A 48,250-nucleotide genomic window follows, 5' to 3' on the forward strand; every position below is an offset into this window, starting at 1 on the left:
CTTTGGCAAAGTTGAAATCCACTAATAACCTTCTTTTTATCTCTGCCTTAGCTTCAACTTTCCTTCTACTTAGGTTCGTTGTTCCTTCGTTCATCGTTCGTCTTTTGTTCGTTGTAGAGCCACTGTAGACCCACTGTAGAGCCACTGTAGACCCACTGTAGACCCACTGTAGAGCCACTGTAGAGCCACTGTAGACCCACTGTAGAGCCACTGTAGACCCACTGTAGACCCACTGTAGACCCACTGTAGACCCACTGTAGACCCACTGTAGAGCCACTGTAGAGCCACTGTAGAGCCACTGTAGAGCCACTGTAGACCTACTATAGACCCACTGTAGACCCACTGTAGACCCACTCTCCCTTCGCCTATTGTTCGTTTATCCTATAAGTCTTCTTAATTTCACCATTAATCATTAACCATTAACCATTAATCAATATTTGCTTATTTAATAATTACTTCGTACCTTTGCACTATCATTTAATAAAAATAAGAAATAAAGAAGTATAATGCAACAGTCTGTTTTCAGTACTGATATTACACATCAAGATGAGAATGTACTATTGAAAAACGTTACTAATGCTAAAGTTAGCTTTTTCGTGTAAGCAAATAACTAAAAATTAAATACATATGAAAAGAATTTATATTTTATTATTCGTAATGCTCTTGTTAGCTTGCAAGAATGATGACCAAGCACAACCTCTCCCTGCTGTACCTCCTGCTCCTAACCCTCCTACCACCACTACTCCCACTACTGAGGAGCCCATCCCTCCTGTAAAGATTACAGTACCCGAGGAGTTAAAAACTTACTATAAAGGGTTTGATTTCACTAAAACGGGGACAGCTTTGTATGATGATTTGGCAGCTCTTACTATCGCTAAGCATAAAAATCAATTAGGTTATGGTGAGCGCCATAAATATCTTTATAAAGCCGATGCAAGCCTTAAAAATCCACAAAATGTTGTACTGGTTTATACAGGAGAAGAACGTTTCTGGAAAGAGTACAATAGTGGAAGTAACACTTATAAACCCCAAACATTCAATACAGAACACATCTATCCACAATCAAAGTATAAGGGAGATGCTAAAGGTGATTTACATCATCTAAAAGCTTGTGATAGTAAACTAAATGGTAGTAGAGGAAATATTCCTTTTACTGATGGTAAAGGGAAAGCTGGTCGTACAAAAGGCGCTTGGTATCCAGGAGACGAATGGAAAGGAGATGTTGCACGAATGATTATGTATATCAACTTACGATATCACGACAGAATAGACGATGTTATTGTATTAGGAGGACTTCAAGTTCTCCTAAAATGGAATGACGAAGATCCTGTTTCTGACCTTGAACGTCAGCGTAACAATGTGATTGAAAAGGCACAAGGTAACCGTAATCCGTTTATTGATTTTCCTCAATTGGCGCGTCCAGCATACAAAGGTTATAAGCAGTAGTATTTATGGAGAATGAACCTCTGTACATACTCAAAAAGTATTGGGGTTACGACGGTTTTCGCAACTCTCAAGAAGCTGTTATCAACTCGGTATTATCCGGAAAAGATACCTTAGCCTTATTGCCTACGGGTGGAGGAAAGTCTATTACTTTTCAAGTGCCTGCTATGATGAAAGAAGGCATCTGTATAGTTGTTTCTCCCTTAGTAGCCCTAATGACAGACCAAGTAGAGGCGCTTAAAAATAGAGAAATACGTGCACTATCGTTATCGGGAGGTCTCCCCTACTCTGAGTTGGAACGCTTGCTAAACAATGCTCTCTATGGGCAATACAAATTCTTATACCTGTCCCCTGAACGTCTGCAACAGGAATTGGTGCGCTCTTATCTCAAAGCAATGTCTATTAACTTAATAGTGATAGACGAAGCACATTGTGTATCACATTGGGGTAAAGATTTTCGTCCTGCTTATTTACAGTGTAAATGGCTGAAAGAAGAATTTCCTAACGTCCCATTATTGGCACTCACAGCTTCGGCAACGCATCAAGTACAGCAAGATATCTTACATCATTTAGGTATAGAAAATGCTACTATTATCAGTACTTCTTTAGCACGCCCTAATATCGCTTACAAAGTGTATAAGGTTTCCGATAAATGGCACGAGTTACTACAACTGTTAAGAAAGACCGAAGGGAGTGCTATCGTATACTTGCGCAGCAGAAATGGTTGCATACAATTGGCTGAACTATTGCAGAATCACGGTATCTCAGCAGCCTATTTTCACGGAGGTCTTCCTGCCGAAGAAAAGAATAAAAAGCTCAGTATGTGGTTGCTGAACGATGTGCGTGTAATGGCAGCTACCAATGCTTTCGGAATGGGGATAGACAAACCTGATGTGCGTTTCGTAATTCATTGGGATATACCTCAAACTTTAGAGGACTATTTTCAAGAGGCTGGACGCGCAGGTCGTGATGGTAACCCAGCCGAAGCTATTTTATTCTATGGTAAAATCGACGTTGAAAATGCTAATAAACTGCTAAAAGATTACTTGGTAGACATTCCTTTTCTCAAGCTACTTTATGCAAAACTTAATGCTTATTTTCAAATAGCAATAGGTGAAGGACAAGAAGGGGTTTTTAGTTTCTTTTTTCCCGACTTCTGGAAGCGTTATCAGCTATCACCCATAAAGTCCTATAATGGTTTGCAGGTGTTAGACCGAATGTCTATTATTTCACTCAGCCAGCAATTTTACAAGAAGGTTACTTTGCATATTACAGCACCTGCCCCCCAACTTATTACTTATTTACAAACGCATCGTTATCTAAAAAATCTTGTTATCTATCTCATAAGGTCTTACCCTCTTATCTACAGTCAGCCTATAACTTTGGAGATGGAAAAAATCACTGAACTCACAGAGCTTGACTATCGTGATATCATCAAGAATTTAGAACATTTGCACAACGATGGAATGGCTATCTTAAAAAACGAAGCTTCTGATATTCAAATTGTCTTTAATGTGCCTCGTGATGATGATCGCACTATCAATAGTATTTCTAAAAACTTAAAAGAGTACAATCACACCAAGCTAAGCTTGCAAGAAGCAGTATTCCGCTATCTTCAAAATGAGGATACTTGTCGCAATATCCAGCTCTTAGAATACTTCGGTGAAAAATCCGAAAAGCCTTGTGGAGTATGTTCAAATTGTATTGCCAAACTACCTCCTTCAAAAGTTGATAAAAAAGAGGTTAAAGAAGCAGTTTGGAGTTTATTGAAGTCTAAACCTATAACTCCCAATGAGCTCCTTATCGCATTGCCATTCCCTGCAAAAGATATCAATAAGGTTTTGGAAGAACTTTTGTATATGCAAAAAATAGCTTATAACAACTGTAATGAATTAGTTGTTAATTCCTAATTTATGCGTACCTTTGCACTTTGTAATCATAATCCCTATTTGTGAAAGAGTTATTACAATTATTCGCAGAAAATAGTACTTATAAAAGTTTATTAACTGAAATTAAAGCACATCATAATACCGTTGCCAATGGTTTGGCAGGGGCTTCTCTGTCCTTACTCATCGCTAATGTTTATACTAATACCAAGCGTCCGCTATTGGTACTCTTGCCCGACAAAGAAGAAAGTGCCTATTTGTTAAACGACTTAGAGACCTTAGTAGGCGAACAAGTACTCTTCTTTCCTGATAGCTATCGCCGTCCGTATCAAATTGAAGATACCGATAATGCCAACGTGTTACTGCGTGCTGAAGTGCTCAATCGGTTGAGCAATAGTGGGCAACCACTGATAGTAGTCTCCTACCCCGAAGCGCTCTTCGAGAAAGTTATCACTCGTAAGCAATTAGAGCAAAATACCTTAAAGATTAGCAAAGGAGACCAACTAACCATTGAACTCTTGAACGAAGTGCTTTTCTCCTATAATTTCAATCGCACTGATTTTGTAACCGAACCTGGCGAGTTTTCAGTACGCGGAGGGATTGTTGATGTTTTTTCTTTCTCAAATAACGAACCTTACCGCATTGAATTCTTTGGCAATGAAGTAGAAAGTATTCGCACCTTCGATGTCGAAACACAGCTCTCAACAACACAGCTTTCTAAGATTACTATTATCCCTAACGTCGAAAACAAAGAAGGTAATGAGGTACGTCAATCATTTTTAGAGTATATCAGCGAACAGACCCTTTTAATATCTAAGGAAACATCTACTTTTGGAGCAAAAATTGACAAGCTCTTCACTAAAGCTACTGACATTTACGAAAAGCTCTCTAATGAAGTAAAACACAGTACACCCGATGTGCTGTATTGTCAATCAGAAGATTTATTAAACCAAATGGGGAGATTTCAGCAAATAAATATAAATCTTCCCTCATCTTTCTCCAAAGGCGAAAAAGAGATTGTTTTCCGCACTACACCACAGCCCTCATTCAACAAGCAATTCGAACTTCTTATCAGTTATTTAAACGATAAACATACTGAGGGATACCAAAACTATATCCTCTGTGGTAGTGAGCAACAAGCCAAACGCTTCCACGACATCTTTGAGGAGATGGAACAAAAAGTGCATTACCAAACGCTACTGTTTTCTCTACACGCAGGCTTTATAGATAATGAGCACAAGCTGAATGTCTTTACTGACCATCAAATATTTGAGCGTTACTACAAATTCCAGCTGAAGAACGGATATGCTAAAAAGCAAGCTATCACGCTCAAAGAGTTAATGCAATTAGAAGTAGGCGACTATGTAACCCATATCGACCACGGTATTGGTAAGTTTGCTGGATTACAGAAGATAGAGGTTGAAGGCAAGCAACAAGAGGCTATCAAACTGATTTACGGCGACCGCGATGTCCTATTCGTAAGCATTCACGCCCTACATAAAATCACTAAATACAACGGTAAGGACGGCAAGCCACCCAAGATATACAAATTAGGTTCTGGAGCGTGGAAGGCGCTCAAGCAGAAAACAAAAACAAGAGTGAAGGAAATAGCCTTCAACTTAATTCAGTTGTATGCTAAACGTAAGGAATCTAAAGGGTATGCATACTCCCACGACAGCTATATGCAGAACGAACTGGAAGCCTCTTTCCTATATGAAGATACACCCGACCAAAGCAAAGCTACTGCCGAAGTAAAAGCTGATATGGAGAGTCCAAAACCTATGGACAGGTTGGTGTGTGGTGATGTTGGGTTTGGAAAAACCGAAGTAGCTATTCGCGCTGCTTTCAAAGCGGTAGACAACGGCAAGCAGGTAGCGGTATTGGTACCTACTACGGTACTCGCTTTTCAGCACTTTCAAACCTTTAGCCAGCGTATGAAAGACTTCCCTGTGCGCATTGATTATCTTAACCGATTCCGTACAGCTAAGGAAAAGAAAATTATCTTAGAAGAACTGGCAAATGGTCAATTAGATATCATCATCGGAACTCATCAGATAGTAGGCGAAAAGGTAGCTTATAAAGATTTAGGTCTACTGATAGTAGACGAAGAGCAAAAGTTTGGTGTAGGCGTAAAGGATAAGCTCAAAACGCTCAAAGAAAACCTCGATGTGCTCACCCTCACTGCTACACCTATCCCCCGAACCTTACAGTTCAGCTTAATGGCAGCCCGCGACCTATCAGTAATGAATACACCACCCCCTAACCGCTACCCTATCGATTCTCAAGTAGTACCTTTCAGCGAAGAGATAATACGCGATGGTATTCGTTATGAAATTCAGCGAGGCGGACAAGTGTTCTTTATGCACAACCGTGTAGAGAATATTCAGGAAGTAGCAGGTATGATTCAACGCCTATTACCTGATGCCCGTGTAGCCATTGGTCACGGACAAATGGACGGAAAAAAATTAGAAGAAACAATGTTAGCCTTTATGGACGGTGCTTACGATGTATTAGTAGCTACTACTATCATTGAAAATGGTTTAGATGTACCCAATGCTAATACCATCTTTATCAATAATGCACATAATTTTGGCTTATCCGATTTACACCAAATGCGTGGACGTGTAGGTAGAAGTAATAAAAAAGCTTTTTGTTATTTCATCACCCCTCCGTTGGTAGCGATGAGTGATGATGCTCGAAAGCGTATTGAAGCGATAGCTCAGTTCTCTGATTTGGGAAGCGGGTTAAATATTGCTATGAAGGATTTAGAAATTCGTGGAGCTGGAGACCTCTTAGGCGGGGAACAAAGTGGATTTATCAATGAGTTAGGCTTCGAAACTTATCAGAAAATATTGCAAGAAGCTATAGTAGAGCTCAAAGAAAATGAGTTCTCAGAACTATATCACACTGCCGAAGAAGATAAAACTTACCTCACCGATACTCAAATAGACACCGATTTTGAACTTCTCTTTCCGGATACTTATGTCAATAGAGTGGCAGAACGACTCAATCTTTATAACGAACTGAGTAATTTACCCAATGAGGAAGCTTTACAGCAGTACCAACGCAATCTTACCGACCGTTTTGGCAAACTTCCTCCCCAAGCTATCGACTTGCTCAACAGCGTGCGAGTGAAATGGATAGCTACTCGTATGGGAATTGAAAAGCTCGTGATGAAAAACGGTAAGATGACAGGCTATTTTATTTCCGACCAAAACAGTCCATTTTACCAAAGTGAGCGTTTTCAAAAGGTGCTACTCTTTGTACAACGTTACCCTAACAAGTGTCGTATGCAAGAGAAAGAAACCCGTAACGGGTTGCGTTTGCTCCTTATTTTTGAAGGAATCAATACTGTGTATCAAGCCTTAAAAGTAATGCAGTTATTAGATGCATAGAAAGATTAGTATCACCTAATTATTTAATCATAGGCTACTTATGGTAGCCTCTATAATAGTCACTAAATGAAAAAGAAAACGAATAATGTAGCTCCCACTGATGTACTTGAAGTTCAAGGCGCAAGGGTGCATAACCTCAAAAATATAGACCTTTCCATACCTCGCGAAAAGCTTGTAGTCTTCACAGGGCTTTCTGGTAGTGGCAAGTCCTCATTGGCATTCGATACTATCTATGCCGAAGGACAACGCCGTTATATCGAGACTTTCTCGGCTTATGCTCGCCAATTTCTCGGGGGATTAGAGCGCCCCGATGTAGATAAAATCGACGGACTCTCGCCTGTAATCGCTATCGAACAGAAAACTACCTCCAAATCACCGCGCTCTACAGTGGGTACAATCACCGAAATCTACGACTTCTTGCGCCTGCTATTTGCCCGTGCTTCCGATGCTTATAGCTACGTAACGGGCGAAAAGATGGTAAGTTATACCGATAGCCAAATTCAGGAACTCATTACCAAGGAATACAAAGGCAAACGCATTAACCTATTAGCTCCTGTGGTACAATCGAGAAAAGGACATTACCGCGAGCTTTTTGAGCAGATTGCTAAACAAGGCTTTGTAAAGGTACGTACCGATGGCGAAATTCGTGATATCGAAAAAGGTATGAAGCTTGACCGTTACAAAACACACGATATTGAAATCGTGATCGACCGTATGCTAATTGATGATACTGACGATACCCAAAAACGCCTACAAGAAAGTATCAAAATTGCAATGAACTACGGCGACGATGTGCTAATGGTTTTAGAACACGACCAAAAAAAAGCTCACTATTTCAGCAGACACTTGATGTGTCCTTCTTCGGGCATTTCATATCCTCTTCCTGAACCTAATACTTTCTCGTTTAACTCTCCCAAAGGAATGTGTCCGCACTGCAATGGGTTGGGTGAAGTACAAGAAATCAACCTCTCCAAGATTATCCCCGACCCTTCTATCTCTATCAAGAACGGAGGGATTACAGCAGTAGGAGAGCAAAAGAACACTTGGATATTCAAACAATTAGAGCTCATTGTACAAAAGTTCGGTCATAAACTCTCCGACCCTATTGAGGCACTTCCTAAAGAAGCGATGGATATTATTCTCTATGGAGGTAAAGATAAATACGCTATCAAATCGGATGTATTAGGCATTACGCGCAATTTTGAAATTGATTTCGAAGGCATCATCAACTTCATCAAAAGTCAGTACGAAAATGCCGATATGGCAGCTATCAAGCGCTGGGCTGAAGAGTTTATGGATACTATTCCTTGTGAGGAGTGCCACGGCACTCGCTTGCGCAAAGAGGCGCTTTACTTTAAAATAGCTGATAAAAATATAGCTGAACTATCTGCCTTAGATATTACAGATTTATTGGCGTGGTTCAAATCTCTACCTGAGCATCTCTCTACCAAACAGCGCAAAATAGCAGAAGAAATTATCAAAGAAATTACCACCCGACTCCAATTCCTCATAGATGTAGGGCTTACTTATTTAGCTCTTAACAGAAGTTCTAAATCGTTATCCGGAGGAGAAGCTCAGCGTATCAGACTAGCAACACAGATTGGATCTCAACTCACAGGAGTACTTTATATACTTGATGAGCCTAGCATCGGTTTGCATCAGCGAGATAACAAAAGGCTTATCAACTCGCTGAAATCGCTCAGAGATATTGGCAACTCAGTAATTGTGGTAGAACACGATGAAGAAATGATACAAGAAGCCGATTATGTAGTAGATATAGGACCTAAAGCGGGCGTAAATGGAGGGGATATTATCTTTCAAGGAACGCCTAAAAAATTGCTAAAAGCAAATACCATCACCGCCGACTATATGAGTGGGAGAAAGAAGATTGAAATACCCACCCAAAGGCGCAAAGGCAACGGCAAAGAAATTATCTTAAAAGGCTGTACGGGCAATAACTTGAAGAACATAACCGTAAAATTCCCCTTAGGAGTAATGATAGGGGTAACAGGTGTATCAGGAAGTGGCAAATCAACACTTATTAACGAGACACTGTATCCTATCTTGAATGCTCATTTCTTTAATGGCGTAAAAAAACCGATGCCTTACAAGAGCATTGAGGGCTTAGAATATATTGATAAGGTAATCGACATCGACCAATCACCTATTGGGCGCACACCACGTTCAAATCCTGCTACCTATACAGGTGTTTTCAGTGAGATACGCAATCTTTTCACCCAAGTACCCGAAGCACAGATTCGTGGCTATAAACCAGGAAGATTCAGTTTTAATGTGAAAGGGGGAAGATGTGAAACTTGCGAGGGATCAGGCTTAAAAGTGATTGAGATGAACTTTCTGCCCGATGTGTATGTACCTTGTGAAACTTGTAAGGGAAAACGTTTTAACCGCGAGACTCTTGAGGTGCGCTACAAAGGAAAATCTATTGCCGACGTGCTGGATATGACCATAAGTGAGGCTGTAAAATTCTTTGAACCTATCCCTAAAATATATCGCAAACTAAAAACTATTGAAGAGGTAGGTTTAGGATATATTACCCTCGGACAGCAATCTACTACTTTATCGGGAGGGGAAGCCCAACGGGTGAAGTTAGCTACAGAACTTTCTAAAATAGACACGGGCAATACTTTTTATATATTAGATGAACCTACTACAGGACTCCATTTTGACGATGTGAAGGTACTCCTCGAAGTACTCGATCGTTTGGTAGATAAAGGTAATACTGTTTTAGTGATAGAGCACAACCTCGATGTCATCAAAAAAGTAGATTATATCATAGATATAGGGTATGATGGAGGAAAAGCAGGAGGTGAAGTGATAGCCTTTGGTACTCCAGAAGAGGTAGCTAAAAACAAGAAGAGTTTCACTGCCGAGTATCTGATTAGTTTTCTTACTCTCTTACTTTCTTTAATCTATCCCTAAAAATTGTATTTAGTAATAGAACTTATATTTTAAAATAATGTGTAAAAATTTTGTATAAGTGAATAAAAGTTGTACCTTTGCAGGGTATATTTATATGTAAACGCTATGAAACAGAAAATACAACTTGTGTTAGTCTTGCTATTCTTATTTGCAGGAGTGGTTCACGCCCAGATGAAAAGCATTACTGGAGAAGTTCTTGATGAGAACAATCAACCTATACCATCGGTTGCAGTAATTATTAAAAACACACGTTCAACAAAAGCTACTAAAGGTGTTTCAACTGATATCGATGGTAAGTTTGAACTCAAAGCCAAAGTAGGTGATGTACTTGAGTTTAGTTTTTTAGGCTATGAAACTCAAAAAAGAAAAGTAGAAGGTAAAAATAAAAACATCAATTTTAAGGTAGTCTTAAAGCCTAAAGAAGAACTAATAGTATGTACTATGTATGTTCCTTTCTCCAAACCTACTGTTTTAGAAATCTACAGAAAGAGAGAACCTTTATCCTATCAACAACAAAAAGTTTCAGATAAAGAGCTTTCTCAAGTAAAACAAGCGAATTTTGTAAATAGCCTTGACGGAAGAATAGCAGGTTTGCACATCCAGCGGAGTGCAACCGGCGTAGGAGGAGCTACCAAAGCTACAATGCGTGGGGTTCGTTCTCTCTTTGGTGATAATAATGTATTGTACGTGATAGATGGAATGCCTATCGCTAACCAAGCCGAAAGGGGGATCGGGGGGAATGGTAGAGATACCAGCGAAGGTATTTCCGACTTTAATCCTGAGGATATTGAAGAAGTAGTTGTATTACAAGGAGCGCAAGCAACAGCACTCTATGGAGCTTCAGCTGCCAATGGCGTACTACTGATTCGTACTAAAAAGGCTAATGACAATCAACTCAATATTAACCTATCTTCCTCAGTAGAGTTTGTAAATAAACTCACAAAACCTGAGTTTCAAGAAACATATGGCAATGAGTTAGGACAATACACTTCACTGTCCACTCGTGCTTTGCCTAAGGGTACTTCTTTTAATATAAATAATTTTTATAAAACCGGACACGTGTACCAGAATGCAGTAAGCATTTCAGGAGGTATAGATTTTAAGGGTGGTAAGAATAAAACTTACGCTTCATTAGCTTCTTTACAATCAGGTGGTATAGTGCCCAACAGCGTATATAATCGTTATAATACTTATTTGCACAATACTACTTCTCTGCTAAATAATGCTTTACAAATAGACCTTTCGGGAAACTATATCCGTCAGTATGAACGCAATCAAATAGCCTCTGGTATCGTTTTCAATCCTATAGTGGGCTTGTACTTATACCCAAGAGGAGAACAATTTGGTCAAGAACGTTATTTTGAACGTTATGATGCTATCGCAGGTTATGCTAAGCAATATTGGATTGCAGGTTCAGGTACGCCCGATACACCGGCTAACTTAGGTGAAAATATCCAAAATCCTTATTGGATAGCGTACAGAAATTTACGTTCTACTACTAAAGACCGATATATGTTTTCAGGCAAAGTAAGCTATAAAATTATAGGAGATTTAGACGTAGTAGCACGCTTCCGTATAGATAATACTACCTCTACAATGGACGACAAGCGTTATGCTTCTACGCTTCTCGCTTATGCAGGCGTTAATGGTTATTATGCTCATTGGAAAGAAACTTTCAAACAACAATATGCCGATGTGCTCTTGCACTACAATAAAAATCTATCAAATGACTTCAGTTTAGATGCTCATTTAGGAGCTTCGTATGAAGGGTATAATACTCAAGTAGAAGGTTACAAAGGTAATCTGCATAACGTAAATAATTTTACTCAAAGCAATATTACAGCTCCTACAACTATAACCCACCCATTGTGGGGAAAACGGAGCAACACAGCCTTCTTTGCAATAGCTGAAGTAGGTTGGCAATCTAAGGTTTATCTCACCCTCACAGGTCGTGCTGATAAACCATCCAATTATCCTTCTACAAGTAAAAATATGGTCTTCAGTCCATCAGTAGGTGTTTCGGCATTGTTACATCAATTTATAGGTGTAGATAAAGATATATTAAGTTATGCAAAATTGCGTGGAGGCTATAGTCAAGTAGCTGCTCCTATGAGTTATGCGGGCTTAGGGGTAGCTGAAACGTCTCGCGCTTGGATTGGTAATACTTATAGTTTGCCTAACTATCCCACCGATTTACAGTTAGAGCGTACTACTTCTTATGAAGTAGGATTAGATACTCAATGGTTTAACAATCTTTCTTTTAATGCTACTTTCTATCATACTCGTACTAAAAATCAATTAGTACCTATTGTATGGCAGCAAGCAGGTGAAGTGCAAAATCAAGGAGCAGAAGTTGCTTTAAGGTATACTTATCCTAATACTTCTAAAGGGGTAAATTGGGAAACTCAGCTTGTTGCTTCTACTAATAAGAACAAAATTGTGAGTTTACCTCACGAGATAGCCAACGGTATGTATACCTTACGTGAAGGTGGTGAAATAGGCGATATATTTGATGCGAATGGCAACAAATTAGGCTCTACCAATCCTGATTGGCTATTAGGCTGGCAAGGAAAGATGAGCTATAAGAATTTCGATTTGAATTTTTTGTTTAAAGTGCGTTTGGGAGGAATAGTTCTTTCAGAAACAGAACGCTATTTCGATCGCTATGGGGTGTCTAAAGCCTCTGCTGATAACCGAGCTAACTATGCTACTTTCATCGCTAATAGAACGGCTTCTGATTATCAGTATTCGGCTACCAATATTCGTTTACAGGAAGTCGCTCTTACCTATCATTTTAGAGAAGGATTCATTGTAAAAGGCTTAAAAGACCTCAGTGTATCATTAGTAGGTAATAATCTGCTAATGCTTTATAACAAAGCACCTTTTGACCCCGAAATAGTGCCTTCTGTAGGTACTTATGGCAGTGGGTACGACAAGTTTATGTTGCCTTCCATAAGAAGCTATGGACTTAGTGTGAAAATGCAATTCTAAAATTCTACAAAGATGAAAAAGATATTTTTAATACTTGGCTTACTAAGTGTAATAGCTTGCCAAGACGAAACTACCGACAAAACGCCTCAAGCTCCCAATGTATATCAGGGAGTATTTATCGATGGTAATAATGTCGTTGAAGTGTACGTACAAGAATACCAAGATAACAAGATTCAAAACTTAAAGGTGAAACTGATAAGAGCTGCAGGTAAGATAGTATCAGCTCAGCTTATCACAGGTGATGCTGAAATCTTAAGCGATTATAATGCACAATATGGTACGGACTACAAACTCTTACCTACTGATAAATATAGTATTGATGAAAATGCTATCTTCAATACTTATGAAACAGAAACTCCTATTGATATTACCATTAGTGAACTAACGTTTCCTAACAACGAAGTGTATGCGCTACCCATACAAATAAGAGGTAGAAATAATATTGAAGCTATTGCAGGACAAGACCGTTTGCTATTAGTAGTACATAAAGAAACAAGGACAAAGGTATTGAGTATAGCAACCACAAAAGCTACTACGGGAGAAGTTTTATCTAATAACGAGCTCTCTCAATGGACTTTTGAAGCTACAATTAATTGCTCAAATCTCATAGGAAGCAACCCAATAGTAGGAGTAACATCTAACACTCATCAAGTTGAAATAGGCTTTACAAACAATCAATTAGACGTAAAAGCTTCGGGTATTTCAATACTAATACCTACTGAGGTATTTAAGGCACAAACTAATAAATGGTATCCTATTGCAGTAACCTGTGACGGCAATACCCTGCGTGTATATGTAGAAGGAAAAGAGGTCGGTTCTAAAACAGCAAATACTAATAGTAGAATTTATGTAAAAGATTTATGGTTTGCGGGATCTAATGAGCTTCTCAGAGAGGTGCGTTTGTGGAAACGAGCCCTAACCCAAAAAGAAATACAATTACAGTTGTGGAGTACTCTTAAACCTACAAATGATTTACTGCTTTATTATCCTCTCAATGGTAAGAAATATAATAAAACTTCTAATACCATTACAGATGATGAAACAAAACTATGGGATTGGTCTACCACAGGCACCTCAATGGAACTTCCCTCAGGAGCAACTTTCAATAACGGTACAGGTTATGGTATTGTTCTTCCTCCTAGATAGACGGATATAAAGAAGATTTTACTATTTTTAAGTATTTGATAATTATTAGATTGATGAAAAATATGCAAAAAAGTTTCTAAAATATTTGTGCAGAATAAAAAGTTGTTATACATTTGCAACCGCAAAAGCAAAGGAGCTTTCAAAATTGGAGAGGTGCCGGAGTGGTAACGGAGCAGATTGCTAATCTGTCGGCGGGTAACCGTCGCCTGGGTTCGAGTCCCAGTCTCTCCGCATCTAATACAAATTGTTAGATATAATTTCGGGGCGTAGCGTAGTCCGGTCATCGCGCCTGGTTTGGGACCAGGAGGTCGCAGGTTCGAATCCTGCCGCCCCGACAAAATAAGATATTTCATAAATGTTTCCTTTTGTGTGGCATTTTTGAAATATTTTTTTTGGAATAGAGGTCACGTAGCTCAGCTGGATAGAGCATCTGCCTTCTAAGCAGACGGTCACAGGTTCGAATCCTGTCGTGATCACGAGAATTTGTTTCATTTTGTATTAAAATTTATGTTCGGAATAACGCAGGATTTACCTCCTGCGTTATTTTGTTTATATACTTACTTAACGTCTACTCGAAACAACAAAATACTATTTTTCAATCTCCTTTGCATTGCTACAATCCCCCTAATAGGAATGTCCCCCTCACCCCTTTTTTGCTTTTATTTCGTTTTATTACTCTAAAATCACCCCTAATTCTTCACTCTTAACTATTCATTTTTAGTCATTTACATAGTCTTTGTATGCCAATCTTCCAAGATTCGTCCAAGGTTCCTATAAGCTTTGTATAAGCTAACCATAAGATTCCCTCAACCAAAAAGCGTCTTTCTCTGTTGTTTATATTTTCGTTTTCTTATCTTTGGTAAAAGTTCTAATCTATCTTGTAATTCTTTGCCGTGCTACGGCTTCCTGTAGTGCAAGAGCTATACTCTCTCTTATCTCGAACTTTTGTTAACTATATTGCAAATTATTTTTTGAAATAAAATTGCTCATTTATAAAGAATGTTTTACCTTTGTACAAAAATTAACCACAGAAATGTTAGTAAAAATTTACGGAAGTGCTGTATTTGGTGTAGAAGCCAGCACAATTACTATTGAAGTAAATATCGATAAAGGTATTGGCTATCATTTGGTTGGATTACCCGATATAGCTATTAAAGAAAGTAATTATCGTATAGCAGCTGCTCTGCAAAACAATGGATATAAAATTCCAGGTAAAAAGATAACCATCAATATGGCTCCTGCCGATATGCGCAAAGAAGGTTCTGCCTATGATTTAAGTTTTGCAATTGGTATTTTAGCAGCCAACGGGCAAATACAAAGTGAAGAATTAGAAAAATATATCATTATGGGCGAACTGTCCTTAGATGGCGGTTTGCAACCCATTAAAGGGGCGCTCCCCATTGCTATTCAAGCACGCAAAGAAGGATTCAAAGGATTTATTCTTCCTAAGCAAAATGCTAAAGAAGCTGCTATAGTAGATAATTTGGACGTTTATGGTGTAGAGAATATAAAAGAAGTCATAGATTTTTTTAATGGAGAAAAAGAATTACAACCTATTGAAATAGATACGCGCAAAGAGTTTTACAGAGATTTAGAATCTCCTGAATTTGACTTTGCTGATGTAAAGGGACAAGAAACTGTAAAACGTTGTATGGAAATAGCTGCTGCTGGTGGGCATAATGTTATTTTAATAGGCCCTCCTGGTTCAGGAAAAACAATGCTCGCTAAGCGTTTACCCAGTATTCTTCCTCCGATGACACTTCACGAAGCTCTTGAAACTACTAAAATACACAGTGTAGTAGGACGCATTAAGGATACAGGCTTAATGAGCCATCGTCCTTTTCGTAGTCCTCATCACACTATTTCTGACGTAGCTCTCGTAGGAGGAGGTACTTACCCTCAACCAGGTGAAATATCTCTCGCACATAATGGAGTACTTTTTCTTGATGAGTTACCAGAGTTCAAAAGAGCTGTTCTCGAGGTAATGCGACAACCTTTAGAAGATAGAGAAGTTACTATTTCTAGAGCAAAGTTTTCAGTTACTTATCCCGCTTCATTTATGTTAGTAGCAAGTATGAATCCAAGTCCAAGCGGGTATTTTAACGATCCCGATGCTCCTGTTACTTCTACACCTGCTGAAATGCAACGCTATTTAAGTAAAATTTCAGGACCTCTATTAGATAGAATAGATATTCATATAGAAGTAAATCCTGTACCCTTTGAAAAACTTTCAGATGATAGAAAAGGTGAAAGTAGTCGTGATATCCGTAAACGGGTGATAGATGCTCGAAATATCCAAACAGAACGTTTCAAAGAATATGAACATATTCACTATAACGCTCAAATGAATACTAAACAAATACAGAAATTCTGTAAAGTAAATACGGATTCTTTAACCCTACTAAAAGATGCTATGACGCGTCTCAATCTTTCTGCACGTGCCTACGACCGTATTTTAAAAGTAGCACGTACAATAGCCGATTTAGAAAAGTCCGAAGAAGTACGACCTCATCATATAGGCGAAGCTATTCAATATCGCAGTTTAGACCGTGAAGGTTGGTTTGGAGGATAAAAGTAGATATTATAAAAAACAAAAAAGCAGGTTACAATAACCTGCTTTTTTGTTACTTCAACCCACGTGCTTTGAGTAGTGGCTCAATAGCAGGAGCTTTCCCTCTGAAGGCTAAATACATTTTTTCGTAATCCATTGTATTGCCTTTGGAGAGTATCAAATCTCTGAAACGTTGTCCATTAGCACGAGTGAGTCCGCCATTTTCTTCAAACCATTGGTAGGCATCGTGGCAAAGCATTTCTGTCCATTGGTAAGAGTAATAGCCTGCTCCATAGCCTCCGCCAAAAATATGAGCAAAATAAGATGAACGGTATCTTGGGGGCACTTCTTTCACCCATAAGCCTGTTCTTTCAAGGGCTTTCTTCTCAAAATCACTTACATTATTGATGATAGTATCCGAAGGGATAGTATGCCATTGCAAGTCTAAATTGGCAGCAGCCAAAACTTCGGTAAAAGCATACCCCTCATTGAAGGTACTCGCTTTTTTTATCTTATCAATAAGTGCTTGTGGAATAGGTTGTTTGGTCTCGTAATGTACTGCATAGTTTTTAAGTACCTCAGGATACAAAGCCCAATGCTCATTGAATTGCGAAGGAAACTCCACAAAATCACGTGCTACTGCTGTTCCTGATAAACTTGCATACTGTTGGTTAGCAAAGAAACCATGCAATGCGTGACCAAACTCGTGGAAGAGCGTAGTAAGTTCATCATAAGTAAGTAAAGCAGGTTTACCTTCGGCAGGTTTCACATAGTTGCACACATTGTAAATAACAGGTTTAGTGCCTAATAACTTCGATTGGTTTACAAAGTTGCTCATCCACGCACCACCACGTTTGCTTTCACGAGCAAAGAAATCACCATAGAAGAGTCCTAATGGCGTACCATCTTCTTCAAAAAGCTCATACACCAATACATCGGGGTGATATACAGGTATATCTTTGCGTTCTTTAAAAGTAATGCCATAAAGTTTGGTAGCTGCATAGAATACACCATTTTCAAGAGCATTTTTCAATTCAAAATAAGGTTTGATTTCATTCTCATCGAGGTCGTATTTAGCTTTGCGAACTTGTTCGGCATAAAAGTTCCAATCGTAAGGCTCTAAAGTAAAATTACCTCCCGTTTTAGTGATTTGTGCTTGTATTTCTTTAGCTTCTGCTTTGGCTTTACCTACTGAAGCGGGCACTAAATCTTTAAAGAATTGAGCAATAGCAACAGGTGTTTTAGCCATAGTGCGTTGCAAGCTCCATTCGGCATAGTTTTTAAAGCCCAAGAGTTCAGCTTTTTTAGCGCGTAGTAAAGCAATGCGTTTTAGGATATCATTAGTATTATGAGCTCCCCCATCGGTGCGATTCCAACTTGCTTCAAACAATTGTTTACGAGCGTTGCGGTCGGCTAATTCACTAAGGAGCGGTTGCTGGGTAGTATTCACAATCGCTACTTTCTGACCATTGATAGTTTGAGCAGCTGCCAACGAGCCTTCTAAAAGCGTTTGGTTGAAATCAGTTTCTAAAGAAGCTAACTCGCTGTTATATTTCTTTAGGGTTTCTTTATCAGTAGCTGATAGATTAGCACCTGCTACTACAAAATCTTCGTAGTAATTTTCTAACAATTTAAGCGATTCAGCATCTAATTTCAAGCTCTCACGTTTATCGTATAAGGCTTTGATACGCGCAAAGAGTTTTTCGTTCAGGTGAATGCCATCGGCGTGCTCGGCAAACTTAGGCGATAGTTCTTTTTGCAATACTTTTAAGGTATCATTAGTATTTGCCTCAGTTAAAGCATTGAATACCGCTGAAGCACGTTCCAATTCTACTCCACTTTTTTCTAAAGCGATAATCGTATTCTCAAAAGTAGGCGCTTCGTTGCTATTAGCGATAGCGACAATACGTTCGTTTTGCAAAGCCATTCCTTTGAGCAGGGCGGGACGGTAATGCTCGTCTTTAATTTTTGAGAAGTCGGGAGCACCATAAGGCAAAGTGCTTTCTACCAATAGCGGATTGTTATCTGTATTCTCTGTCATTTTTGAAGTCTTTGAGTCGTTGCAGGCTACCAAAGCAGTGAGCAATATAGCTGCTGAAAATAAAGGTAATTTCATAGTTTTTAGGTGATTATAAAAGGGGTGTTCGAGGAAAAAGTTCCTCAAACACCCCTTTTGAGGTTATATAGTAACTAAAATATTTTGTTATTTAGCAGTCAAACGTATGTCGATACGTCTGTTTTTAGCTTTGCACTCAGGAGTATCGTTAGCAGGACAAAGGGGGTGTTCTGCACCATAACCTTGAGCGCTCAATTGACCTTTGTTAGCACCCAATGCTACCAATTTGTTTAACACTGAATTAGCACGTCTTTCTGAAAGTTTTTTGTTACCTTCAACACTACCCGTATTATCAGTATAACCTCCTAAACGAATAGCAGCTTTAGGATAAGCTTTCAAAATAGCTACAATGTTCTTTAATTGTTGTTCAGAACCTTCAGTAAGTTCATCGCTACCTGTTTTGAAGTAAGTTCTATCCAAAGTAATCCAGTTATCTTTGAATTGTTCTGGAGTAGTAAGGTTTTTATCTTCTATCAATTTCACGAGGTGTGCTTCAGATGAGTTCTTTCCTACTTCTAACATTGTATTGTCAAAAAGGCTCAATTGGAATAAATCACCTACATTGTACTCGAAGTCACCATCGGCGTTAAGCTTACCTTCTTCAATAACTACTACTTCTTCCACAGGCATCACTCCTTCACCTTCACCTTGACGAATTTGAGCTTCTATAGGAGTACCTGAAGCATCAGCGGTATGTCCACCCAAGATAGGAGCAATTACCAAACCTACCAAGCAAGTGAGTTTGATAAGGATATTCATTGAAGGACCTGAAGTATCTTTGAATGGGTCACCTACAGTATCACCAGTAACGGCAGCTTTGTGAGCGTCAGAACCTTTGTAAGTCATTTGTCCGTTGATTTCAACACCTGCTTCAAATGATTTCTTAGCATTGTCCCAAGCACCACCAGCGTTGTTTTGGAAGATAGCCCATACGACTCCTGATACAGCTACACCAGCCATATAAGCGCCAAGAGCTTCAGCTCCCATCACAAAACCGATAATAATAGGAGTGATGATAGTAATTGCACCAGGTAACATCATTTCGCGCAAAGCAGCTTTGGTAGAAATATCTACACATCTGCCATACTCTGGAGTACCTTTACCTTCCATAATACCAGGGATTTCGCGGAATTGGCGACGTACTTCGTTCACCATATCCATAGCAGCTTTCCCTACTGATTGCATTGCCAAGGCTGAGAAAATTACTGGAATCATACCTCCGATAAACAAGGCTGCTAATACATTCGCTTTGAAAATATTGATACCAGAAATACCTGTAAAGGTTACATAAGCAGCGAACAAAGCTAAAGCAGTAAGTGCAGCTGATGCAATAGCAAATCCTTTACCTACAGCTGCAGTAGTATTACCTACTGAGTCTAAAATATCAGTACGCTGACGTACTTCTTTTGGCAATTCACTCATTTCGGCTACACCACCAGCGTTATCGGCAATAGGACCAAAAGCATCAATAGCCAATTGCATAGCAGTAGTAGCCATCATTGCTGATGCTGCAATTGCTACACCATAGAAGCCAGCTAAAGAGTAAGAACCCCAAATAGCTACAGCAAAAAGCAATACAGAACCAAAGGTAGATTTCATACCAGTTGCCAAACCTGCAATAATGTTAGTAGCAGCTCCAGTAGATGAATTGCGAACGATATTCAATACTGGTTTTTTACCCAAAGCGGTAAAGTGTTCAGTAATAGCTGAAATGAGTAAGCCTACTGCCAAACCTACGATAGTTGCGTAGAATACATTGATACTTGCGATTTCTTTTACTCCTTCACCAAAGAAACTCATTTGGATAGTTTCGGGTAACATATATTTGATAAGAAAATAGCAAGCTACTAAAGTAAGTGCTAAAGCTACATAGTTACCTGTATTTAGTGAACTTTGTACTTGTTTTTCTTTAGCATCGTTGTTTTTGATACCTACACAGAAAGTACCAATAATTGAAGCAATGATACCTACACCAGCAATTACTAACGGCAATAAGATAGGGCCTAAACCACCAAAGGCATCGGTGAAAGCACCACCATTGGCAGTCGCTATATCTTTAATCACATAGTTACCCAATACCATTGAAGCGAGTACAGTTGCCACATACGAACCGAACAAGTCAGCACCCATACCAGCTACGTCACCTACGTTATCACCTACGTTGTCGGCAATAGTAGCAGGGTTACGAGGGTCGTCTTCAGGGATACCAGCTTCTACTTTACCTACGAGGTCAGCCCCTACGTCGGCAGCTTTGGTGTAAATACCACCACCTACACGAGCAAAGAGCGCAATAGACTCAGCACCGAGTGAGAAACCTGCTAAGGCTTCGAGTACGAGAGTCATTTCGTCGTAGAAAGGTTTGCCTCCTCCTACGAAAGTGTTTACAAAGAGGATAAAGAACAAGCTCAAGCCCAATACAGCCAAACCTGCCACTCCTAATCCCATCACAGTACCACCACCAAAAGATACTTTCAAAGCTTTTGGCAAGCTAGTGCGAGCTGCTTCGGTAGTGCGTACGTTAGCATTGGTAGCAATACGCATTCCTATATTTCCCGCTAAGGCAGAGAAGAAAGCTCCACACACAAAAGCTACTACAATAAGCCAGTGAGAAGTTTCTACCATACGAGAAACGATAAATAAAGCAATAGAAGCAATAATCACAAAGAGTGCCAAAATACGGTACTCAGCATTGAGGAATGCCATTGCCCCTTCTTTGATACTTTTGGAAATACTTTGCATTCGATCGTTGCCTGTGGTTTGTTTGTTCACCCACGAAGCTTTCGCAATCATAAAGATAAGTCCAAGAATAGCAAGGACTAACGGTAAATATAACATCATTTTATCCATACAAATATTAGTAATTAGTTAAATTTAGGGCGTAAAAGTACGAAAGATAATTGTAATGAAAAAATAAAAAAGGATTTTTTTAGTATGCGCCCATTCCACTATCAAATACCACTCCTAATAATCTAGTTGTTTTTTGCCTCATAGCATCATATAAAACATACTTTGCAAAATATCATTAAGAAAGTTAATCATCATACTCTTTCGTAACTACTTGAATGGCACGATTTTTGAGGCCGTCCCCACCAAGTGGTGACATCATTATTACATTATAAATTCAGAGCTTAGAATAGAGACTTTTGTTTTTCAGAGCATTTTCGTTTCTTAATTTTCACTAAATTATTTATACATAAAAAAGAGTGATTTATAAATATAAACCACTCATTTTCTTTTGTTTAATCTTAGTAGCGAAGACGGGATTTGAACCCGTGACCTTTGGGTTATGAATCCAACGCTCTAACCTCCTGAGCTACCTCGCCATCTATTTTGTTATGCCTTATTTTGACCTTGCGGGTGCAAATGTACTACATTTTTTTATACTACCAAATTTTTATAACTATTTTTTACTTTTTATGAACATCATTACCTTAAAAAGCATTGATTCTACTAATCAGTACTTAAAAAATTTAATACATATTCAGGATTCTCTTCCTAATTTTTTAGTGGTCTGGACTCCTCAGCAAACTGCAGGTATAGGACAATATGGAACAAAATGGACAAGTGAACCCTATCAGAATCTTACTTTTAGTATTTTATTCCTTCCTGAGCATTTAGATTTAAAAGATGCTTTTTTGCTCAATATGCTTGTACCTATTGCAATAATGAAAGTATTAGAGAAATTAAACATTCCTAATATAAATATTAAATGGCCTAATGATATCCTTTCTCAACGTTACAAAATAGGCGGAATATTAATAGAAAATACTATTAGAAAAACTAAAATTGAGAAATGTATAATCGGTATTGGACTCAATCTTAACCAAACAAGTTTCGATGGCTTACCTAAAGCCTCTTCTTTAAAAAAATTAACTGGCAAAGATTTTCAAGTAGAACAAGTGATGAAACTAATCTTTTCTGAATTAAAATCAAACCTTTCTACACTTCCTCAACAGTCTTTCGAAAGCATTTATACTATTTACCAGAAGTACCTATTCCAACTAAATAGAGTATCCGTTTTCCGTTCTTGCCAAGAAAAGAACTTTTCAGGCATTATAAGAGGTGTGGAACCTTCTGGGAAATTAATTGTAGAAACGGAACAAGGGGTTATAAAGACTTTTTCTCTTAAAGAAATAACTTTATTATACTAAATTCTTTCTACACCTAAATACACCTAACAAATGAAATATATGAGAGTGACAATAGCTTCACTTGATTTAACATTAATTCCATCATAGCTTAGCAGGGTTTCCTTTTTGTTATCCTCTTCTCTCCTATTTTTTGCTTTTCTTAAAATAATTTGTACCTTTGCCCCCGTAAATGGAAAACCAATCAGTTACAAATTTACTAAAACAAGATAAGCGAAAATAGCTCAGTTGGTAGAGCGCAACCTTCCCAAGGTTGAGGTCGCGGGTTCGAGACCCGTTTTTCGCTCTTTTTAATTTTCAATTATTAATTGTTAAATGAATATCACGCCACAAGCCCTCCCTTGTACCCCTTTAAGCAGTACTCTCAAGAGATACGGTGGGATATTCTTTTCTAATAATACAATAGCTATGTTTTTCTTTTGAAAAATGTAGCTATTTTTTTAATAAAACACACAATATCTATATAAAAATGCCTAAAAGAAACGACCTACATTGTGTTCTGCTCATAGGATCAGGACCTATTATCATCGGACAAGCCTGCGAGTTTGACTACTCAGGCTCGCAATCGTTGCGCTCTTTGCGCGAAGATGGTATCAAAACCATACTTATTAACTCTAACCCTGCTACCATTATGACAGACCCATCTATGGCTGATGTGGTCTATCTGAAACCTCTCACCACTAAATCATTAGTGGAAATTCTAAAAGCTCACCCCGAAATAGATGCTGTTCTCCCTACAATGGGCGGACAAACAGCCCTCAACCTTTGTATTGAAGCTGATGAGAAAGGTATCTGGAAAGACTTTGGGGTAGAAATTATCGGGGTAGATATCGATGCCATACAAATCACTGAAGACCGCGAAAAGTTCCGCGTGTTGCTCGATGAAATCGGTATTCCTATGGCACCGTCTGAAACAGCTACTTCTTTCCTCAAAGGGAAAGAAATCGCGCAACGCTTTGGTTTTCCACTCGTAATACGTCCGTCCTTTACTTTGGGCGGTACAGGAGCTTCTATCGTCTATAAAAAAGAAGATTTCGATATGCTCCTCAATCGCGGTTTGGAAGCCTCGCCTATCCACGAGGTGCTTATCGATAAGGCGCTTTTAGGCTGGAAGGAATACGAACTTGAGCTTTTGCGCGACAAGAACGACAATGTGGCGATTATCTGTACCATTGAAAATATGGACCCTATGGGTATCCACACAGGGGATTCTATTACAGTAGCCCCTGCGATGACTCTATCTGACCGCACTTTCCAACGTATGCGCGATATGGCTATCAAGATGATGCGTAGTATAGGCGATTTTGCCGGGGGTTGCAATGTGCAGTTTGCCCTGTCTCCTGATGAAAAGGAAGATATTATCGCTATTGAAATCAACCCACGAGTATCGCGTTCTTCGGCTTTGGCTTCTAAGGCTACGGGCTATCCTATTGCTAAGATAGCCACCAAACTCGCTATTGGCTACCATTTAGACGAACTGCAAAACCAAATCACCAAATCTACCTCTGCTTTCTTTGAGCCTACGTTAGATTATGTGATTGTGAAAATACCGCGTTGGAACTTTGACAAGTTTGAAGGCTCTGACCGCACTATTGGCTTGCAAATGAAGTCGGTAGGTGAGGTAATGGGTATAGGGCGTTCTTTCCAAGAGGCATTGCAGAAAGCAACCCAATCGCTCGAAATCAAACGCAATGGTTTAGGAGCTGATGGCAAAGGCTATAAAAATTACGAACAGATTATCGAGAAACTCACCTACCCCAGCTGGGATAGGGTGTTTGTGATATACGATGCGGTACAGATGGGTATTCCACTGAGCCGTATCCACGAAATCACCAAGATAGATATGTGGTTCCTCAAACAATACGAAGAACTCTGTGCGCTCGAAAAAGAAATATCGCGCTATAAAATAGATACTCTACCTAAAGAACTCCTATTTGAAGCCAAACAAAAAGGCTTTGCCGACCGACAAATTGCTTATATGGTGGGCTGTTGGGAGAGTGAGGTACACAAAAAACGGGAAGAACTCAACATACGTCGTGTGTTTAAATTAGTAGACACTTGTGCTGCTGAGTTTAAGGCACAAACTCCTTACTATTATTCTACTTTTGAAGCGCCTATTCGTACCGCTGACGGCAAAGAATACGTAGCCAACGACAGCGTAGTAACCGACCGCAAAAAGGTGGTAGTACTCGGTTCAGGTCCTAATCGCATAGGGCAGGGGATTGAGTTCGATTACTGCTGTGTGCACGGGGTATTGGCTGCCGAAGAGTGTGGTTATGAAACCATAATGATTAACTGCAACCCTGAGACCGTTTCCACCGACTTTGATACGGCTAACAAACTCTATTTTGAGCCCGTGTTCTGGGAATATATCTATGATATCATTCAACACGAAAAGCCAGAAGGTGTAATTGTACAGCTTGGCGGACAAACAGCTTTGAAGTTGGCAGAGAAATTAGATAAATACGGTATCAAAATTATAGGTACTAGCTTCCAGTCACTTGACTTGGCAGAAGATAGAGGTAGTTTTTCAACTCTACTGAAAGAGAATAATATTCCTTATCCACGCTTTGGAGTAGCTGAAACCGCAGATGAGGCGCTCAAACTCTCTGATGAATTGGATTTCCCACTATTGGTACGTCCTTCGTATGTATTAGGCGGACAAGGAATGAAGATTGTTATCAACAAAGAAGAATTGGAAGCCCACGTGGTAGACCTCTTGCGCAAGATACCTAACAACAAACTCCTACTTGACCATTATCTCGACGGCGCCATAGAAGCAGAAGCTGATGCTATATGCGATGGAGAGAATGTGTATATCATTGGTATTATGGAACATATAGAGCCTTGCGGTATCCACTCAGGCGACAGTAATGCTACCTTGCCACCGTTCAACTTGGGTGAGTTTGTACTCCAACAAATCAAAGATCATACTCATAAAATAGCCTTGGCACTGAATACGGTAGGGCTTATTAATGTGCAGTTTGCCATAAAGGACGATGTAGTGTATATCATTGAGGCAAACCCAAGAGCATCTCGTACGGTACCGTTTATCTCTAAAGCCTACCAAGAGCCGTATGTAAACTATGCTACCAAGATAATGCTTGGCGAGAAGAAGCTCACTGATTTCCATTTCCATCCGCACTTAGAGGGCTTTGCTATCAAGCAACCTGTGTTCTCGTTTAACAAATTCCCGAACGTAGATAAGAAGCTAGGTCCTGAAATGAAATCTACCGGCGAAAGCATTTTGTTTATAGACAGCCTTAAAGATGATGCTTTCTACGAGATTTATACGAGGAGGAAGATGTATCTTTCAAAATAAAGAACTAAAAGGGCAAGCGTAGGCTTGCCTTTTTGGTTCTTAGTTGTATATTTGCAGGAAAAAATAATTAAATACTTTTATGAATATAAATTTACCATTGAAAAAAGAATCACAATCTGTTGTTTCATTAGATTTTAAAACTCTTGTTATTGTAGGGGCTAATGGTTCTGGAAAGACAAGGTTTGGTTCAAAAATAGAAGAAAACTACAATATAACTCATAGAATATCTGCTCAAAAATCTCTAATAATGCCTGATTTTGTAAGTACAAAATCAAAAGAAGTGGCTAAAAATGAATTTTTATATGGCTATAATTCTGATGATATAGGATATCTAAAAGGAATAGGGAAGAAAAATTTTAGATGGGATCAAAAACCTAATACTCATCTATTAAATGATTATGAAAAGTTACTTGTTTTGCTTCACACAGAAGAATATCAACAATCTTTAAATTACAAAGAAAATGGAGGAGATAAACCTTTTACTAAGTTAGATAAAATACAAGAAATATGGGAAAAAGTATTACCTCATAGAAAACTAAAAAAGGAGGCCGGTGTTATAAAAACTTATCCTTTAGATGATTTAGATAGTATTTATAATTCTTCAGATATGAGTGATGGAGAGCGAGTTATTTTTTATCTAATAGGAGAAGTATTATGTGTGCCTGAAAACTCTATAATTATACTAGATGAACCAGAAATGCACTTACATAAATCTCTTGTTAATAACATGTTTAATCTAATAGAGAATGCTAGAGAGGATTGTTATTTTATATATCTTACTCACGACATTAACTTTGCAATAACAAGGCAAAATGCAAAGAAAATTTGGATGAAATCTTATGAAGGTAATGATACTTGGGATTATGAAATTTTAGAAGATAATGAGGCTATTCCTGAGTCATTATACTTAGAAGTTTTAGGCAGTAGAAAACCTATTTTATTTATAGAAGGAGAAAATAAAAGTTTTGATTATAAACTCTATCAATACATTTTCCCTGACTATACTATTAAGTCATTGGGAAGCTGTGCTAAGGTTATAGAAATAGTAAAATCCTTTAATGAACAAAGTTCTTTTCATAATATAAAAGCGTATGGATTAATTGATAGAGATAGGAGAAATGAAGAGGAAATAGAAAAATTAAATTCTAAAGATATTTGGGTTTTAGATGTAGCAGAAGTTGAAAATCTTTTTCTTGAGGAGATTGTTATAAAAGAGATTGCAAATTATATGGGTAAAAATAGTGATAATGTTCTTAGGGAAGTAGGAGAAAATATATATTCATTTTTTGAAAAGGAAATAGAGAACCAAATAAGACTAAAGTTTAAGGAAGTAATACAAAAAAGATTCTATGAATTAACACAAAAAATCAGTAATGATGAAGATATTATTAAACAATTAGATAGTAATTATAATACAATAGATAAAGAAAAAATATATAATGAGATAAAAAATGAATTTTCGAATTATGTTTTTTCTAAAAATTACAAATCTATTTTAAGGGTGTTTAATAATAAAGGTTTGATAGATAATTCTAAATTATGCAAGCTAACAGGTTTAGATAGGAAAGGAGCATATATAGATCTTGTTTTATCTCTTTTAAAAAAGGATGATGGGATTAGTAATACAATAAGAAAAGCTATTATAAACCAAATACAAATGAAAATAGATACAAAAAATTATTTTCTAAAACTTTATTAGAAAATATAAAATCATAAAGCCTATGCTCCGTTTATTCTTATTCCTCCTCCCTTGTCTCGCATTAGCGCAATATCCTAAAGCGATGGATTTTAGCAAACTCTATCAGGGTAAAATAGATAGTGTCGTGGTTATACATCGTACCCAAATAGCTGACAATCTACAAAGGAGAAGAACTTATCTTTGCAGGAACAAGTAAAGGGAAACTTACTAAAAAGCTCATTCGCTATCTGTATCCTAACCTTTCTGCTAAAGAACTGTATATGAATTTCTTTATCCTATGGGAGGAGATTTAGAAAAATAGCAGTATCTCTTTACAAGCAGTCAATGCAAGCAAAAAAAGCCAAACCAAGTGTGAACTTGCTCTTTTGTTTTTAGTTGCATTTTTGGAGAGATTTTTTTAACCCTAAGAAGAATTAGATAAATAGAAAAGAAAAAATAAACACAACTTGGTGAATAAAAAATTAATAGTTACTTTTGCGCCCTCAAAACTAAAAAAATAATCACTAATGAAAAAGATTTTTATCAATATGTTGTTAGGCATTAGCACACTAACTACTTTTGCACAAAACGCTTCTACTGAGCGTTACACTACCCACAATAAGGGTAAATTTTTCTTCTATTGGGGCGGTAATCGTGCGTATTATACCAATTCCAATATTACTTTCTCGGGTAACAATTACAACTTTACCATCAAAGATGTAGAGGCTGTAGATAAACCAAAAGGTTGGCATATAGATTATATTAATCCTTTGCGGATGACCATTCCTCAAACTAACTTCCATATCGGTTACCATATTTCCGACCATTATACTATTTCTGCAGGCGTAGACCATATGAAATACGTAATGAAAAATGGACAAACTGTAAAAATGAACGGTTACATCAATGGTTCTAACACTTCTCATGATGGTACTTATAACAATACTGACAAGTTACTTAGCGAAGATTTTCTCACCTTTGAGCATACTGACGGTCTGAACTATGTAGTAGTTGAAGGAGCTCGTATAGACGATATTTCTCGTTTATTTGGTATTAGCAACACCGATATATTACAGGTAAATCTTACTGAAGGTCTTGGTTTTGGAGCACTGTATCCAAAAACGAATACTAAGTTACTTAATAAAGAGCGTTATGACGAGTTTCACATTGCAGGGATAGGCGTAAATGCTAAAGCAGGTTTACACCTCACTTTTTTTAAATACTTCCTTATAGTTGGTGAACTCAAAGGAGGTTATATTAATATGTATGACGTTCGAACTACCTATGATATTGCCGATAAAGCTAAACATGATTTCTTCTTCTTTGAAACTGTTTTAGGTATAGGAGGAACTTTTAGATTTTAGCTAATAAAAGAAGAAATAAGAGCATAAAATAATATTGCCCCAAAAGTTTTGGGACAATATTAATTATTTAATATCAGTTCGATATAAAAAAATATTAATTATTCTTCCATTTCCTACGGCAGTACAAGTATGCTTTTATATCTTATAATTTGTTTTTTCTTTTAGAAAAGTTCTATTTTTAAAACGTATAAGTAACTCCAAAGTGAAAACCCATAGAAGAATAAGGGGCATCAGGAGCTCCTTTACCTTCCCAACTATAACTATCTTCAAGTAATGGTGCTACTTGAGTAGCCAATTGTTTAAGGCGTTCTGTTCTAGGGGATGTTGGTACATTTTGTAAGGCTAACATATATCCTTTAAACTCTTGAAGTGTAAGTGCTACAGATGTTCCTGCTACTGTGCGAGTAGCCGAAAAATCCTTAAGTTTAGATTCCTTTCGAGGCACATTAATATTCAGATATTCACTTTCTATAAAAAAAGCTACTTTATCACTAACCTTAAAGCGGTAGCCTATCCCTCCTATAAAACCAAAGGGAATTTTACCGTGAAAATTGTTTTGAAAATTAGCTTTCATATCTACAGTTGACCCAGCTGGTGCTGTTGGATTAAACAAGCTCAAGGGTAAACCGAAAGCATTGAGCTCTGTTTGTATTTCTGTTCTGCCCCCTATTTTGGTAACACCTCCAGCACGCAGATATAAATTATCAGTAATATTAAATACTAACGAAAGAGAAGCTCCAAAAGCCCTCCCATGTCCTTTCATATTCAATATTTGGTTTTTATTAGTGTTCATATCTTCACCATGAAGATATCCTAAAGCTAATTCACCTCCCCAACGCTTATGAAAAAAATATCCTCCTCGTAATTGTGCTTGGTATCCTTCTCCATAACTCCCTTTTAGGTCGGTTATAGCTGTTGGGTCAGTAGCATCTCTACCCAATACCTTCTGTTGGGTTTTAAAACCATACCCTCCACTCACTGACAGATATGCCTGCGAGTACATAGCTGTTGCTCCAAAAATGAAAGCAATAGCGCTTAATAGCGTTCTTCTCATTCTTTATTTTATATAATTTCTTTTATTCTTTCAGTAGGTCGCCCTATCACAGCTTTGTCACCAACTATTACGATAGGTCGCTCAATGAGTTGAGGATATTGTATCATTGCCTCTATGACCTCATCATCAGTAAGCGTTTTTCCTTTGAACAGCTCTTTCCAAATATTTTCTTTAGTACGCACTAATTCAATAGGAGACATCTGTAACTTAGCAAGGAGATTTTTTAGTTCATCTTTAGAAATACCTTTTTTAAGATAATCTACTATCTGATATTCTTTCCCCAAATCTTTTAAAAGCTCCAAACCACAACGTGATTTGGAGCATTTAGGATTGTGATATATAGTTATCATTCTTATATGTGTCAATCATTTTGATAATTAACAAATAATTACTTCTACACCGCGTTTTTCAAGTTCTTCTACAAACTCAGGGTCAGCACCTGCATCAGTGATAAGCATATCTATTTTCTCTACATAACAGATAAAACCAAAGCCTCGTTTGTGAATCTTAGAGGAGTCGGCTAAAACAATAGTTTTATCTACACGTTCCATCATCTTCCGATTTAGATGAGCTTCTCCTACATTGGTAGAACTCAATCCATAATCAAGGTCAATACCTTCAACTCCTAAAAATAAAGTAGTACAAGAGAAGTTACTAAGAGTTTCTTCAGCAAGTACGCCAATAGTGGAGGTAGAGTTTTTACGAACTTCTCCTCCTAAGTGAATGGTATTTACACTAGGATTTTTGCAGACCTCTAAAGCTACTCTGAGGGAAGGAGTGAGTACTGTAAGGTTGCGTATACCATAAATTTTTTGAGCTAAAAGATTAGCTGTAGTTCCTGATGAAAGTATGATAAACTCATTTTCTTTAATAAAGTCCAACGCTTTAGTAATAATACGCGTTTTTTCTTCTACATTTTGAGTTTCTTTCTCAGTTATTGTTTGCTCAAACACATAGCGCATTTGTTTACTAGCTCCACCGTGAGTACGATGCAAATAGCCTTCCTGTTCCAAGAGATTAAGGTCTTTACGTATAGTAACTACCGAAACTTTAAGCCTATCACTCAATTCATTTACACTGACGTACTTTTTAGTTTCTAAGCTCTCTAAAATCTTTGATTGTCGTTCATTAAGTACTTTCATATTTTATTAATTTTATTAATATTCAACTGTTTAATGTACCTCTTGTCTATATAGACAAAACATCTTATTAAGATTATTTTCGGCAAAATTAGGCATTATATTGAAAAAAACAAAAGAATTAGAAAATAAAAAACACTACTAACTATAAATTATGTAGCACTGAGTTTTAAAAATACTGTTTTTCTATCCTTTTAAATTTAGTTCAAAAGCTCTTCTAAACTCTTGTAAGATAGGATTTTCTTCTAATAATTTCTCGTATTTATCTTCGGGAGTTACTACTATTCTTTTAGCTATTTCTTCATTTACACTTATCTCAATAGTAAGATCATAATTCTGCAAAGATTTGTGCAAATAATTTAAGAGTTTATGCTCCATCTGAACAATATCATTTTTAGCTGTATTACTTGATACTTCCAAATGAATAGTAGTTCCTTCTAATCTTAATATTGCAATTTTAAGAATAGAAGCTTGTATACGTTCACCTTTAACAAGTAATTCATCTATATAACGTTCCCAAAACTGATTAAAAGTCTCTTCTGAAAAACTCTCACGAGGTAGCGTATTAGGATCTATTACCACCTCTTTGAAATTCCTTTGATGTTCTGTTTTTAGATGTACACTTTTAATTGAAAAATTAGAAACAGCCTCTGTACGTTCCGTTTTACTAATAATAGGTATATTAGGATTAAGTGTAGCTGTCGTAGTATTTGCATAATTTATAGGAGGGACAACGATAGGTGTTTGTGAGTTGAGCTGTACTTCTGTTGTATGACTTTGCCCATTAAACACATAAGCAGGAATTATGAAGCGTCCATCATTTTTTTTTTATCCCCCTCATAGGTCAGAGAGGCGAGTTGCATTAGGGCAACCTCCACTAACAAACGCTGATTTTTGCTGGTGCGATATTTTAGGTCGCAGTCATTGGCAATAGCAATAGCTTCCATTAAAAAAGGTACAGTAGCACGAACGCTCTGCTCAGCATATTTCTTCTGGGTCTCCTCCCCTACTTCCATTAAGGAAATGGTTGTAGGATTCTTGCATACCATTAAATCACGAAAATGACTTGCCAAGCCTGCAATAAAATGATTACCGTCAAAACCTTGTGCAATACTATCATTAAATGCGATCAATAGTTCAGGGAGTTTATTGTCTAAGATAAGATCAGTTACTTTAAAATAGACCTCATAGTCTAACACATTCAGTATTTCGGAAGTAGCTTGTCGTGTTATTTTTTCTCCTGAAAAGCTCACCACACGATCGAAGATAGAAAGGGCATCACGCATCGCACCATCGGCTTTTTGTGCTATGATTTGCAAAGCTTCATCTTCTGCTTCAATTCCTTGTTGTTCTGCAATATATTTTAGGTATTCTCGAATGTCATTGATAGTAATACGCTTGAAATCGAATATCTGGCAACGTGACAATATGGTAGGAATAATCTTATGTTTTTCAGTAGTTGCTAAGATAAAGATAGCGTGTTTAGGAGGTTCTTCTAATGTTTTGAGAAAAGCATTAAAAGCCGCTGTAGACAGCATATGCACCTCATCGATGATATACACTTTATATTTGCCTACTTGAGGCGGAATACGCACTTGTTCAATTAGTTTGCGAATATCATCTACACTGTTATTAGAGGCAGCATCTAACTCAAAAACGTTAAAAGCAAAATCGTTTTCATCTTCTACCCCAGAAGTTTGTTCATTTATCTTTTTTGCTAAAATACGGGCACAAGTAGTTTTTCCTACTCCACGAGGACCTGTGAAGAGAAGTGCCTGTGCCAAGTGATTATTTTCAATGGCATTGAGTAGGGTATTAGTAATAGCTTGCTGTCCTACTACATCACGAAATGATTGTGGACGATATTTGCGTGCTGATACTACAAAGTGGTTCATTTCTACTATTTGTTAGTTTTATAAGTCCCAAAAACAAAATTAGAATCTACTATTTTATTGCCATCTTGATTTACGAGTACCAAATCAGTGATGCTTATTTGATGGTCATAACGCAACAAAGCACCTGTTGTTTCATTATAAATGGGACGTGAGACAATTGTAACAGTACCTCCTGTCGCTTCAATTTGCGAAGTAACATTAGGGGTAGCGGGAGGATAAGTATTACAAAAATAATTGGTATTTACCGCATCGCTGAAAGTACGGTAATAAAGTTTAAAATTAGTGGGTATAGTGCCTGAAACTGTCTTTTCTTTATTTTCTAAAATATTAGCAGGTAAATTAAGAATAAGTGCTTGCTTTTGACTATATTTGAATAAAAAAGTAGCCGTAGTATCATTGGTCGTACAAGATAGCACATCAGAATTTTCAAATGAAATGGTATCTACTTCCAAATTACCATCATTGCAAGCTATTGCAAATAGCCCTATCACAAAGGCAAAATAAAGTGTCTTTTTACTCATCAAGTATAAATGTTTTTGCAAATGTACGAAAAAAATATGAACCTACAACAAGAGGTAATACATTTTGCTATTTAGGAGCCCAATAGAGATACAACCTTTTCTTTGCATAATCTATCACAGCTTTTCTCTTTTGGAGTACTTCAGCTCCTATAATACCGTGAACAGGGGGTGTTTGAAACTCTGCTAATGCTTCGTTTACGTGAGTTAAATCAAAAAGCACTAAAGGAAGTTTGTGCATACTCATTCCTCCTATCTCTAAGTGATTTTTTGCGGCAACTTGTGTTTCCATACCACTTGCTCCTGCTCCTGCTGCTTTTATTTCGGAGGCTTCGGCTTGCAGATTAAAATAGGTTATCCACTCTACTCCTACACAAGTGTTAGAAGCCCCCGTATCCAAAATAAAACGTCCTTCTACTCCATTGATTTTAGCTTGTAGAACAAAGTGTTTGGTAAGCGTAAATTCAAGAGGAACAGAGGTGTATCCCTTCTCGGTGAGTAACTTCTTTAATGTAATCCCCATTTATTCTTTACTTCGTTTACTATCTCTTTAATGTTTTGTTCTTTTGCCTTGGGATAAATCAACAATACATCGTCTCTATCTACCACTATGTAGTTCTTGAGCCCATCTATTACCACACATTTATCACCTTCGGTGCGAATAATATTGTTTTCGGCATCTTTGAGTAATACTCTTGCATTAATTACGGCATTTTGGGCACTATCCTTAGGGGTCTTGTCGTGTAGAGAGCCCCAAGAACCTAAGTCGTTCCAATCGAAATTAGCGGGCAGTACATAAATGTTAGTAGACGGCTCTAAAATAGCGTAATCTACCGATATATTTTCGGCTTTCGGATAGGCTTTGGCTATAAAATCGACTTCGTTTTCAGTATTATAAGTAGCTTTACCTTTCTCAAAGAGTTCATACATCACCGGTTGATAGGTTTTATAAGCGGTAAGTACCGTTTGTGTACTCCATATAAAGATACCCGCATTCCACAAAAAATTACCTTGTTTTAAAAACTCTTTGGCGGTATCGTAATCAGGTTTTTCACGAAACTGATTTACTTTTTTGATACTAGTATTATCGTCTTTGTCATACTGAATGTAACCATAACCAGTGTTAGGGAAAGTAGGTACTATACCCAAAGTGAGGATATTGTCGGCTTTCTGTGCAGCATTAAAACAAGTAATCACATTGTGCATAAAAGCTTTTTCATCTTCAATCCACGCATCGCTGGGGGCTACTATCATTACGCCATTGGGGTTGCGTTTGTTCACTTTCATTGCGGCATAGAGTATACACGGAGCTGTATTGCGCATACAAGGCTCTAATACCAAGTTTTTAGGCAATATATTAGGAATTTGTTCCTCTACAATCTCTTTGTAACGTTCGTTAGTAAGAATGAGAATATTCTCTTGCGGAATAAACTTCTGCAAGCGAGAATAAGTGCGCTGTAAAAGCGTTTGCCCTGTACCGAGCATATCGTGAAATTGTTTAGGATATTCAGTTGTACTTACAGGCCAAAAGCGCGAACCTATGCCTCCTGCCATAATCACTGCATAATAATTGTTCACCATATATTTGTAATATTTTAATTCAAGTTTTTAAGCCTTTATGAGCTCTACTTCGGCGTGAGGTTGAAAGATATACTTCTTGCCTGAGCCGAGTTCCACACAATCATAACATTTCACACGGCGTTGTCCTTTGCGAAATACGCGTCCGTCTTTGATACGAAACGTACTACCTAAAGGAATCTCATAAATAAAGCTCATATTTTCATTGATATCAAACTGTTTTAGGGCGATTGTCAATGCGGGGTCTACATCACTAGTAGACATAGGGTTGAGAAAGTGCCGTTGTAATACCCCTAATAATTGCTGAGGGAATATCTCAGGAATGATAAAAGGTTTCATCAGTTGTTGGAAAGTGTATTTCCATTCGTTACCGTGAGGTTTGATAAGCCGTCCAAAGCGTTCAAAAGCTACCAAATGAGCCACTTCGTGAATAAAAGTTATCAAGAAACGATACTTATTAGCAGTAGCATTCATTGTGATGAGATGTTGCCCGTTAGGAAGTTGCCGATAGTCGCCGTGCCTTGTTTTTCGTTCGTTTACAATTCTCAAATAGATGTTGTTTACTTTTATCAGTTCAAAACAAGGTGTTACTGCGTTATCAGGTAAATATTTAACAAGAATTTCTCTCATAGCCTGCAAATGTACAAATAATATTTTATACCCACAAATAAAATTTGCCAATTTACTAATTTTCTCTACCTTTGCCGTGTTTGTTTGAAGAAAAGAAAAGATGCAATTTAAGAGTTATTTAAAATTCCTTTTAAAATCTACCAATGAGCACGGGGTACACTCACCTTTTGTCTACAACTTTGTAACTCGTTGCTTGTACAATAAACAATTAGTAAATCGTCAAGAAATCAAAGGTTTTCCTCCTACCTTATGCAAAAGACAATTAATGTTATTATTGAAGATTATTCGTTATTTAGAGATAAAAACTATTTTCACTGATGAAGATATGCTAAACAGTATAACTGCTATAAAAGAAACCTGTAACATTAGCTTTCAGTTGCAACCATCTGTTACATACGACTTGCTTTTTATCAATTACCCAAAAGAAGATTTAAGTATTTATCTAAATTATATGCACAACGATAGTATTCTTATCATCAACAATATTTACCAAAAAGAAAAAGCCTCTCTATGGCAAGCTCTTACTGCTAATGAAAGGGTTACGGTGTATATAGACGTTTACTCCCAAGGCTATATTTTTATAAGAAGAGAACAAGGAAAAGAAGGGTTCTATATAAGGTAAAAGATAAAAGGTAAAAGATAAAAGGTAAAAGGTAAAAGATAAAGCCAGCGAGGGCTCATAGCTGGATATGTGAGTAAAAGGTAAAAGGGAACGAGTATAGTGGTACTTGTTCCCTTTTATCTTTTAGTTTAAATTACTTACCTAAAAGATAAGCAAAAATAAGAGGTGCTACAATGGTAGCATCGGATTCTACTATAAATTTAGGGGTATCAATATCTAATTTACCCCAAGTAATCTTCTCATTAGGCACTGCTCCTGAATAAGAACCGTAGCTGGTGGTAGAATCGCAAATCTGACAGAAATACGACCAGAAAGGTACGCCTTCCCATTCCAAATCTTGATACATCATAGGTACCACGCAGATAGGGAAATCACCAGCAATACCGCCTCCTATTTGGAAGAAACCTACGCCTTTACCCGCTGAATTGGCACGATACCATTCGGTGAGATAAATCATATACTCGATACCTGTTTTCACAGTAGAGGCTTTCAAGTTTCCTTTGATTACATTGGCGGCGAAGATGTTACCGGTAGTTGAATCTTCCCAACCTGGACATACGATAGGCAAGTTCTTTTCGGCTGCTGCCAATATCCAAGAGTTTTTAGGGTCGATTTCATAATATTGCTCCAATACTCCCGATTTCACTACTTGATATAGATATTCGTGAGGGAAATAGCGTTCACCTTTACTTTCGGCTGCGTGCCATACGTCTTCTAAGTGTTTTTGTAAACGACGGAAAGCTTCTTCCTCAGGAATACAAGTGTCGGTTACACGGTTGTAATGACCGTCGAGGAGTTCTCTTTCTTGCTCAGGAGTGAGGTCGCGGTAATGAGGAACACGCTTGTAATGAGAGTGCGCTACAAGATTCATCACATCTTCTTCGAGGTTCGCCCCTGTACAAGAGATAATATCTACTTTCCCTGCGCGAATCATCTCGGCAAGCGAAATGCCTAATTCTGCCGTACTCATTGCTCCAGCAAGTGCTACGAGCATTTTTCCGCCTTCAGTGATATGGGTTTCATATCCTTTGGCAGCATCAACTAAAGCTGCTGCATTAAAGTGTAAAAAGTTTTTCTCGATAAATTGAGAAATAGGTCCTTTACTCATTTCTTTACTTTAAAATCTAAATTGTTGGTGCAAAGATAATACATTTAAATTTACTGACAAATTATCACGCACAAAAATATTATAATGATGAAAACGAGCTTAATAGTATAGGGCAAAATCAGGGATAAGAAATAAGAAAAGAAAACGAAATTATAAATAACAAGGAAATGTTCTTTTGGAAGAAAAAATCTTATACTTAGCTTATAGGAAGCTTATAGGAAGCTTATACGAATCTTGGACGATTGGTATAGAAAGGGTATATAAACAGTTGATAATAAGAGGTTAAGAGTGAAGAAAAAAGGTAATTTTGAGGGCAATAAAACGAAAGAAAAACAAAGGAGCAACGAGCTAAGATACACGAACGAGAAAGAGCCAAATAAAGAGATGTGAGGTACAGAAACTTTCTTGTTTGATTAATTATTAAAAAATTCCTTATCTTTGTACTTTCAACTGATATTCTTATAAGAACGATGAAACGACTACTTTTTATCTTTACTTTATTATTTTGCTCTTATGTGGTAAAAGCTCAAGAGAACGCACAAGCTTACAATCAAGTTATCAAGACTTTGGGAATTCCTAAAAACAAGATTGATAAAGACTTGTATACCGAAAAGGTATTGCCTTACGACACTCATAAATTGGTAATGGTATTTCCTATAAGAAAAGGGAACGACGAAAACGAGGCAATATTTGACCTTTATGTGGTGGTGTATGACTTCTTACAACAACGAATAACACAGTCGTATAAGGGAATTGATGAGTATTATTCGGATGCTGTTGAATTACAAGAGCTTTCTATTGATACGGCTAAGTTTATACTTACCGAAGGAATACGTGCTTTTGGCATTCGGGCTTTCTATAAAAATGGTAGCAAAGTAAATCCTTATTCTGAAGAAACATTTAGTTTGTTTTTACCAGAAAACACTTCTCTTAAAAAAATACTGCATCAATATCAATTAAGTACATATAACGGGGAATGGAGCTATAACTGTGAAGGAAGTTGGTCAGATGAGCGTAATTCTATGTTTATAATGGATAGTAAAAAAACAAATGGCTATTTCAACATTAAGGATAAACAGACTTTTATTAAAAAGGCTACAGATGAAAATTGCGATGATAAAGTAGTAGAAAAAAGCACTAAAACTGTATTCTTGAAATATAACGGCAAGGAGTATAAAGAAGAATAGATATTGATTATTGAGGTATTAAAAATAAAAATATCTTTTTTATGTTGCTTTCTTAAATTATATTGTTACCTTTGCAACTTAATATATAAACACTAAAAAGTAAATAAAAAAATGAATAAATCTGTTTATATCATCGCTACCAATGCACACAGCGGTAAGTCGGTGGTGAGTTTGGGTGTGTTGCAAATGATTATGCGCAACACTGCTAAGGTAGGTTATTTTAGACCTATTGTAGAAAGTAAATCTAAAAAAGACACTTTCATCGAGACCGTCTTGGAGCACTTTCAGCTCGATATGAGTTACGATGAAGCCTATGCTTACACACGTCAGGAGGTTATCGCTCTTAAAAACGAAGGCAATATAGGGGAAGTATATGACACTATCATCAAAAAATACAAAGCCTTAGAAAGCAAATTTGACTTTGTTTTAGTGGATAGTTCAAGTACTATAGACGATAGCTATTTCGACCCAAACTTCAACGCTTCGGTAGCACAAAGCCTCAACATTCCTGCTTTGATAGTGCTTAAAGACAACTTTTCATCAGAAGATGAATTGGTGAACCAAGTACAGGCAGATCTTAACAACTTCTTGGAAAAAGATTTGCGCGTACTTAGCGTATTTGTAAATAAGGCCACCAATGCTACTGCTGATACGCTCAGCAAATTAGAACAACGTTTTAAAGAGATAACCTTCACTTTGATTCCGCGCAAAGAAGAGCTTTCACGTCCTACTATCCGCGAGATAGCCAATGCACTCAACGTTGAATTTCTTTACAAAGGCGATAATATAGACGTTACCACCAAACGTACCATTGTGGGAGCTATGCAACTTTCTAACTATTTAGCCAAACTAAACGAAGATACTTTGGCTGTACTCCCTACTGACCGTATTGACCTCATAGCAGGTTCTTTGGTGGCTAACTATTCCAATTTCTCTAATATCAAAGGGGTAGTACTATACGGCGACTTAACTCCCGACCCTTCAATGAGTAAGATTTTAGATGGTATCCAAAAGAACATTCCTATAATGATAGCTAAAACAGATACTTTTGAAACTGCTAATATCATTGGGAATACAAAATCAAGCATCTATCCTGAAAATACTGAAAAGGTAAAAATGCTTCTTCAACTATTTGATGAAAATGTAGATGCTGCGAAACTAAACAGCAGTATAGCCTCTTTCAAATCGGAAACTATTACCCCTCGTATGTTTCAATACAATATGGTACAAAAAGCACGTGCAGGACAAAAACGCATTGTGTTACCTGAAGGTACTGACGACCGTATTCTTACTGCGGCTTCCCAATTGGCAGAGGACGAACTCGTTTACCTCACTATCTTGGGAGAACCCGAAGCGATTAAAACACGAGCTAAGAACATTTTGGGCTTGAAATGGAACGAAGAACGTATCAGTATTATCAATCCTGCCGAGAGTGATAAATATGAGGCTTATGCTGAAAAACTATACGAATTGCGCAAGAGCAAAGGATTGGAGCTTTCGCAAGCCAAAGACTTAATGCTCGATTCGTCTTATTTCGGTACAATGATGGTATTCTTAGGCGATGCTGATGGTATGGTATCAGGGGCTGTAAATACTACTGCTCACACTATCCGTCCGTCTTTGCAATTTGTAAAGACCAAACCAGGGGTAAACACGGTATCATCAGTATTCTTTATGCTCTTGCACGACCGCGTACTAGTATATGGTGACTGCGCCGTAGTGCCTAACCCTACTGCTGAACAATTAGCCGATATAGCTATTAGCTCTGCCGACTCAGCTATTGCTTTTGGTATTGAACCTAAGGTAGCACTCCTCTCCTACTCTTCTGGCAACTCAGGTAGTGGTGCCGACGTAGACAAAGTGCGTGAAGCAACAGCACTTGTAAAAGAGCGTCGCCCTGAGTTACTCGTAGAAGGACCTATACAATATGACGCTGCGGTAGACCCAAAAGTAGGAAAACAAAAGATGCCAAATTCACCTGTGGCAGGACAAGCCAATGTGCTTATTTTCCCTGACCTTAACACTGGTAATAACACCTATAAGGCGGTGCAACGTGAAACAGGAGGTTTAGCCATAGGGCCTATGTTACAAGGATTAAAGAAACCCGTAAATGACCTCAGTCGTGGGGCTCTTATCCCTGATATTTACAACACTGTACTTATCACTGCGATACAATCAGAGTTTTAGTATCCTCCCCTGCCCCCTCTCCAAAGGAGGGGAAAACTAACGACTAATAACAAAAGACTAAAATGGAAATATTAATCATTAATTCAGGGAGTTCATCTCTCAAATATCAGCTTATCGACTCTAAAACAGGAGAATCAAAAGCAAAAGGAATTGTAGACCGCATCAATATTGACGGTAGCTACGTGAAATATGTGGCTGTAAAAAACGGCAAAGAGATAGAAGTGAAGAAAGAACAACCTATTCCTACTCACGAAGTGGGTATGAATTTGGTAGCTGAACTTCTTACAGACCCCGAAGTAGGCGTTATCCACAACCCTAGCGATATTAAAGGGGTAGGACACCGCGTAGTACACGGAGGTGAGAAGTTTGTACAACCTACTGTAATTACTGATGAGGTAGTAGCCGAAATTAAACGCCTCATTCCACTATCACCTTTGCACAACCCAGGACATTTAGAAGGGATACGCGTAGCACAAAAACTCTTTAATAAAGCTACTCACGTAGCCGTTTTTGACACTGCTTTCCACCAAACAATGCCTGCTAAAGCCTTTCGCTATGCCATTCCTAATGAATACTATGAAAAATACGGATTGCGCGCTTATGGATTCCACGGCACTAGTCATAAGTATGTAGATGCACAGGCTCGTAAACACCTTAATAATCAACATATCAAGAACATTACCATTCACTTGGGCAATGGGGCGAGTATGGCTGCTGTAAACGAAAAAGGACAATGTGTAGACACTTCAATGGGACTTACACCACTCGATGGACTCATTATGGGAACGCGCACTGGGCAGATAGATGCCTCAGTAGTTTTCTTTTTGGGGCAAGAACTGGGTATGAGTTATGAAGAAGTGAAAACACTCTTTAACAAGAAGAGTGGTATGCTTGGACTTACAGGACACTCTGATGCTCGCGATGTAGCAGCTCTATATCGTTCAGGTGATACCAATGCAGCCCTTTGCTATGAGATGTATGGCTACCGTATTCAGAAGTTTATAGGCGCTTATACAGCAGCACTTAACGGTTTGGACAGTATTGTATTTACCGCAGGTTTGGGCGAAAACGATGCTCTTACACGTTCATTTGCTTGTAAGAATATGGATTTCTTTGGTATCAAGCTCGATGAGAAAAAAAACGAAGAGCTCAATCATCCTACTAAACCCGTAGAGATTCAAGCTAGCGATAGCCGTGTAAAGATACTTATCATCCCTACTAATGAAGAATTGCAAATAGTAAATGAGATAGTAGATTTGGTAAAATAACAAATCATTAGACTATATACTTTGCCAAAGGAACGAGTCGCATAGGCAATTTGTATCTTTGGCAAAGCTTTTTTAAACAACTCTCAGTAATGAAAAACCTATATAACGAAGCCGACAAAAACGAAATACTACATCGTTTAGAAAATTTAAAAGTAGATGCTGAGCGTGAATGGGGAAAAATGAACATTGTACAGATGTTAGCCCATTTGAACGCCTCTATAGAAACACCCTTAGGCAAGAACTTTCCGAAGAGAATGTTCATTGGTAGAATCATAGGAAAATTGATGAAGAAAAAGTTTCTAAACGACCAACCAATGGCAAAAAACGCTCCAACCGATAAAATGTATGTCGTTACCGATATTTCTATTGATGATTTTGACAAGGAAAAGCAAAAAACTAAAGAGCTCATCACCCTTTTCTACACCAATGGAAAAGAAAAATGTAGCACTCACCCACATTCTTTTTTTGGAAAACTTTCTCCTGACGAATGGGGTATTCTTCAATGGAAACACTTCGACCACCACTTAAGACAGTTTGGAGTATAAAATCAATTATAGAGAAACTCAAATTATGTCAAAATATGTTTTTATACCAATGAAGAATATATAATATAAGATAGAAAAATGGGAATTGGTTTTTAAAGAAGAAGTTATAGCAATACTTTTTTCCATCGAATGTATTTGTAATTAAAAAATAATAATTACTTTTGCATTCTGATAAGTAATGAAACACTATCACTGAACTATAAAATAATTTAATTACTAAAAACCTTTGGTTGCTGAAAATGAACATCTTATTTTTAAGTTATTTTCACTCTGCACGTACTCATTCCTTGCAAATTAAGTTTAAGGCTAAGAGCCTTTCACCGCTTCGTATTTGAATCAGGTGTAATTAGGTAATATGGATAGGTAGCCAAGATGTTATCTGAATATTTTTTTACTAAAAAATTACTCATTATTTAAATTACACTGTACAAATGAAAAATAAATATATCGACCTAATTGACCAAACCTATTACTTCCCACAAGACGAATTTACCTTAGATGGTGATGAACTTCGCTTTCACAATATCGATTTGATGGAGCTCGTACGCAAGTATGGAGCACCGCTTAAATTTATGTATCTTCCGAAAATATCCGAGAATATTCAGCGCGCCAAAAGATGGTTTGAAAAGGCTATCAAGAAGCACAAGTACAAAGGAGCGTACAACTATTGTTATTGCACTAAAAGTTCGCATTTCAAACACGTAATGGTAGAAGCTTTGAAGAACGATATTCATATGGAAACCTCTTCAGCTTTTGATATCAATATCATCAACAATCTTATCAATGACGGACTTATTAGTAAAGAGACTCACATTCTATGCAACGGTTTCAAGCGCGATGCTTATATCGATGGCATTGCTGACCTTATCAATCGTGGCTACCACAACTGTATTCCTATCATTGATAACTATGAGGAAATTAATTTATTTGAAGAAAAAATAAAAGGTTCATACAGTATAGGTATTCGTATTGCTTCTGAAGAAGACCCCCGTTCAGAGTTTTATACCAGTCGTTTGGGAATTGGTTATAAAAATATTGTTCCTTTCTACAACCGTGAGCTTAAAGATAATCCGAAAGTACAACTCAAAATGTTGCACTTCTTTATCAATACGGGGATTAAAGACAATGCCTACTATTGGAATGAGCTGCTCAAGTGTTTGAGAGTGTATATCCAACTCAAAAAGGTGGCTCCTGAACTCGACAGCCTTAATATAGGTGGTGGCTTCCCTATTAAGAGCTCGTTGGCTTTTGAATTTGATTATGCCTATATGGTAGACGAGATCATACGTCAGATAAAAATCACTTGTGACCAAGAAAAAGTGCCTGTACCGAATATCTTTACTGAATTTGGTAGTTTTACAGTAGGCGAAGCTGGGGGGGCTATTTATGAGATAATGTATCAAAAGCAACAAAACGATCGTGAAAAGTGGGATATGATAAACTCCTCTTTCATTACTACCTTACCTGACTCTTGGGCTATCAACAAGCGTTTTGTATTATTGCCTATTAACCGTTGGAACGATGAATACGAACGCGTGCTGCTCGGTGGACTCACTTGTGATGGTGACGATTATTACAACAGCGAACAGAATATGAACGCTATCTATTTACCAAAATACAACAAAAATAAACCGCTGTATATAGGTTTCTTCAACACAGGGGCTTATCAGGATAGTATTGGAGGAGTAGGAGGCTTACAACACTGTTTGATTCCACAACCTAAAATTGTACTTATTGATAAAGATAAAAATGGTAACCTTACCTCTCGTCTCTTTATGGAGCAACAAAAGGCTGACGAAATGCTAAAGATTTTGGGCTACTAAAATGTAGTATATACTTTGTCAAAGTCGTAAGACTTTGACAAAGTATTTCTAATAATACCTAAACATATAACTTCTAATTCCTAATTCTTAAAATCTAACAAAATGAAATACATAATATTATTTTTCTTATCAATCACTACTTTATGGGCACAAGATACCACTTCTACTAAGAGGTATCATTATAAAATGTGGATTAAACCCTCTTTGAGTATCAATTATCTATCGATAGATATAGAAGATGAACCATTAAATCCTGCTTTGAAAAACAAGTCGTTATTGCCAAACTACCCACTTACGGTCGGCTTAGGATTTGGTATTCACAACACTTATATCAACCTTGATTATGCTCAGAGTGTTGCCCCTTTGCGCAATGAGAGTAAATACGGAAAAACAAGATATTTCGATTTTCAATTACATTCATTTGTAAGTCAAAAGATTTTACTTGATTTCTATTATCAAAGTTATAAGGGTTTTTACTATGAAGAAGGTAAGAATAATATTCAGATATTGGCAGATACTCGTATACAACAAATAGGCTCTGAAATGTTATATTTCTTCAACTTAAAAAACTTTTCAGTAAAGAATATTTTCAACCCCGATGGAGACCCATTGCAACCTACTTTTACTTGGTACGCAGGAGCTGGGGTCTATTATCACAAAGTAGCAATTCCTGCTATTTCACTTGATGAGGATACTTTTAGACATATACAAGGAGGCTTCAGTGGAGGCGTTTCAGGAGGTATTGAAATATTGCCACGCTTTACCTTTACAGCTTTAGCTGGTATGGGATTCTATTTTGGAGGTGAAGTTAATCCACTAAGCAAAATGAAGTTTAATCAGTACGTAAACTTTAGGCTTAATACTTCTTTGTCTTATACACAAAAAGACTGGTCGCTTGCCTTTTCAATTCTTTACAACAACAAGAATTTGTACTTTAAAGATGTTGATTTACTGGGTATCAATACTGCGAATTTTAAACTTACATACATAAAGCAAATCAAATTCTCTACTCGCCGTAGTAACAAAGTAACTCGTTATTTAGGAATGTAAAATTTAAGAGTAGAGGTTATCTTCTTCTCTTCACATTTTTTATAGTATCATCTATCACTCTGTCATAGATTTTACTCTTACCCAAATGTTCCTTTTGATAAGTAGTCAAGTTTTGTATTAGTGCTTCTTTCTCTTGCTTATTATTAGAAGATTTTAAAAACAATCTATATTCTGACATAACCTTATAATACGCCAATTCATAAGAAGGTATATAACCATTTTCACTATATATTGCTACTAAGTTTAATACCTTTTCAAATTGTAATGCGTCAAAAGCCTGCTTCAAAGTGGTCAGCTGATGTTGTTTTGCTTTTTGAGAGCGAATACTTAAAAATATTTCTTCAGTATCAGGATATGATTTCAATGAATCACTCAATAATTTTATCCTACTTAAATCTGCCCTTTTATCAATATGAGAGAGATAATAAGCTATTTGTTCTCTTATTCTCATCACTCTATTGAAGTCGAACTCAGCAATGTGTTCTTCATAATCTTTGGTAATTAAATCGTACTCTGTTTGAATTAACAAATATAACGAATCTAAGTCCTTATAAACCTCTCTTGTCTTTTGTGCGTTTACTTCCCAAAAGTAAAATATACATAAATATAATAAAACTCGTTTCATAATCTTTATTGTTGTTTGATTAATGTCCTTGAATAATATCTGCATATTTATCCCAAGCTCTAGCTATCCTATATTTTTCTACAAATTCAATAGGCACATAAATAGCTTTCAATTTCTCATCATTATATGCCAAATAACCATCCAATATAGGAGGTTCTTCAGCCTCAAGTGTTATACTTTCTGGACAATTCTTCCCAAAAATACAATTACCTATCTGTAAACATTTACTAAGGAAAGTCACCGAATGCAAATGCTCACAATCGTCAAGAGCAAAATCACTAATAAAGTTAAGATGTTCTGAGAAAATAATATAAATAAGCTTATTGCAACCATAAAATACATCTCTTCCTATAATAATACTCACTTTATTAAGTATTGGGTCAGCAAGCATATTGATAGACTCTACCTCAGTATCAAGCCATTTCTTCAAAACAGTATCATCTTTTGTAACTACAAAATGATACCTACAAGAAGTACTACCCTCAGAAATATCTTCTACTATGGGTTGATATGCTCTAACTAAGGGCGGTTGTAAAATAGATGAAGAAGAGGTTGATGCATTGAAAAAATTTACTCTCTTTTTAGGATCTTCTCCGTATTCATTTTTTCCCAATACACCTTCTGAAAAAAGTAAAAAGAAAGGATTATAGAAAGGTAAAAGCACATACCAGCCACTTTGCCCCAAGTCGTGTAAGCGTTTCACTGATTGAGCTAAAATAAACCAAAACAATAATGTAAAGAATAAAAACTTTATCACTATTCCTAGAGTTACTACGGCATCTATTACACCCAAAAATATAAGAGCAAAATAATCTATAATAATAGATAGTCCAAACTCTGTTCGCCTAATACGTCCTTCAAAAAGAAAGATATTCTTAAACATATATCACTAATTTTATAATTACCTTATCTTTCTTATTCCTAACTTTATAGTTATTACTGCTGAATAGCATTTAAATACTCACAAGCTTTAGGGCTATTATTCCTACACCCCTTCTCAAACCAGTAAATAGCCCTTTTTTGTGATTTATCCACACCAGTACCAGCATAATAGCAAAATCCTAAAATAGTTTGAGCTTCCTTGTCTCCTTGGTTAGCTGCTTTTTCAAACCAAAAGATAGCCTTAGTATACGACTGAGGTATTCCCTGCCCCTTGAAATAATAAGAACCTAAATTGCGTTGCGCCTCAACATCACCTTGATTAGCAGCTTTCTCATACCAAAGTACCGCATCACTATCTGATTGTACCACTCCTAAACCTTTGTAGTAACAATATCCTAAAAAACTCTGTGCCTCTGCAAAATCTTGATCAGCTGCTTTCTGAAACCACAATACAGCTTGCTCATCCGATTGTTTTACTCCTTGCCCTTTGTGATAGCACACACCTAATTTCGATTGAGCCTCAGCATACCCCTGTTCAGCTGCTTTCTGAAACCAATAAGCTGCTTTTTCATAAGACTGTACAACTCCTTTCCGATAGTAATAACAAAGTCCTAATTTCGTCTGTGATTTTACATCACCCTGTTCTGCTGCTTTTTCATACCAAGCAACAGCTTTAGGAAAAGACTGAGGTACTCCAATACCTTTTTCATAATTAGTTGCCAAACGCACTTGAGCTTCCATATCACCCTTTGTGGCTTTCTCTACCAAAGTCTTAAAGTCTTCCCGTTGAGCATAACTCATACCAAAGAAAAATAGCAAGCAAACAAACCAAGCTTTAAAGCAAAGTTTGTTCAGTTTTTTTAATACTTTTGAGTTGAATATTATATTCATATGTCAGCGAATTAAAAGTTAATAATAATGAAGTAGTCAGTTTTATATTATATATTATTCGATGGCAAAGATAAAACATTATTTTATACAAAACAAGTTTTTTGATTATTTCTTACACACCGCCCATTCCACCATCAAGTGCAATTTTTCAGATTACTTTCTGATAGAATAAATCTTTAGGTTTTTCAAAATCTAATACTTTTCTTGGTCTATTATTAATTTTATATTGATATTCTTTAATTTCTTTATCTGTAATATCTTTAAAATC

The 48,250-nt window shown here is 37.2% G+C and carries 34 protein-coding genes and 5 tRNA genes; 22 read left to right on the plus strand and 17 right to left on the minus strand.

What is annotated here, in order from left to right:
* Nucleotides 1-310: hypothetical protein (locus HMPREF1320_RS11710; protein WP_232207543.1), on the minus strand; the 310-nt coding region annotated here is incomplete at its 3' end.
* 317 nt (nt 311-627) lie between these two features.
* On the opposite strand from HMPREF1320_RS11710, the gene HMPREF1320_RS08095 reads away from it, so the two are divergent.
* The 10 genes from HMPREF1320_RS08095 (at nt 628) to HMPREF1320_RS08140 (ending at nt 16,373) form a co-directional block, all read left to right on the plus strand.
* Nucleotides 628-1,446 (plus strand): endonuclease I family protein, encoded by an 819-nt coding sequence (locus tag HMPREF1320_RS08095; protein WP_009418250.1) that lies wholly within the window; start codon nt 628-630, stop codon nt 1,444-1,446.
* A gap of 5 nt (nt 1,447-1,451) precedes the next feature.
* Nucleotides 1,452-3,353 carry an ATP-dependent DNA helicase RecQ gene (locus tag HMPREF1320_RS08100; protein ID WP_009418240.1) on the plus strand — a complete coding sequence of 634 codons (1,902 nt, stop codon included), beginning with the start codon at nt 1,452-1,454 and terminating at the stop codon, nt 3,351-3,353.
* Between the two features lie 41 nt (nt 3,354-3,394).
* Nucleotides 3,395-6,724 carry a transcription-repair coupling factor gene (gene mfd, locus HMPREF1320_RS08105; protein ID WP_009418235.1) on the plus strand — a complete coding sequence of 1,110 codons (3,330 nt, stop codon included), beginning with the start codon at nt 3,395-3,397 and terminating at the stop codon, nt 6,722-6,724.
* 66 nt (nt 6,725-6,790) lie between these two features.
* The gene (uvrA, locus tag HMPREF1320_RS08110) at nt 6,791-9,664 is read left to right on the plus strand and encodes an excinuclease ABC subunit UvrA (RefSeq protein WP_009418260.1); all 2,874 of its coding nucleotides are present in this window, start codon (nt 6,791-6,793) and stop codon (nt 9,662-9,664) included.
* A 105-nt stretch (nt 9,665-9,769) separates the two neighbouring features.
* Entirely contained in the window at nt 9,770-12,655 is a 2,886-nt protein-coding gene (locus HMPREF1320_RS08115; RefSeq protein ID WP_009418242.1) for a SusC/RagA family TonB-linked outer membrane protein, read from the plus strand.
* Nucleotides 12,656-12,667: 12 nt separating this feature from the next.
* Nucleotides 12,668-13,801 carry a DUF1735 and LamG domain-containing protein gene (locus HMPREF1320_RS08120; protein ID WP_009418233.1) on the plus strand — a complete coding sequence of 378 codons (1,134 nt, stop codon included), beginning with the start codon at nt 12,668-12,670 and terminating at the stop codon, nt 13,799-13,801.
* A gap of 147 nt (nt 13,802-13,948) precedes the next feature.
* Nucleotides 13,949-14,032: transfer RNA gene (locus HMPREF1320_RS08125), tRNA-Ser, on the plus strand.
* Nucleotides 14,033-14,061: 29 nt separating this feature from the next.
* Nucleotides 14,062-14,136, plus strand: a tRNA-Pro gene (locus HMPREF1320_RS08130).
* A 67-nt stretch (nt 14,137-14,203) separates the two neighbouring features.
* Nucleotides 14,204-14,277 (plus strand) — tRNA-Arg (locus HMPREF1320_RS08135).
* 557 nt (nt 14,278-14,834) lie between these two features.
* Nucleotides 14,835-16,373: a YifB family Mg chelatase-like AAA ATPase gene (locus HMPREF1320_RS08140; RefSeq protein ID WP_034554418.1), complete on the plus strand. Its 1,539-nt coding sequence runs from the start codon at nt 14,835-14,837 to the stop codon at nt 16,371-16,373.
* A gap of 52 nt (nt 16,374-16,425) precedes the next feature.
* Here HMPREF1320_RS08140 and HMPREF1320_RS08145 read toward each other — a convergent pair whose 3' ends face one another.
* The 3 genes from HMPREF1320_RS08145 to HMPREF1320_RS08155 form a co-directional block, all read right to left on the minus strand.
* Nucleotides 16,426-18,468, minus strand: a complete 2,043-nt coding sequence (locus HMPREF1320_RS08145) for a M3 family metallopeptidase (protein WP_009418253.1) — start codon at nt 18,466-18,468, stop codon at nt 16,426-16,428.
* An 87-nt stretch (nt 18,469-18,555) separates the two neighbouring features.
* The gene (locus HMPREF1320_RS08150) at nt 18,556-21,315 is read right to left on the minus strand and encodes a sodium-translocating pyrophosphatase (RefSeq protein WP_009418251.1); all 2,760 of its coding nucleotides are present in this window, start codon (nt 21,313-21,315) and stop codon (nt 18,556-18,558) included.
* A 402-nt stretch (nt 21,316-21,717) separates the two neighbouring features.
* A tRNA-Met gene (locus HMPREF1320_RS08155) sits at nt 21,718-21,791 on the minus strand.
* A gap of 93 nt (nt 21,792-21,884) precedes the next feature.
* On the opposite strand from HMPREF1320_RS08155, the gene HMPREF1320_RS08160 reads away from it, so the two are divergent.
* The 5 genes from HMPREF1320_RS08160 to HMPREF1320_RS08180 all read left to right on the plus strand — a co-directional run bounded on the left by HMPREF1320_RS08160 (nt 21,885) and on the right by HMPREF1320_RS08180 (nt 28,980).
* Nucleotides 21,885-22,619 carry a biotin--[acetyl-CoA-carboxylase] ligase gene (locus HMPREF1320_RS08160; RefSeq protein WP_009418261.1) on the plus strand — a complete coding sequence of 245 codons (735 nt, stop codon included), beginning with the start codon at nt 21,885-21,887 and terminating at the stop codon, nt 22,617-22,619.
* A gap of 210 nt (nt 22,620-22,829) precedes the next feature.
* Nucleotides 22,830-22,902: transfer RNA gene (locus HMPREF1320_RS08165), tRNA-Gly, on the plus strand.
* Between the two features lie 183 nt (nt 22,903-23,085).
* Complete coding sequence (gene carB / locus HMPREF1320_RS08170; RefSeq protein WP_009418241.1) at nt 23,086-25,938, plus strand: carbamoyl-phosphate synthase large subunit; 2,853 nt, start codon at nt 23,086-23,088, stop codon at nt 25,936-25,938.
* Between the two features lie 79 nt (nt 25,939-26,017).
* Complete coding sequence (locus HMPREF1320_RS08175; RefSeq protein WP_009418259.1) at nt 26,018-27,637, plus strand: DUF4435 domain-containing protein; 1,620 nt, start codon at nt 26,018-26,020, stop codon at nt 27,635-27,637.
* A 506-nt stretch (nt 27,638-28,143) separates the two neighbouring features.
* Nucleotides 28,144-28,980, plus strand: coding sequence for a hypothetical protein (locus HMPREF1320_RS08180; protein WP_009418256.1), 837 nt, complete (start codon nt 28,144-28,146; stop codon nt 28,978-28,980).
* 178 nt (nt 28,981-29,158) lie between these two features.
* Here HMPREF1320_RS08180 and HMPREF1320_RS08185 read toward each other — a convergent pair whose 3' ends face one another.
* From HMPREF1320_RS08185 to HMPREF1320_RS08225, 9 genes are all read right to left on the minus strand, one after another.
* A complete protein-coding gene (locus tag HMPREF1320_RS08185) occupies nt 29,159-30,034 on the minus strand; it encodes an outer membrane beta-barrel protein (RefSeq protein WP_009418252.1) in 876 nt (291 codons plus the stop codon).
* An 8-nt stretch (nt 30,035-30,042) separates the two neighbouring features.
* Nucleotides 30,043-30,384 (minus strand): arsenate reductase (glutaredoxin), encoded by a 342-nt coding sequence (arsC, locus tag HMPREF1320_RS08190; protein WP_009418254.1) that lies wholly within the window; start codon nt 30,382-30,384, stop codon nt 30,043-30,045.
* A gap of 27 nt (nt 30,385-30,411) precedes the next feature.
* Complete coding sequence (locus HMPREF1320_RS08195) at nt 30,412-31,176, minus strand: DeoR/GlpR family DNA-binding transcription regulator (RefSeq protein WP_009418263.1); 765 nt, start codon at nt 31,174-31,176, stop codon at nt 30,412-30,414.
* Between the two features lie 183 nt (nt 31,177-31,359).
* On the minus strand, nt 31,360-31,965 hold the full coding sequence (locus HMPREF1320_RS08200) for a hypothetical protein (protein ID WP_009418258.1): 606 nt from the start codon (nt 31,963-31,965) through the stop codon (nt 31,360-31,362).
* An 11-nt stretch (nt 31,966-31,976) separates the two neighbouring features.
* Nucleotides 31,977-33,068, minus strand: coding sequence for a DNA polymerase III subunit gamma/tau (gene dnaX, locus HMPREF1320_RS08205; protein ID WP_009418257.1), 1,092 nt, complete (start codon nt 33,066-33,068; stop codon nt 31,977-31,979).
* A 5-nt stretch (nt 33,069-33,073) separates the two neighbouring features.
* Complete coding sequence (locus HMPREF1320_RS08210) at nt 33,074-33,589, minus strand: hypothetical protein (RefSeq protein ID WP_009418246.1); 516 nt, start codon at nt 33,587-33,589, stop codon at nt 33,074-33,076.
* Nucleotides 33,590-33,656: 67 nt separating this feature from the next.
* Complete coding sequence (locus HMPREF1320_RS08215) at nt 33,657-34,109, minus strand: retropepsin-like aspartic protease (protein WP_009418247.1); 453 nt, start codon at nt 34,107-34,109, stop codon at nt 33,657-33,659.
* A complete protein-coding gene (locus HMPREF1320_RS08220) occupies nt 34,094-35,167 on the minus strand; it encodes a mannose-1-phosphate guanylyltransferase (protein ID WP_009418262.1) in 1,074 nt (357 codons plus the stop codon). Before HMPREF1320_RS08220 ends, HMPREF1320_RS08215 begins: the two co-directional genes overlap by 16 nt.
* Nucleotides 35,168-35,194: 27 nt before the next feature.
* Nucleotides 35,195-35,794: a SprT-like domain-containing protein gene (locus tag HMPREF1320_RS08225; protein ID WP_002676771.1), complete on the minus strand. Its 600-nt coding sequence runs from the start codon at nt 35,792-35,794 to the stop codon at nt 35,195-35,197.
* A gap of 100 nt (nt 35,795-35,894) precedes the next feature.
* On the opposite strand from HMPREF1320_RS08225, the gene HMPREF1320_RS08230 reads away from it, so the two are divergent.
* Entirely contained in the window at nt 35,895-36,416 is a 522-nt protein-coding gene (locus HMPREF1320_RS08230; protein ID WP_009418244.1) for a hypothetical protein, read from the plus strand.
* 133 nt (nt 36,417-36,549) lie between these two features.
* Here HMPREF1320_RS08230 and HMPREF1320_RS08235 read toward each other — a convergent pair whose 3' ends face one another.
* On the minus strand, nt 36,550-37,524 hold the full coding sequence (locus tag HMPREF1320_RS08235; protein ID WP_009418243.1) for a deoxyhypusine synthase family protein: 975 nt from the start codon (nt 37,522-37,524) through the stop codon (nt 36,550-36,552).
* 470 nt (nt 37,525-37,994) lie between these two features.
* Between HMPREF1320_RS08235 and HMPREF1320_RS08240 the strand changes: the two genes are divergently transcribed.
* From HMPREF1320_RS08240 to HMPREF1320_RS08265, 6 genes are all read left to right on the plus strand, one after another.
* Nucleotides 37,995-38,711: a hypothetical protein gene (locus HMPREF1320_RS08240; protein ID WP_009418239.1), complete on the plus strand. Its 717-nt coding sequence runs from the start codon at nt 37,995-37,997 to the stop codon at nt 38,709-38,711.
* A 111-nt stretch (nt 38,712-38,822) separates the two neighbouring features.
* Nucleotides 38,823-40,898, plus strand: a complete 2,076-nt coding sequence (pta, locus tag HMPREF1320_RS08245; protein ID WP_009418255.1) for a phosphate acetyltransferase — start codon at nt 38,823-38,825, stop codon at nt 40,896-40,898.
* Between the two features lie 62 nt (nt 40,899-40,960).
* Nucleotides 40,961-42,166, plus strand: a complete 1,206-nt coding sequence (locus HMPREF1320_RS08250; protein WP_009418245.1) for an acetate/propionate family kinase — start codon at nt 40,961-40,963, stop codon at nt 42,164-42,166.
* An 89-nt stretch (nt 42,167-42,255) separates the two neighbouring features.
* On the plus strand, nt 42,256-42,711 hold the full coding sequence (locus HMPREF1320_RS08255) for a DUF1569 domain-containing protein (RefSeq protein WP_009418231.1): 456 nt from the start codon (nt 42,256-42,258) through the stop codon (nt 42,709-42,711).
* A gap of 431 nt (nt 42,712-43,142) precedes the next feature.
* Nucleotides 43,143-44,534 (plus strand): decarboxylase, encoded by a 1,392-nt coding sequence (locus HMPREF1320_RS08260; RefSeq protein WP_009418249.1) that lies wholly within the window; start codon nt 43,143-43,145, stop codon nt 44,532-44,534.
* A gap of 102 nt (nt 44,535-44,636) precedes the next feature.
* Entirely contained in the window at nt 44,637-45,584 is a 948-nt protein-coding gene (locus tag HMPREF1320_RS08265; RefSeq protein WP_009418237.1) for a DUF4421 family protein, read from the plus strand.
* Between the two features lie 16 nt (nt 45,585-45,600).
* Here the strand turns inward: HMPREF1320_RS08265 and HMPREF1320_RS08270 are convergent, their stop codons facing one another.
* Genes HMPREF1320_RS08270 through HMPREF1320_RS08280 form a run of 3 tightly spaced genes read right to left on the minus strand, consistent with a single transcriptional unit; the run spans nt 45,601 to nt 47,982 of the window.
* Nucleotides 45,601-46,254 carry a hypothetical protein gene (locus HMPREF1320_RS08270; protein ID WP_009418230.1) on the minus strand — a complete coding sequence of 218 codons (654 nt, stop codon included), beginning with the start codon at nt 46,252-46,254 and terminating at the stop codon, nt 45,601-45,603.
* Nucleotides 46,229-47,092 (minus strand): DUF805 domain-containing protein, encoded by an 864-nt coding sequence (locus tag HMPREF1320_RS08275; RefSeq protein ID WP_009418234.1) that lies wholly within the window; start codon nt 47,090-47,092, stop codon nt 46,229-46,231. Before HMPREF1320_RS08275 ends, HMPREF1320_RS08270 begins: the two co-directional genes overlap by 26 nt.
* A 53-nt stretch (nt 47,093-47,145) precedes the next feature.
* On the minus strand, nt 47,146-47,982 hold the full coding sequence (locus HMPREF1320_RS08280; RefSeq protein WP_009418236.1) for a tetratricopeptide repeat protein: 837 nt from the start codon (nt 47,980-47,982) through the stop codon (nt 47,146-47,148).
* Nucleotides 47,983-48,250 lie beyond the last annotated feature (268 nt).

This window comes from Capnocytophaga sp. oral taxon 335 str. F0486 (genome assembly GCF_000277665.1).
GTDB classification, from domain to species: Bacteria; Bacteroidota; Bacteroidia; order Flavobacteriales; family Flavobacteriaceae; genus Capnocytophaga; species Capnocytophaga ochracea.

Excerpts from the sequence above, each read along its gene's own strand:
- HMPREF1320_RS08095 (WP_009418250.1), top strand. The coding sequence starts at position 628 with ATGAAAAGAATTTATATTTTATTATTCGTAATGCTCTTGTTAGCTTGC.
- HMPREF1320_RS08100 (WP_009418240.1), top strand. The coding sequence starts at position 1,452 with ATGGAGAATGAACCTCTGTACATACTCAAAAAGTATTGGGGTTACGAC.
- uvrA (WP_009418260.1), top strand. The coding sequence starts at position 6,791 with ATGAAAAAGAAAACGAATAATGTAGCTCCCACTGATGTACTTGAAGTT.
- HMPREF1320_RS08115 (WP_009418242.1), top strand. The coding sequence starts at position 9,770 with ATGAAACAGAAAATACAACTTGTGTTAGTCTTGCTATTCTTATTTGCA.
- HMPREF1320_RS08120 (WP_009418233.1), top strand. The coding sequence starts at position 12,668 with ATGAAAAAGATATTTTTAATACTTGGCTTACTAAGTGTAATAGCTTGC.
- HMPREF1320_RS08140 (WP_034554418.1), top strand. The coding sequence starts at position 14,835 with ATGTTAGTAAAAATTTACGGAAGTGCTGTATTTGGTGTAGAAGCCAGC.
- HMPREF1320_RS08145 (WP_009418253.1), bottom strand. The coding sequence starts at position 18,468 with ATGAAATTACCTTTATTTTCAGCAGCTATATTGCTCACTGCTTTGGTA.
- HMPREF1320_RS08150 (WP_009418251.1), bottom strand. The coding sequence starts at position 21,315 with ATGGATAAAATGATGTTATATTTACCGTTAGTCCTTGCTATTCTTGGA.
- HMPREF1320_RS08160 (WP_009418261.1), top strand. The coding sequence starts at position 21,885 with ATGAACATCATTACCTTAAAAAGCATTGATTCTACTAATCAGTACTTA.
- carB (WP_009418241.1), top strand. The coding sequence starts at position 23,086 with ATGCCTAAAAGAAACGACCTACATTGTGTTCTGCTCATAGGATCAGGA.
- HMPREF1320_RS08175 (WP_009418259.1), top strand. The coding sequence starts at position 26,018 with ATGAATATAAATTTACCATTGAAAAAAGAATCACAATCTGTTGTTTCA.
- HMPREF1320_RS08180 (WP_009418256.1), top strand. The coding sequence starts at position 28,144 with ATGAAAAAGATTTTTATCAATATGTTGTTAGGCATTAGCACACTAACT.
- HMPREF1320_RS08185 (WP_009418252.1), bottom strand. The coding sequence starts at position 30,034 with ATGAGAAGAACGCTATTAAGCGCTATTGCTTTCATTTTTGGAGCAACA.
- arsC (WP_009418254.1), bottom strand. The coding sequence starts at position 30,384 with ATGATAACTATATATCACAATCCTAAATGCTCCAAATCACGTTGTGGT.
- HMPREF1320_RS08195 (WP_009418263.1), bottom strand. The coding sequence starts at position 31,176 with ATGAAAGTACTTAATGAACGACAATCAAAGATTTTAGAGAGCTTAGAA.
- dnaX (WP_009418257.1), bottom strand. The coding sequence starts at position 33,068 with ATGAACCACTTTGTAGTATCAGCACGCAAATATCGTCCACAATCATTT.
- HMPREF1320_RS08210 (WP_009418246.1), bottom strand. The coding sequence starts at position 33,589 with ATGAGTAAAAAGACACTTTATTTTGCCTTTGTGATAGGGCTATTTGCA.
- HMPREF1320_RS08215 (WP_009418247.1), bottom strand. The coding sequence starts at position 34,109 with ATGGGGATTACATTAAAGAAGTTACTCACCGAGAAGGGATACACCTCT.
- HMPREF1320_RS08220 (WP_009418262.1), bottom strand. The coding sequence starts at position 35,167 with ATGGTGAACAATTATTATGCAGTGATTATGGCAGGAGGCATAGGTTCG.
- HMPREF1320_RS08225 (WP_002676771.1), bottom strand. The coding sequence starts at position 35,794 with ATGAGAGAAATTCTTGTTAAATATTTACCTGATAACGCAGTAACACCT.
- HMPREF1320_RS08230 (WP_009418244.1), top strand. The coding sequence starts at position 35,895 with ATGCAATTTAAGAGTTATTTAAAATTCCTTTTAAAATCTACCAATGAG.
- HMPREF1320_RS08235 (WP_009418243.1), bottom strand. The coding sequence starts at position 37,524 with ATGAGTAAAGGACCTATTTCTCAATTTATCGAGAAAAACTTTTTACAC.
- HMPREF1320_RS08240 (WP_009418239.1), top strand. The coding sequence starts at position 37,995 with ATGAAACGACTACTTTTTATCTTTACTTTATTATTTTGCTCTTATGTG.
- pta (WP_009418255.1), top strand. The coding sequence starts at position 38,823 with ATGAATAAATCTGTTTATATCATCGCTACCAATGCACACAGCGGTAAG.
- HMPREF1320_RS08250 (WP_009418245.1), top strand. The coding sequence starts at position 40,961 with ATGGAAATATTAATCATTAATTCAGGGAGTTCATCTCTCAAATATCAG.
- HMPREF1320_RS08255 (WP_009418231.1), top strand. The coding sequence starts at position 42,256 with ATGAAAAACCTATATAACGAAGCCGACAAAAACGAAATACTACATCGT.
- HMPREF1320_RS08260 (WP_009418249.1), top strand. The coding sequence starts at position 43,143 with ATGAAAAATAAATATATCGACCTAATTGACCAAACCTATTACTTCCCA.
- HMPREF1320_RS08265 (WP_009418237.1), top strand. The coding sequence starts at position 44,637 with ATGAAATACATAATATTATTTTTCTTATCAATCACTACTTTATGGGCA.
- HMPREF1320_RS08270 (WP_009418230.1), bottom strand. The coding sequence starts at position 46,254 with ATGCAGATATTATTCAAGGACATTAATCAAACAACAATAAAGATTATG.
- HMPREF1320_RS08275 (WP_009418234.1), bottom strand. The coding sequence starts at position 47,092 with ATGTTTAAGAATATCTTTCTTTTTGAAGGACGTATTAGGCGAACAGAG.
- HMPREF1320_RS08280 (WP_009418236.1), bottom strand. The coding sequence starts at position 47,982 with ATGAATATAATATTCAACTCAAAAGTATTAAAAAAACTGAACAAACTT.